The sequence below is a fragment of the Nocardia sp. NPDC051321 genome (assembly GCF_044455225.1).
Taxonomy (GTDB): Bacteria; Actinomycetota; Actinomycetes; order Mycobacteriales; family Mycobacteriaceae; genus Nocardia.
Map to the genome: position 1 here is coordinate 1 of NZ_JBITEM010000019.1, position 57,671 is coordinate 57,671.

The 57,671-nt window shown below is 66.9% G+C and carries 50 protein-coding genes and 1 pseudogene (1 of these 51 running past the window's edge); 35 read left to right on the forward strand and 16 right to left on the reverse strand.

The annotated features are described in order from the left end of the window. Positions 1–315: 315 nt before the first annotated feature. Positions 316–891: a hypothetical protein gene (locus ACIA8C_RS36775; protein WP_397142952.1), complete on the reverse strand. Its 576-nt coding sequence runs from the start codon at positions 889–891 to the stop codon at positions 316–318. 158 nt (positions 892–1,049) lie between these two features. On the opposite strand from ACIA8C_RS36775, the gene ACIA8C_RS36780 reads away from it, so the two are divergent. Further along, complete coding sequence (locus tag ACIA8C_RS36780; protein ID WP_397142953.1) at positions 1,050–2,000, forward strand: AEC family transporter; 951 nt, start codon at positions 1,050–1,052, stop codon at positions 1,998–2,000. 9 nt (positions 2,001–2,009) lie between these two features. Here the strand turns inward: ACIA8C_RS36780 and ACIA8C_RS36785 are convergent, their stop codons facing one another. Then, positions 2,010–3,143: a hypothetical protein gene (locus tag ACIA8C_RS36785; RefSeq protein ID WP_397142955.1), complete on the reverse strand. Its 1,134-nt coding sequence runs from the start codon at positions 3,141–3,143 to the stop codon at positions 2,010–2,012. Between the two features lie 139 nt (positions 3,144–3,282). On the opposite strand from ACIA8C_RS36785, the gene ACIA8C_RS36790 reads away from it, so the two are divergent. The 10 genes from ACIA8C_RS36790 (at position 3,283) to ACIA8C_RS36835 (ending at position 14,783) form a co-directional block, all read left to right on the forward strand. After that, the gene (locus tag ACIA8C_RS36790) at positions 3,283–4,890 is read left to right on the forward strand and encodes an ABC transporter substrate-binding protein (protein ID WP_397142957.1); all 1,608 of its coding nucleotides are present in this window, start codon (positions 3,283–3,285) and stop codon (positions 4,888–4,890) included. Next, a complete protein-coding gene (locus ACIA8C_RS36795; RefSeq protein WP_397142959.1) occupies positions 4,851–5,864 on the forward strand; it encodes an ABC transporter permease in 1,014 nt (337 codons plus the stop codon). The genes ACIA8C_RS36790 and ACIA8C_RS36795 overlap by 40 nt, the downstream gene beginning before the upstream one ends. Then, entirely contained in the window at positions 5,857–6,678 is an 822-nt protein-coding gene (locus ACIA8C_RS36800) for an ABC transporter permease (protein WP_397142961.1), read from the forward strand. The genes ACIA8C_RS36795 and ACIA8C_RS36800 overlap by 8 nt, the downstream gene beginning before the upstream one ends. A 58-nt stretch (positions 6,679–6,736) precedes the next feature. Continuing rightward, positions 6,737–7,564: an ATP-binding cassette domain-containing protein gene (locus tag ACIA8C_RS36805; protein ID WP_397142963.1), complete on the forward strand. Its 828-nt coding sequence runs from the start codon at positions 6,737–6,739 to the stop codon at positions 7,562–7,564. Next, the gene (locus tag ACIA8C_RS36810) at positions 7,561–8,211 is read left to right on the forward strand and encodes an ABC transporter ATP-binding protein (RefSeq protein ID WP_397142965.1); all 651 of its coding nucleotides are present in this window, start codon (positions 7,561–7,563) and stop codon (positions 8,209–8,211) included. The genes ACIA8C_RS36805 and ACIA8C_RS36810 overlap by 4 nt, the downstream gene beginning before the upstream one ends. Next, on the forward strand, positions 8,208–9,185 hold the full coding sequence (locus ACIA8C_RS36815) for an ornithine cyclodeaminase (protein WP_397142967.1): 978 nt from the start codon (positions 8,208–8,210) through the stop codon (positions 9,183–9,185). The genes ACIA8C_RS36810 and ACIA8C_RS36815 overlap by 4 nt, the downstream gene beginning before the upstream one ends. Beyond that, complete coding sequence (locus ACIA8C_RS36820; protein WP_397142969.1) at positions 9,176–10,525, forward strand: alanine racemase; 1,350 nt, start codon at positions 9,176–9,178, stop codon at positions 10,523–10,525. Before ACIA8C_RS36815 ends, ACIA8C_RS36820 begins: the two co-directional genes overlap by 10 nt. Continuing rightward, positions 10,507–11,616, forward strand: a complete 1,110-nt coding sequence (locus ACIA8C_RS36825; RefSeq protein WP_397142971.1) for a PLP-dependent cysteine synthase family protein — start codon at positions 10,507–10,509, stop codon at positions 11,614–11,616. The genes ACIA8C_RS36820 and ACIA8C_RS36825 overlap by 19 nt, the downstream gene beginning before the upstream one ends. Before the next feature lie 5 nt (positions 11,617–11,621). Continuing rightward, positions 11,622–13,025: an MATE family efflux transporter gene (locus tag ACIA8C_RS36830; protein ID WP_397142973.1), complete on the forward strand. Its 1,404-nt coding sequence runs from the start codon at positions 11,622–11,624 to the stop codon at positions 13,023–13,025. A gap of 213 nt (positions 13,026–13,238) precedes the next feature. Then, positions 13,239–14,783 carry a phospholipase C gene (locus tag ACIA8C_RS36835; RefSeq protein WP_397142975.1) on the forward strand — a complete coding sequence of 515 codons (1,545 nt, stop codon included), beginning with the start codon at positions 13,239–13,241 and terminating at the stop codon, positions 14,781–14,783. Between the two features lie 60 nt (positions 14,784–14,843). On the opposite strand, the gene ACIA8C_RS36840 is transcribed toward ACIA8C_RS36835, so the two are convergent. Further along, positions 14,844–15,056 carry a hypothetical protein gene (locus ACIA8C_RS36840; RefSeq protein WP_397143241.1) on the reverse strand — a complete coding sequence of 71 codons (213 nt, stop codon included), beginning with the start codon at positions 15,054–15,056 and terminating at the stop codon, positions 14,844–14,846. Positions 15,057–15,384: 328 nt separating this feature from the next. Between ACIA8C_RS36840 and coaE the strand changes: the two genes are divergently transcribed. Then, positions 15,385–16,587 (forward strand): dephospho-CoA kinase, encoded by a 1,203-nt coding sequence (gene coaE / locus ACIA8C_RS36845; protein WP_397142977.1) that lies wholly within the window; start codon positions 15,385–15,387, stop codon positions 16,585–16,587. Between the two features lie 140 nt (positions 16,588–16,727). On the opposite strand, the pseudogene ACIA8C_RS36850 reads toward coaE, so the two are convergent. Together ACIA8C_RS36850 and ACIA8C_RS36855 are read right to left on the reverse strand one after the other, a co-directional pair. After that, a pseudogene (locus ACIA8C_RS36850) lies at positions 16,728–17,249 on the reverse strand (DUF402 domain-containing protein); the annotation flags it as partial. Positions 17,250–17,296: 47 nt separating this feature from the next. Continuing rightward, entirely contained in the window at positions 17,297–17,941 is a 645-nt protein-coding gene (locus ACIA8C_RS36855; RefSeq protein ID WP_396990024.1) for a DUF402 domain-containing protein, read from the reverse strand. A gap of 361 nt (positions 17,942–18,302) precedes the next feature. On the opposite strand from ACIA8C_RS36855, the gene uvrB reads away from it, so the two are divergent. After that, positions 18,303–20,495 carry an excinuclease ABC subunit UvrB gene (gene uvrB, locus ACIA8C_RS36860; RefSeq protein ID WP_397142979.1) on the forward strand — a complete coding sequence of 731 codons (2,193 nt, stop codon included), beginning with the start codon at positions 18,303–18,305 and terminating at the stop codon, positions 20,493–20,495. 433 nt (positions 20,496–20,928) lie between these two features. Here uvrB and ACIA8C_RS36865 read toward each other — a convergent pair whose 3' ends face one another. Next, positions 20,929–21,399: a VOC family protein gene (locus ACIA8C_RS36865; protein ID WP_397142981.1), complete on the reverse strand. Its 471-nt coding sequence runs from the start codon at positions 21,397–21,399 to the stop codon at positions 20,929–20,931. Positions 21,400–21,472: 73 nt separating this feature from the next. On the opposite strand from ACIA8C_RS36865, the gene ACIA8C_RS36870 reads away from it, so the two are divergent. The 3 genes from ACIA8C_RS36870 (at position 21,473) to ACIA8C_RS36880 (ending at position 23,820) form a co-directional block, all read left to right on the forward strand. Next, positions 21,473–22,363 carry a DUF6597 domain-containing transcriptional factor gene (locus ACIA8C_RS36870; RefSeq protein ID WP_397142983.1) on the forward strand — a complete coding sequence of 297 codons (891 nt, stop codon included), beginning with the start codon at positions 21,473–21,475 and terminating at the stop codon, positions 22,361–22,363. Between the two features lie 96 nt (positions 22,364–22,459). Then, the gene (locus ACIA8C_RS36875; protein WP_397142985.1) at positions 22,460–22,888 is read left to right on the forward strand and encodes a DoxX family membrane protein; all 429 of its coding nucleotides are present in this window, start codon (positions 22,460–22,462) and stop codon (positions 22,886–22,888) included. 479 nt (positions 22,889–23,367) lie between these two features. Then, complete coding sequence (locus ACIA8C_RS36880) at positions 23,368–23,820, forward strand: universal stress protein (protein WP_396990029.1); 453 nt, start codon at positions 23,368–23,370, stop codon at positions 23,818–23,820. Positions 23,821–23,965: 145 nt separating this feature from the next. Here ACIA8C_RS36880 and ACIA8C_RS36885 read toward each other — a convergent pair whose 3' ends face one another. The 3 genes from ACIA8C_RS36885 to ACIA8C_RS36895 all read right to left on the reverse strand — a co-directional run bounded on the left by ACIA8C_RS36885 (position 23,966) and on the right by ACIA8C_RS36895 (position 29,941). After that, positions 23,966–26,254, reverse strand: coding sequence for a HelD family protein (locus ACIA8C_RS36885; RefSeq protein ID WP_397142987.1), 2,289 nt, complete (start codon positions 26,252–26,254; stop codon positions 23,966–23,968). A 277-nt stretch (positions 26,255–26,531) separates the two neighbouring features. Further along, positions 26,532–27,866 carry a diguanylate cyclase domain-containing protein gene (locus ACIA8C_RS36890; RefSeq protein WP_397142989.1) on the reverse strand — a complete coding sequence of 445 codons (1,335 nt, stop codon included), beginning with the start codon at positions 27,864–27,866 and terminating at the stop codon, positions 26,532–26,534. A gap of 353 nt (positions 27,867–28,219) precedes the next feature. Next, positions 28,220–29,941: a GAF domain-containing sensor histidine kinase gene (locus ACIA8C_RS36895; protein ID WP_397142991.1), complete on the reverse strand. Its 1,722-nt coding sequence runs from the start codon at positions 29,939–29,941 to the stop codon at positions 28,220–28,222. Positions 29,942–30,086: 145 nt separating this feature from the next. Here ACIA8C_RS36895 and ACIA8C_RS36900 point away from each other — a divergent pair, with 145 nt between their 5' ends. Further along, a complete protein-coding gene (locus ACIA8C_RS36900; protein ID WP_397142993.1) occupies positions 30,087–30,860 on the forward strand; it encodes a sigma 54 modulation/S30EA ribosomal C-terminal domain-containing protein in 774 nt (257 codons plus the stop codon). Between the two features lie 6 nt (positions 30,861–30,866). Here the strand turns inward: ACIA8C_RS36900 and ACIA8C_RS36905 are convergent, their stop codons facing one another. Further along, entirely contained in the window at positions 30,867–32,066 is a 1,200-nt protein-coding gene (locus tag ACIA8C_RS36905) for a sensor histidine kinase (RefSeq protein WP_397142995.1), read from the reverse strand. Between the two features lie 7 nt (positions 32,067–32,073). After that, positions 32,074–32,709: a response regulator gene (locus ACIA8C_RS36910; RefSeq protein WP_397142997.1), complete on the reverse strand. Its 636-nt coding sequence runs from the start codon at positions 32,707–32,709 to the stop codon at positions 32,074–32,076. 328 nt (positions 32,710–33,037) lie between these two features. On the opposite strand from ACIA8C_RS36910, the gene ACIA8C_RS36915 reads away from it, so the two are divergent. The 8 genes from ACIA8C_RS36915 (at position 33,038) to ACIA8C_RS36950 (ending at position 43,552) form a co-directional block, all read left to right on the forward strand. Further along, on the forward strand, positions 33,038–34,087 hold the full coding sequence (locus ACIA8C_RS36915; protein ID WP_397142999.1) for a glycosyltransferase family 4 protein: 1,050 nt from the start codon (positions 33,038–33,040) through the stop codon (positions 34,085–34,087). A gap of 28 nt (positions 34,088–34,115) precedes the next feature. Beyond that, positions 34,116–36,221, forward strand: coding sequence for a glycogen debranching N-terminal domain-containing protein (locus ACIA8C_RS36920; protein WP_397143001.1), 2,106 nt, complete (start codon positions 34,116–34,118; stop codon positions 36,219–36,221). Between the two features lie 169 nt (positions 36,222–36,390). After that, positions 36,391–39,408, forward strand: a complete 3,018-nt coding sequence (gene uvrA, locus ACIA8C_RS36925; RefSeq protein ID WP_397143002.1) for an excinuclease ABC subunit UvrA — start codon at positions 36,391–36,393, stop codon at positions 39,406–39,408. A gap of 522 nt (positions 39,409–39,930) precedes the next feature. Then, a complete protein-coding gene (locus tag ACIA8C_RS36930; RefSeq protein WP_397143004.1) occupies positions 39,931–40,638 on the forward strand; it encodes a hypothetical protein in 708 nt (235 codons plus the stop codon). 147 nt (positions 40,639–40,785) lie between these two features. Next, a complete protein-coding gene (locus ACIA8C_RS36935; protein WP_397143006.1) occupies positions 40,786–41,235 on the forward strand; it encodes a GNAT family N-acetyltransferase in 450 nt (149 codons plus the stop codon). A gap of 187 nt (positions 41,236–41,422) precedes the next feature. Continuing rightward, positions 41,423–42,178: an alpha/beta hydrolase family protein gene (locus ACIA8C_RS36940; RefSeq protein ID WP_397143008.1), complete on the forward strand. Its 756-nt coding sequence runs from the start codon at positions 41,423–41,425 to the stop codon at positions 42,176–42,178. 85 nt (positions 42,179–42,263) lie between these two features. After that, positions 42,264–42,695 (forward strand): helix-turn-helix domain-containing protein, encoded by a 432-nt coding sequence (locus ACIA8C_RS36945; RefSeq protein WP_397143010.1) that lies wholly within the window; start codon positions 42,264–42,266, stop codon positions 42,693–42,695. Beyond that, a complete protein-coding gene (locus tag ACIA8C_RS36950; RefSeq protein WP_397143012.1) occupies positions 42,692–43,552 on the forward strand; it encodes an alpha/beta fold hydrolase in 861 nt (286 codons plus the stop codon). The genes ACIA8C_RS36945 and ACIA8C_RS36950 overlap by 4 nt, the downstream gene beginning before the upstream one ends. A gap of 443 nt (positions 43,553–43,995) precedes the next feature. Here ACIA8C_RS36950 and ACIA8C_RS36955 read toward each other — a convergent pair whose 3' ends face one another. The 3 genes from ACIA8C_RS36955 to ACIA8C_RS36965 all read right to left on the reverse strand — a co-directional run bounded on the left by ACIA8C_RS36955 (position 43,996) and on the right by ACIA8C_RS36965 (position 46,655). Further along, entirely contained in the window at positions 43,996–45,540 is a 1,545-nt protein-coding gene (locus tag ACIA8C_RS36955; protein ID WP_397143014.1) for an FAD-dependent monooxygenase, read from the reverse strand. A 42-nt stretch (positions 45,541–45,582) separates the two neighbouring features. Further along, positions 45,583–46,197 carry a TetR/AcrR family transcriptional regulator gene (locus ACIA8C_RS36960; RefSeq protein ID WP_397143016.1) on the reverse strand — a complete coding sequence of 205 codons (615 nt, stop codon included), beginning with the start codon at positions 46,195–46,197 and terminating at the stop codon, positions 45,583–45,585. A 116-nt stretch (positions 46,198–46,313) separates the two neighbouring features. Continuing rightward, a complete protein-coding gene (locus ACIA8C_RS36965; protein WP_397143018.1) occupies positions 46,314–46,655 on the reverse strand; it encodes a DUF1844 domain-containing protein in 342 nt (113 codons plus the stop codon). A 370-nt stretch (positions 46,656–47,025) separates the two neighbouring features. Between ACIA8C_RS36965 and infC the strand changes: the two genes are divergently transcribed. From infC to ACIA8C_RS36985, 4 genes are all read left to right on the forward strand, one after another. Continuing rightward, positions 47,026–47,739, forward strand: a complete 714-nt coding sequence (gene infC / locus ACIA8C_RS36970) for a translation initiation factor IF-3 (protein ID WP_396990047.1) — start codon at positions 47,026–47,028, stop codon at positions 47,737–47,739. A gap of 59 nt (positions 47,740–47,798) precedes the next feature. Continuing rightward, entirely contained in the window at positions 47,799–47,993 is a 195-nt protein-coding gene (gene rpmI, locus ACIA8C_RS36975; RefSeq protein ID WP_040689021.1) for a 50S ribosomal protein L35, read from the forward strand. Positions 47,994–48,126: 133 nt separating this feature from the next. Then, a complete protein-coding gene (gene rplT, locus ACIA8C_RS36980; protein ID WP_396990048.1) occupies positions 48,127–48,507 on the forward strand; it encodes a 50S ribosomal protein L20 in 381 nt (126 codons plus the stop codon). Positions 48,508–48,545: 38 nt separating this feature from the next. Beyond that, entirely contained in the window at positions 48,546–49,343 is a 798-nt protein-coding gene (locus ACIA8C_RS36985; protein ID WP_397143020.1) for a TrmH family RNA methyltransferase, read from the forward strand. A gap of 103 nt (positions 49,344–49,446) precedes the next feature. On the opposite strand, the gene ACIA8C_RS36990 is transcribed toward ACIA8C_RS36985, so the two are convergent. Then, positions 49,447–50,001, reverse strand: coding sequence for a TetR/AcrR family transcriptional regulator (locus tag ACIA8C_RS36990; protein ID WP_397143022.1), 555 nt, complete (start codon positions 49,999–50,001; stop codon positions 49,447–49,449). Positions 50,002–50,128: 127 nt separating this feature from the next. Between ACIA8C_RS36990 and ACIA8C_RS36995 the strand changes: the two genes are divergently transcribed. From ACIA8C_RS36995 to pheT, 3 genes are all read left to right on the forward strand, one after another. Further along, entirely contained in the window at positions 50,129–51,556 is a 1,428-nt protein-coding gene (locus ACIA8C_RS36995; protein WP_397143024.1) for an MFS transporter, read from the forward strand. A gap of 323 nt (positions 51,557–51,879) precedes the next feature. After that, a complete protein-coding gene (pheS, locus tag ACIA8C_RS37000; RefSeq protein ID WP_397143232.1) occupies positions 51,880–52,941 on the forward strand; it encodes a phenylalanine--tRNA ligase subunit alpha in 1,062 nt (353 codons plus the stop codon). Positions 52,942–52,974: 33 nt separating this feature from the next. After that, positions 52,975–55,479 (forward strand): phenylalanine--tRNA ligase subunit beta, encoded by a 2,505-nt coding sequence (pheT, locus tag ACIA8C_RS37005; protein ID WP_397143026.1) that lies wholly within the window; start codon positions 52,975–52,977, stop codon positions 55,477–55,479. Positions 55,480–55,554: 75 nt separating this feature from the next. On the opposite strand, the gene ACIA8C_RS37010 is transcribed toward pheT, so the two are convergent. After that, positions 55,555–55,947, reverse strand: a complete 393-nt coding sequence (locus ACIA8C_RS37010; RefSeq protein ID WP_397143028.1) for a hypothetical protein — start codon at positions 55,945–55,947, stop codon at positions 55,555–55,557. Between the two features lie 194 nt (positions 55,948–56,141). On the opposite strand from ACIA8C_RS37010, the gene ACIA8C_RS37015 reads away from it, so the two are divergent. The 3 genes in view from ACIA8C_RS37015 to ACIA8C_RS37025 are tightly spaced (at most 53 nt apart) and all read left to right on the forward strand, a layout consistent with a single transcriptional unit that may run on beyond the window. Continuing rightward, positions 56,142–56,909: an alpha/beta hydrolase gene (locus tag ACIA8C_RS37015; protein ID WP_397143030.1), complete on the forward strand. Its 768-nt coding sequence runs from the start codon at positions 56,142–56,144 to the stop codon at positions 56,907–56,909. Between the two features lie 25 nt (positions 56,910–56,934). After that, positions 56,935–57,444 carry a hypothetical protein gene (locus ACIA8C_RS37020; protein WP_397143032.1) on the forward strand — a complete coding sequence of 170 codons (510 nt, stop codon included), beginning with the start codon at positions 56,935–56,937 and terminating at the stop codon, positions 57,442–57,444. A 53-nt stretch (positions 57,445–57,497) separates the two neighbouring features. Then, positions 57,498–57,671, forward strand: the 5' portion of a protein-coding gene (locus tag ACIA8C_RS37025) for a hypothetical protein (protein WP_397143034.1). It continues 849 nt past the right edge of the window; the window shows 174 of its 1,023 coding nt (coding positions 1–174); it begins with the start codon at positions 57,498–57,500; its stop codon lies off the right edge, out of view.

The following is a 57,671-nucleotide window of genomic DNA, read 5'->3' on the forward strand; positions in this document are numbered from 1 at the left end:
GACACTGGGCTGGAAAAAACCAGCCGAAGCACTCGACGAACTACTATCGAACCCGACCAATCCACCCGGTGTTGCAATGACCGCATGAATCCGCCAGCGCCTTGCCGCACTGACACACGTGCGGATGTCAAAAGGTGTGCGTCTGCGGTGATGGTTGCGGGGTTGGTGTGACGGAGCGGTACGCGCAGAGGTCGGTTGCCCGGTGGTGCGGTCGTCGGGAGGCCCACCCCTGGCGCTGGCGTGACGCCGTCGGAGCGACGGGTTATCGCAGATCGGGTGTCCTGCCAGCCTCAGTGGTAGCGGTGCGTGCCGAAGTCAGTTCTCGGCGTGGTGCTTTCGCTCCTGTTGGCTGGTCTGGCCGAGACGGCGTGAGGATTTGGTCGTGCCGCGGTTCACCTGTGGCGTGGTGGCCGGTGGCTGCGGCGGGGCGACGGCTTGCACGGTTGTCAGGGCGACGACCTGGATTTGCTCCAATCGGAGGCCGAGTCCGGCGAGCCGGGCGATCACGCCGAGGCGATGTTCCGGCAGGCCCGGTCGGATGGGCAGTGGGTCGCGTCCCGGCCTGTGCAGGACGTAGGTTCTGCGCTCCGCGTCGAACTCGATCGGCGCGCCATCGCGCACCGCTCGGTAGGCGTCGAGGTCCAGATCGTTGTGTCGAACCGGATCGATCATCAAGGCCTCGATCAGCCGTTCGGCATGCGCGAGTCGCATGTCTCGATCCGGCGGGTCGAGGTATTCCACCCGCTGTGCGACCCGCCACCGATATCCCTCGGCGGCGGAGCGCAGCAGGTGCCGATGCCGTTCGATCTCAGCCGCCAGCTCAACCAGCTGGTCGACGTCGATGGACATCGGGCTACGCGGGTCGGGCATCGAAGCTGGGACGTCAGGCATTGTGCCTCCTCGGTCGAGTTGCCAGTTACGTTGGGCAACAACTCGATCGACGTCCGACCTGCTATCTATTGTGGCAGAGGGGTACGACAGGTTTCAGTAGCCGAGTGAAGAGTCGCAGAGAGATGCTTGACCTGGTCCGTTCGCTCGGGTTGTAGCCGGTGAGCGATCTCGTTACCACCGCCGGGAAACTGGCCCCGGTGGCGCTGGTGTTCGGAGCGGGGGTGGTCTTCGCGCGGCGCAAGATCATCGGGGCCGAGGTGTCGAAGGCGTTCTCCGAGTTCGCCTTTCTCTTCGCGATTCCGTGCTACCTGGTCGGCTCGCTCTATTCGAGCGATCTGAGCAAGCTGTTCGATCCGCGAGCTATCACCGCGTATCTGGTGACCGCGCTGCTTGGCATGGTGGCCGTCGGGTTCTGGTCGCGGCGGGTGGCCGGGGCCGACGCCAGGGGCGTCGCGCTGCGGATCATGGCCGGCGTGCAGGTCAATACGGCCTACTTCGCGATCCCAGTGTTCGTGCTGCTCTTCGGCGACGCGGCGCCGATCTTCCCGATCATCCTGCTGCAGGTCTGTGTGCTCACCGTCGTTGTCATCGCGGTGATGGAATTCGGTGCCGGACAAGAGGATCCGGACAGCCCCGCGAGCGGTGCGGTGTTGCGCGGAGTGGTTGCGGCACTGGCGACGCCGATCGTGGTGGCCTGCTACCTGGGGATCGGCGCGAACGTAGCGGGGGTGCCGGTGCCGCGCTGGCTGCTGGACGCGCTGACCTTCGCTGGCAACGCCGCCGCGCCGGTCGCGCTGTTCACGCTCGGCCTGCACCTGGGCGGAACGGGCTTGCGATTACGCGGCACGCTGCGCGACGAATACGCGCTGATCGCGTTCAAGTGCCTGGCGTTCCCGCTGCTCGCTCTGCTGATCTGCAAGTACCTCTTCGGTATTCACGGCACCTGGCTGACGTACCTGGTGCTGATCGCCGCCATGCCCGCGCCGCAGAACCTGTTCATCTTCGCCCAGCGTTACGACACAGACGTGGATCTTGCCGCGTCGGTCGTCGCCAAGACCTCGCTGCTGGCGCTGCTGTTGTTGCCTGTGTGGTTGCTGGTCGTCCGGTAACGGGGTGACTCACAACCCGAGGTAGCCCACCGTCGCCGCGAACATGATGCCGGTGAACAGCGGCCAGAACAGGATCTTCGGCAGCAGGTTGTCGCGCCAGGAGATGGCCTTGCCGAAGGCGCCGTGCAAAAGCATGGTGGCGTTGAGCGCGACGAGCAGCGTCATCACATACAGCGTGAAATACCAGTACTCGATATAGGAGATGCCCGAGGCGCCGATCTCCGACCGGGCCGCGTTGTCGTTCACCGCGACGACGAGCACGGTGGATACGGAGAAGGTGATGATCGCGAAGGCGGTGAAGCCCGAGATCGGCCGCCGGTCGGGGTCGGTGGTGATCACGAACAGCGACAGGAACATCAGCACGGCGAGCAACAGCACCGGAACTATCCGCCCGAGCATCGGGCCGAGCAAGCCGCGGCTGACGCCGACATTGAAATACAACTCGTCGGTATTGGCCAGACCGGGGTGCGCGAGCATGCTGTAGTCCTGATGATTCAGGCTCCACACCGTGTAATCGGGTTCCCAGTCGCCGAAGACCAGGCCGGGATCGAGGCCGTTTAACGCGTGCGCGTCCCATGGCGGAAACGATTCGAACGAGGGCACCAGCTGGACCTGATGAATCATGTCGACCGGGCGCATGCGCAGCCAGATGTCCTGGTGATCCAGCGGGTAGTCCTCGTAGTTGAACTGCTGCCGGATGATCGTGGAAAACGACCAGACGATCACCCGCCATTCGCCGAGCGGGTATTCGAAGACCTTTTTCGGGCAGTGCGGATCCTCGGCCTCGAGTAGCTGGACGCCGAGTTCGATATCGGACGGGAAGTCGGCGGGTACGTGTTGCCAGACGTGCCCGGTGGCCTTGATGTTGTGCGCGTTGACGAACTGCAGCGAGTTCACCAGCACGCCGGTAGACAGCCGGGGCACCACCTGATCCCGTGGAAGATGCGGCGTCACAGCCGCTTCCGCCTCGGCGTAACTCGCCACCGTGGTGCCGACCTCCGCGACCGGTAGGTGCCTGCTGCCCGCGTGTGTCCAGGAATACACGGTGCCTGCGGCGAGCATCAGGGACACGGCGATGGCGGCGAGCCACAGCAGCAGCTTCCCCTTCGGCACCAAGCGCGATATCGCCTCTCTGATCGACACAGCCAGGAGATTAGCTCGAGGTTAGCCGTGAGTGCGGTATCCGCCTCGTCGGTGGGTATGTCGTGCCCGGCTCGGGGTATGTGTCCGATTTCACTGATAATGCTAATGAAAATCATTACCAGTAGTCTACGATGCTGACATGGCTTTGTTTCGGATCGGGATGTGCGCTGCCGCAACGGCATTCGTAGTCGGGTTGACGGGGTGTGCGGCGCCCGGGCAGACATCGGGGGATCCCGAGCAGTTCGTGGTAATCGATACCGAGGAGCTCGGCGACTTCAGTCCGCTACTCGGGCAGGGGAAAAACGGGGAGTCGAAGATCTTCGAGAGCCTGTATCGGGTCGAAGAGGGAGTAACTGAGCGGATACCGGCAGCGGTGCCGGTGCTCGCGGCGGGCCCGCCGGAGCCCGTGGATGGGGATTTGTCGCGGTGGCGGGTGAATACCCGGACCGGCGTGACCTTTTCGGACGGCAGCACCTTCGGCCCGGAAGACGTGGTCGCGACCTATAACTCGCTGATCGATCCCGTCTTCGCCGCCCCGATCGCCGCGGACTACGACTTCCTGCGCAGCACCAGGCAGACGGGGCCGAACACCGTCGAGTTCCAATTGACCGGCGCCTACGCCGATTTCGACCACCGACTGTTCCTGGCGATCGCGCCGGCGGAGGCGTTCGCGCGGCCGGGGCCTGCCGACCGGGCCGAGCTCAATCGGCATCCGATCGGGACCGGGCCGTACGTCCTCACCGAATCCCGGCCGGATCAGGTGATACTCACCGCGCGAGACGACTACTGGGGCGAACGAGCGCGGGTGCGCAAGTTCGTCATTCGGCGCACCGATGACGACAACGCCAGGGCGAGCCAGCTGCGCGACGGCGCCGACGGGACGGTATTGCCGCCGGAGTTGGCGCAGGCCGCGGCCAAGGACGGCTACCGGGTCGTCCCGGCGGTGGCGAATGATTGGCGCGCAATCACTTTGCCGTCGGGCAACCCAGTCGCGGGCGATCCGGCGATCCGGAAGGCACTGAACGTTGCCGTCGACCGGCAGAGCATGGTCGACCACATTCTCGGTGGCCACGGCGCCGCCATGTCCACGCTGGTCGGTCAGGTATACGGCGAGACCTACGATCCAGCACAGGATTTCGGCTACGACCGGACCGAGGCCACGCGAATTCTCGACGCGGCGGGATGGCTCGTCGGCGCGGACGGCGTCCGTGCGCGCGACGGGCACCGGGCCGCCTTCGACATCGCCTACTACCCCACGGAAGTGCTGCGGCGGGACCTGACGATGGCGGTGGTATCCGACGCGAAGAAGGTGGGCATCGAGATCACCCCGGTGGCCGTGGACAAGCAGCGGATGACGCCGGACTACCTGGCGCGCACCGCGTTCCTGCTCGGTGGCGGTGGTCAGCCGTACACGGTGGACAGCCAGCTCTACACCAAACTGCACTCCCGCTACGCCGCGCCGGGCGCCGGATCCAAGTGGGACAACGCCTCGGACTACGTGAACCCCAAGATCGACCAGCTGCTGGATGCCGCACGCGGCGAGGCGAATCCGCGGCGACGGACGGAGCTCTACCGGCAGGTCCAGGCCGAATACCACCGTGATCCGGCAATGCTTGCGCTGGTCACCACGAACCACGTCTATGTGCTGCGCGACAACGGCTGGCGGATCACCCCGACCGCGCTGGAACCGCATTCGCATGGTGTCGCGTGGGGGCCGTGGTACGGGCTCGCCCGCTGGACCCGCTGATGGGTGGCAGAGCGGGCAAGCTGATCGCCCGCCGTCTCGCCGTGGCCGTTCCGCTCGCCGGACTGGTCTCACTCGCGGTGTTCGCGCTCGCCGCGGCGAGCCCGTTCGATCCGCTCGATGGGTACCTCGGCGCGCACGGTGACGGATTCACCGAGGTGCAGCGGACGGCATTGCGGGAGCGAATCGGGTTACCGCGCAATTGGTTTGATGCCTGGTGGTCGTGGGCCGGTGGCCTGGTGCGCGGTGAGCTCGGTGAATCACGGTCCTATCGCCAGCCGGTCACGCAGGTGCTTGCCGAGCGGCTGCCGTGGAGTTTGCTGCTCGGTGCGTTCGGCGGCGTGGTGGCCCTGGTGCTCGCGGCGATCCTCGGCGCGTGGGCCGGGCTGCGGCGTGGCGGCTTCGTCGATCGGACGATCAGCGCGGGCGCGGTTGTGCTGCAGGCGGTTCCGCCATTCGTGCTGGCGCTGGGCGCGGTCCTGCTCTTCGCGTTGACGCTGCGCTGGTTTCCCGCCGCCGGATTGACCGATCCCGGCGGCAACGTGACCACCGGTTCGACGGCCAGGCATCTCGTGTTGCCTGCCGTGCTGCTCGGCGTGACGCAATTGCCGTGGCTGGTGCTCGGCCTGCGTGAGACGGTGGCGCGCACCCTCGACAGCGACGCGGTCAAAGGCGCCAAGGCGCGTGGATTGCCGTGGCGGGTCATCGCCTTTCGACACGTGCTGCCCCTCGCGATCGTGCCGTTCCTAGCGCTCTGCGGTGCTCGCCTGCCTGAGCTCGTGGTCGGCGCCACCGTGGTCGAAACCATCTTCAGCTGGCCGGGATTGGGGTCGGCGACCGTGACAGCCGCACGCAGCGTGGACTTTCCGCTGCTGGCCATCCTCACGGTGCTGATCACCGCGGTGGTGCTGCTCGGCAACCTGGCCGCCGACGCGGCCGCGGTGCTCATCGATCCGCGGATCGACGCCGATGGGTAGGGCGCGGCCGACGTTGTTGCTCGCGGTCGGTGTGCTGGCGGCCGCGGTGTTGTATGCGGCGCTGGTGCCGCTGCTGCGGCCGGTGGACGACGCGCTGGTGGACTTCTCGATCAGCAGGCGGCCGCCGAGCCTCGAATTCCCGTTCGGCACCGACAATGCCGGGCGTGACGTGTTCGGGCGGGTGGCGCAGGGCATGCGGATCTCGCTGCTGATCGCGGCGACCACGGCGGTGGGTTCGGCTGTCGTCGGTGTGCTGGTCGGGGTGAGCGCGGGTGCGTTCGGCGGCTGGTGGGATCGGCTCGCCATGCGGCTGGTCGACGCGATCAATTCGCTGCCGAGTCTGCTGCTCACGTTGCTGATCGTGGCCATGTATCGCGGATCGGTGCTCGCCATCGTGCTCGCGCTGGTGCTCACCCATTGGACGTCGATCGCCCGGGTGGTGCGCGGCGAGGTACTCGTGTTGCGGCACGCCGAATTCGTGCAGGCGGCCCAGCTGCGTGGCCTGCCGAGGTGGCGGATTGTCCGGCGGCATTTCGTTCCGGTCGCGCTGGGGCAGGCACTGATCGGCGTGGTGCTGCTGATTCCGCACGCGATCTGGCACGAGTCGACACTGTCGTTCCTCGGTGTCGGGCTGCCGCCGCACCGTGCGTCACTGGGCACCCTGCTGTCCGATGCGCAGGCATCGATCCTGTTGGGCGACTGGTGGTTGCTGCTCTTTCCCGCGGGTGTGCTCGTGCTCGTCACCCTCGCGGTGTCGCTGCTCGGCAGGCACTGGCAGCGGAAAGTGCAAGCGCTACAGGAGGTTGCCGCATGATCGCGTCCGCTCGCGTCTGGTCATCCGCCGAACCGACAGTCCAGCAGGCGGTTCCGCTATGACGCTCAGTCTGCGCCAGGTCACCGTGCGTATTCCGCTGACGCCCGGTCGTTCGGTGCACGCCGTGACAGCGGCGGATCTGGTGGTGCGGCGCGGGACGGTGCACGGGTTGATCGGTGAATCCGGTTCCGGCAAGTCGATGTTGGCCGCGACCGTCACCGGGCTGCTGCCGAAACGCGCACGGATGACCGGCGAGGTATCGCTGGAGCTCGACGATCGGACGCTGACCACCCAGGAGATCTGGCGGTCGCGTGGACATACCGTGGCGTGGATACCGCCGTCGGCGGCGACTTACTTCACGCCGGTCCGGCGGATCGGCCCGCAGCTGGTCGAGACGATCCGATACCTCGGCACCGCGCATGACCCGGTCGGCCTCGTCACCCGAGTCGGCTTGGAAGTGACCGCACTGCAGCAGTATCCGCACGAACTCTCCGGCGGCATGGCGCAGCGCGCGGCGGTGGCCTTCGCGTTGGCCGGGGATCCCGCGCTCGTCATCGCCGACGAACCGACCTCGGCGCTCGACGCCGAGCGGGCGGCGGCGATCCTGCGGCTGCTCGGCGACTTCGCCGCGGACGGCGGCAGCGTGCTGCTGGTCACGCACGATCTCACGGCGTTGCGTGCGTCCGGGATCTGCACCGATGTCTCGGTGCTGCACGCGTCCCGGATCGTCGAGTCCGGTAGCGCTGAAACAGTTCTCGGCAGCCCGGGGGCGCGGTACACGCAGGACCTGGTCGCCGCGCTGCCGGAGAACGGGTTATTGCCACTGCCGTTCCGCACGCCGGAGCTGGTGAATCTGCCCGCCGACTACCGATATGGCCTGCCATGACTCAACGATCACTTGCCGCGGAGCACATTTCGGTCCTGCTGGGTGGACGCCGCGTGCTCACCGATGTGTCCATCGAAATCGGTCACGGCGAGGTGGTCGGCTTGGCGGGCCCCTCGGGCACCGGCAAAACCACTCTCGCGCATGTGCTCTCGGGGCTGCGCAGACCGGACAGCGGGCGCGTCACGGTGGACGGCGCGCGACTGCCCCGCCGCCGGACCGGCCGGATCGCGATGCTGTTCCAGTCACCGCGCCGCTCCTGCGACCCGCGGCTGAAGCTGCGGCAATCCATCGCCGAACTCGCTCGCGGACCGGTGGATTGGGACACCGTCGCCGGGTCCGTCGGCATGACGACGGATCTGCTCGATCGCTATCCCGCGCAGGTCTCCGAGGGCCAGTTGCAGCGGGCGGCGGTGGCCAGGGTCCTCGCGTCCAAGCCGGACTACCTGCTCTGCGACGAGATGACCTCGATGCTCGACCCGGCCACCACGGCCACCGTCGCCCGGACCGTGACCGGCTTGGCCGCCACCGGCGTCGGGGTGCTGTTCATCAGTCACGACCTGCCCCTGCTCGCCGTCTGCACGGATCGGATCGTGCACTTGGGCGACAACCCTTCTCACGATTCGCACAACGACATCGGAGTTCTATGAGTCACGCACTGCATATCCTTACCCGCACCGATCTGGCCGATATCGACCTACCACCCGCCGAGGTGATCGATCTGGTCGAGGACGGCTATCTGGCGTTCGCGCAGGGCGATTCCCGCTGCCCGGTGAAGCTGATGATGCCGATCCCGAAGACCGAACGCGACGCGGTGTCGTATTCGATGCTCGGCTACGACAGTTCGCTCGAGCATCTCGGTTTCAAGACGTCCTACCGGCAGGGCAGCGCGAGCGCGGACAAATACTACACCACCATCAGCCTGTACGACGACACCACCGGTCTTCCGTTCGCGTTCATGGACTGCCAGCGCGTCGGGGCAGCCCGCACACCGGCCACCACGGCGATAATCGCGAAACACTGTGCCCGCCAGGGCGCGACCACCGCGCTCATGATCGGCACCGGTATCCAGGGCCGTAACACGTTGCCGTACTTGCTGACCGCACTGCCGGGGCTGGAGAAGCTGCGGCTGTTCGGCACGCATCCCGATGGCATCGCCGAAAGCGTTGCCGCATTGCACCGCTGGTTTCCCGATCGGCAGATCGAGCTCGTCGAGGATGTGCCGTCGGCGGTCGCCGAGTCCGACGTCGTTGTCGTCGCCTCCGGCCGGGCCGCGCATCCCAAGGTGCGCACCGAATGGCTCCGGCCGGGTGGACTGCTGATCTCGGTGGCCAGCAAGGGCGTCGAGAGCGGTGCCCTGCGCGCGGCCGACTACGCGATTGCCACCAGCGCAGGACAACTCGGCGTCACGGGCAGCCGCCTGGCGGGGCCGGACGGTCCGCCAGTCATCGATGCCGAACTGCCGGACGTCGTGGCCGGTAAGGCATCAGGGCGATCCAGCGACGACGATCGGGTGTTCGCGTTCGCCAGCGGCATGATCATCACCGACATCCCGGTCGCCCATGCGCTGGCCACCCGCGCGGTGGCGGCGGGACGCGGACGGCGGGTGGAACTGTGGTCCTGAACGCCTCGCCGGTCGAGTTGCCCGCGCTCCCCGCGGTGGAACAGGAATGGCAGCGCCGGGTACGCGCGGATCGGCAGCTGCTCTTCGATATTCAGCACGCGGTCGGCGGCCCGTTCCACGTCGTCTACCCGGAACAGTTCGCCGCCAACCTCCGGTCCTTCCAGAAAACGCTTGCCGGATACGGTGTGCGCGGTCAGGTCTACTACGGCAAGAAAGCCAACAAGGCAGGCTGCTGGCTGCCCGCGATCGCCGATCTAGACGGTGCCGTGGATGTCGCGAGTGAGCCCGAACTGGTGCACGCGCTGGCGCATGGCATTCGCGGTCGCGATATCGGGGTGACCGGTGCGGCGAAAACCGATGGGCTGCTTCGGCTTGCCGCCAGGCACGACTGTGTGGTCGCGATCGATGCACTCGACGAACTGGAGCGGGTCGCGTGGATTGCACGGAATGCGGGACCGGTGCGGATCCTGTTGCGGACGTTGCCACCGAACGCACCGCACAGCCGATTCGGTTTATCGGCAACCGATCTCGACACCGCTATCGCGATGTGTGCGCGACTACGGTCCCGGGTCGAGTTGATCGGGTTCTCGTTCCACCTGGATGGCTATGCGGTCGCACCACGCGCCGAGCTTGCCTACGAGTTGATCCGGTTGTGCGCCAAGACAAAAGCGCAAGGCCTACCGATAACCACACTCTCGATAGGTGGCGGTTTCGCCTGCCGCTATCTCGGCGACGATGACTGGAACGCCTTTCTCGCCCACCGGCGCGACGACTGGTTCCACGCCGGAAAACGGCCCGAGAAGTTCTATCCGTATGCGCAGGGCCCGACCGGTGCCGACATGTTGGCTGCCATCCTCGCGACCGAGTTCGAGGGGCATGCGTTAGGGAATCACCTGCGTGACAACGATATCCAGCTGTATATCGAGCCAGGCCGCGCTTTACTCATCGATGCGGGGTTTACCGTATTCCCAGTCCTCGGCTACAAACAGAACTTCGACTACGGCATCACCACCGTGCACGGACTCAGCATGAGCGTGTCCGAACAGTGGAAGGGCAGTGAGTTCCTACCGGACCCGATCCTGGTGCCCCGCAACCCCGATCCGGCCGCCGAACCGATCGCCACCTGCGTCGGCGGTGCGAGCTGCATGGAATACGACATGCTCACCTGGCGCAAAGTTCCGCTACCGCAACGCCCCGCACCCGGAGACCTGCTGCTGTACCCGAATACGGCGGGTTACCAGATGGACAAGAACGAGAGCGAATTCCATCAGCTCCGACTACCGCCGAAGGTAGTCATCACCGCCGAGGAGGGCCGGCTCCGGTGGCGCTTGGACAAGTAGACACACACGCGGTGCTACCGCGACCCACCCAGTTGCCTCGACGCGGCGAGAACATCGTCCGCGCCGCCTCCGAACTCATCGGCTCCACTCCGCTGCTCGAACTCATTCGCACCGGCACCGGCACCCGCCTGCTGCTGAAGCTGGAGCAGTTCAACCCCACGGGTTCCGCGAAGGTCCGGATGGCCCGCGAGATGGTGCTGCAGGCCGAACGCAGCGGCGAATTACGCCCCGGCGGGCACATCGTCGAACCGACCTCCGGCAACACCGGCACCGGACTCGCGCTGATGGCCCTGGAACGCGGCTACACCTTCACCGCCGTGGTCGACGACCACGCCGCCAAAGACAAGCTGCGCGCCATGAAAGCGATGGGCGCCCAGCTGGTTTCGGTGGACAGGGCCGCCAGCGGCGGACCGAGCACCGTCGAACGCAGGCGGATCGCCGCCGAGATCGCCGCACGCGCCGGTGCCTATCGTCCGGACCAGCACAACAATCCGCACAACAACGCGGGCTACCGTGGCCTCGCCCGTGAACTCCTCGCCGACCTGAACACCGACGTCGACTACCTCGTCGGTGCGGTCGGCACGGGCGGATCACTCTGCGGCACAGTCGAAGAGCTCCGCAGGCTGGGCTCCCGAGTGCACGCACTCGGTGTCGAGCCCACCGGCTCCATCATCTTCGGCGGCGCGGGTGCGGGCTACTGGCAGACCGGCGCGGGCAGTCCCGCCGGATTCCCGGTCGGCGGCAATGTGAAGTACGACGCCATCGACGAGGACTGCCGTGTCCGCGACATCGACGCGTTCGCCACCGCGCGGGTGGTCGCCCGGCGCACCGGCATCCTGGTCGGCGGGACCGGCGGCGCCGCAATCCAGGTGGCGCTGCGCCGCCTCGTGCAGGTGCCCGCGGGCAGCACGGTGATCGTGCTGGTGTGCGACGCGGGGGAGAAGTACCTCGACACCGTGTACGACGATGGCTGGCTGCACGAGCGCGGCCTCTACGACCGTGCTGCGCAGCAGCGAATCATCAGGCTCTGCCGGGCATACGACGAATCGGTCCGGCTGGCGGCAGGCAACGTCGAGCGGACGGGAGCTTAGGTCCGATGAACTTTCGACCGTATCGAGCCATCATCGCGCTGGCCGCTCCGATCGCCGGCATTCAGCTCGCCCAGGTGGCGCTGACCACCGTCGATCTGGCGATGATGGGACTGCTCGGTGTCGCGTCCGTGGCCGCGGGCGGTCTCGCGCTGCTGCTCTACAACCAGCTGCGCACCATGTGCGTCGGCATGATCACCGGCGTCGGGAACATGATCGCCGAGGCGGTCGGCGGTAGCGAAAAGCGCACCGGCCGTGGCGATATCGATGCGCAGGCACGCGCGGAGATCCGCGGGTTCGTCCGTGCCGCGGCATGCGTGGCCACCCTGACCGCGACGGCGGGCGCGCTGATCCTGATCGCGCTCGGCTACGCGCTGCGTTGGCTAGGTCAGGATCCCGCTGTCCTGGAACTGGCGCGCCCGATCATGTGGACGCTCGCACCGGGCCTGATCCCGATGTTGTTGTTGAACGTGTTGCGGCAGTTCGCCGTCGGCCTGCGCCGGGCGGGTTCGCTGTTGCGTGTGACGCTGTTGTCGATCGGCGTCAACGCAGTACTGAACGCGCTGTTCATCTTCGGCTGGCTCGGCGTCCCGAAACTCGGCCTTGCCGGAATCGGACTGTCCACCAGCCTCGTTCAGCTATGGACCTTCGGTCTCTATTTACGCACCGTCCAACGCGACCCCTTGCTCGGCGGCCTGCTGTCCCTGCGGGCGTGGCAGGCGGACCGAGCAACCATCACGCGAATTGTCAGGATGGGTACGCCGATCTCGTTGACCTACGGTGCGGAGGCGGCGATCACCTCCATCGCCGCAGTGCTGATGGGCGGCTTCGGGCCGGTGGCGCTGGCCGCGAGCAATATCGTCAACCAACTGGCCTACATCGTCTACCAGGTCAATATCGGCCTCTCCCAAGGCTCTTCGATCCTGGTGAGTCGGACGATCGGGCAGGGTGACCGACCCGCGGTGGCGGACATCGCCCGCCGCACCTTCACCCTCGGCTTCGCCTTCATGACCGTGGTCGGCCTCGGCTACATCCTGTTCCCCGGCGCGGTGCTCGCGCCGTTCCTCGGCGCGCACCACGACGACACCGCGGTCGTCGCCGCTGCCTCGACCCTGCTGTGGTTCGCCATCGTCCAGCAGTACTGCAAAGGCTCGCAAAACCTTTCCATCGGGTTGCTGCGTGGCATCGGAAATACCAAGGCGGGGATGCAGAGCACGCTGATCGGTTACTTCGCGATCGGGGTACCCGCCATGGCCGTCTTCGGTTTCGGTCTGGGGTGGCGCGCGCCCGGCATCTGGCTCGGCCTGTGCCTCGGCTTCGGTGCCACCGCGTTCCTGGTGTGGCGCAGGTTTCGGCGCGGCGCCGCCGACTTGGCCACGCCCACGCGGGAATCCGTCTCCGCCGTGCGGTGAAAGCGGGCAAAACGGGTGAAACGCGCAGAACGGTATGATGTTTGAGGCAGCCATCGGGCAACCATCCAGGAATCGCCAACCCACACCGTGGTTCTGCTCACTTCGCGGCTCGGCTAAACGATCTTTCTCTGCGGCGTCGCAGCACGTCGGGTATGGTCGGCGCGGATCGCGAAACTCTGCTCGACAGCACTGGCGGAAAGGTCGGCCGAAGACATGTGCGCAGCGGGGCCATTCAGTGGGCTCAATCGCAGACAATTCCTAGCGAAGGCGGCGGCGGCCGGTGCGGTGGGCGCGTTGGCCTCGTGGGCCAACCCGATCATCGAGCGGGCCTACGCCGCCGACCCCGCGGGGATGGGCGGCCTCGGCGATATCGAGCACTTCGTGTTGCTGATGCAGGAAAACCGTTCCTTCGACCATTATTTCGGCACTCTGTCCGGCGTGCGCGGCTTCGACGACCCGTCGACGGCCTGGCGACAGTACGGCTGGACGCCCGGCGCGGGCCCCGGCCCCGACGGCTACGTGAATCCCTTCCGCCTGGACACCACCTGCGGCGCCACGCTCGACGGTGAATGCATCAACGACCCGGACCACTCCTGGGAGGGCATGCACCGATCCTGGAACGGCGGTCGCAACGACCAGTGGATGCCGATGTCGGTCGCCAGTGTCGGAGCGGCCAACGCGCCCGCGGCGATGGGTTACTACCTGCCCGAAGACATTCCGATCCACACCGCGCTCGCCGATGCCTTCACGCTGTGCGACAACTACCACTGCTCGGTGCTCGGCCCCACCGACCCGAACCGGCTGTACTGGATCAGCGGCACCATCGACCCGGACGGCCTCGCGGGCGGCCCGCTGGTGGAAACCCCGAAATTGATTCCGCAGCACGTCTACAGCTGGCGCACCTACCCGGAGAACCTGTCCGAAGCGGGCGTCAGCTGGAAGGTCTACAACAACCGCGACGTCGGCCCGCTCTCCTCGGTGATCCTCGACGGCATGCTCGGCTGCTTCACTCAATCCGCCGACGCGAACTCGGAATTAGCCCGCCGCGGCATGGCGCCGGTGTACCCCAACGACTTTCAGGCCGACGTCGCCAATGACACCCTGCCCGCGGTGTCCTGGGTCATCCCGTCGCTGCTGAACTGCGAACATCCCGCGCTGCCAGCGGCATTCGGCGCGTTCGGCATCGTGCAGCTGCTCGACATCCTCACCTCGAACCCGAAGGTGTGGGAGAAAACCGCGCTCATCATCAGTTACGACGAGAACGGCGGCTTCTTCGACCACGTCACGCCGCCGACCCCGCCGCCGGGCACCCCTGGCGAGTTCCTTACCGTGCCGCTGGACCGCGTGTCCGCCGCGAAGGGCATCGCCGGTCCGATAGGTTTGGGCTATCGCGTTCCCGCGCTGGTGATTTCGCCGTATACCCGGGGCGGGCTCGTCGCCTCGGAGACCTTCGACCACACCTCACAGCTGCGACTGCTGGAAACCAGGTTCGGAGTGGAGGTGCCGAATGTGACCGCGTGGCGACGCGGCGTCACCGGCGATATGACCTCCACCTTCGATTTCGGCTCGGCCCCGAATATCGCGAAACCGGTGCTGCCCGATCTGAAACCGAAAATGGATGCCGCGGTCGCCCAATGCGGCCCGAATATCGCGTTGGGTACGGCGACAACCGGGATTCCGTATCCGGTTCCGCCGAATTCGATGCCGACACAGCAACCCGGGACCCGGCGCAAGCCGAGCGGGTTGATTCGGGCATGAGAGTGGCCCAGCCCTGGCGGGGGCTGGGCCACTTCTCGAACCAGTTCTCGAAGTCTCGGGTCAGCTTGCGGTGGCGGGCACCCACCGGACGGAGGGGACGACGGAGCGTTTTCGCATAGCCGCGAAGCTATGTCGAGCCGGGCTGAGCAGTGCGCTGAACCAGGTGCGGCGGTGTTCGGCCAACGCGGCCGCGACGGCGGGGATGTGGATGCAGTGCACGCCGCCCGCCATACCCAGGCGGTGGCGAGCCGTCTGGTTCATTCTGGTGCCCAATGGTGTTCCTTTGCTTGCTGGTGCTGGCGCTCCGATCGCCACGGCGAAGATTAGCCGAACGAAAGTGCCACGCAGAGTATTTTGCGCAAGTAATTGCCCCGGCGTGTCGGAAAGTTGTCGCCGATGAACCCGGTGCGGGCGGAATTGTTGCGAGATGGTCTCGGCCTCGTCACGGATCGGGCAATTACGGCGGCGGCAGGTGGAAACCGGGGCCCGGATGGGTAATCAGGCCGATTGTGCCGCCGTAGTCGAACGTCGCTCCTTGCGGCACTGTCCGGCGGTGTGGGCGGGCGGGTGGCCGGCGACCAGAGGATGCGAGACTGGTCGAATGTTGCGGATCGGCCTCACCGGAGGCATGGGAGCGGGCAAGTCGACGGTGGCGCGGATTCTCGCCGACCTCGGCGCGGTGATTATCGACTCCGACCTGATCGCCAGGGAGGTCGTCGCGCCAGGTACCGAGGGCCTCGCGGCGCTCGTCGCGGCATTCGGCGGCGAGATTCTAGCGGCCGACGGCAGCCTGGACCGACCGGCTTTGGCGGCCAAGGCATTCGCCGACGACGAATCGCGCGCGACGTTGAATTCGATAACGCATCCGCTGGTTGGTAAACGCACCGCCGAACTGATTTCCGCGGCACCGCGCGACGCCATTGTCGTGCAAGATATTCCATTGCTGGTCGAAAATGGTCTCGCGCCATTGATGAATCTGGTCATTGTCGTCGATGTCGATGCGGAAACTCGATTGCGCAGGCTCGTCGAATTCCGTGGCGTCGCCGAAGCCGATGCCCGTGCGCGTATAGCCGCGCAGGCCACCGATGAGCAGCGGCGTGCGGTTGCCGATGTGTTGCTCGACAACAGCGGGGCGCCGGGGGCTATCGAGGGCGTGGTCCGGCAGTTGTGGCAGGAGCGGTTGGTGCCGTTCGAGCACAACCTGCGCACCGGGACAGCCGCACGCCGGAACGAGATCCGGGTGGTGCCCGCGAACCCGGAGTGGGCCGTGCAAGCGCAGCGGCTCATCGCGCGGTTATGGGTGGCGTGTGGTGCGTCCGCGTCGCGGATCGATCACATCGGATCGACTGCGGTGCCGGATCTTCCGGCCAAGGATGTGATCGATCTGCAGATCACTGTTGCTGATCTGGCTGTAGCCGATGGACTGCGAGATGCATTGGGCGCGGCGGGTTTTCCGGTTCGTCCGGAGGTTACCGAGGACTGCCCGCGACCGACACCGCAGGATCCGGCGGGGACGGACGCCGCGTTGTGGGCCAAGCGCTACCACCAGAACGCCGACCCCGGTCGGCTCGCCAATGTCCATGTGCGCGTGGCAGGTTCGCCGGGGCAGGAGTACGCGCTGCTATTTCGGGACTGGCTGCGCGCCGACGCCGACGCGCGCGCCGAATACCTCGAGGTGAAGCGCGCGGCGGAGGCGAAGGCGGCAGGGTTGGTCGGCGCGGACGCGATGACCGCGTACAGCGACGTCAAGGAGCCATGGTTCGCCGCCGCCTACCCGCGCATGCTGGCCTGGCGGGATCGCTAGCGGCTCGTCCGCCGCTGCGTGAATTCAGGCCGGATTCACGTGCGGGGCAGTGTCGGCGGCGATGCGCCGAGCTGGTTGGCCGGTGCTACCCAGGTACCTCTGAGATCGGTTGTCGTGTGCGGCGATTCATCGCTTCCCGACTTCCAGGTGAGCGTGATACCCCGGGTCTCGAGCCAACTTTCGAGGCGGTAGTCGTTCGCGGCGATGCCGTCGATGGCATCGGTGGCGGTCTCGATGGCCGCCTGCGCCTGGACTGCGGTGAGCAGGCCGGCCGCGTGCGCGGCGAGCAGCTCGTCGACATCGAGCAACTCGGTGTTGCGGCCGGTGCGCACGATGATGTCCAGGTAGTGGTCCACCGACTTCCACCGGTCGGGCGCTACCTGACCGAATTCGCCGAGGTCGAGGTAGAAGTCCTGATCCCGCTGATGCTCCGGGTGGTAGTGGAAGATCGAGGCGCGCAGCGCCAAGTCGGGCAGTAGCCACGATTCGATGTAGTGGAACTGTTCATGGTCGGAGGTTCGCGCCATGTACAGGCCCCACGGCTCCACGTGGTACTGCTCGACCGGCCGCACGAATCCCTTCGGATCCGTGTTCGTCAGGTCCGTGAGGTCGAAGTACTCGACCTTGGGCCGGTGCACGTCAACAGAAGGTGCCTGCGTCATGCATTCAGAATCTACCGCCGCGACGTCGGAGTCGAGTGGCGTGCCGGTTACATCCAGGTGAGCGTGATGCCCTGGGTGGCGAGCCAATCCTCGACGCAGTGGTCGTTGGCGGCGAGCCCGTCCAGTGCGGCCGTCGCGCACTCGAAGGCCCGGTGCGCCTGCGCTGTGTCCACCAATCCGGCCGCGTGGGCGGCCAGCAGGTCGTCTACGCCGAGCAGTTCGACGCGGTGGCCCCGATGTACCTCGATGTCGAGGTAGTGGTCGACGGCCTTCCAGCGCTTCGGCGCGACCTGGGTGAACTCGCCGATATCGAGGTGGAAGTCGTGGTCGATGTGGTGCGCCGGGTTGCGCCGGGCGCAGGTCACCCGCAGCGAGAGCTCGGGCAGCAGCCAGGACTCCAGGTAGTGGTGGTGCGGGACGGGCACGATGCGCGCCATATATACGCCCCACGGTTCGTGGTGGTAGCGCTCGACCTGGCGGACGAAGCCCTTGCTGTCGGTGCTGGTGTGCTCCGCTAGGTTGAAGAACTCGACGTGCGGTCGGTGCGGCGGATGGCCGGGCGGTAACGCGGTGTTCGGCGGGACGGCGACGTTGTGATGGAGACCGGGTACCGCGGCACGGATGTGTCGAGCGATACTGCCTGCGAAGCCGGTGGTCGGCACGGTATTGAGCAATGGAATCAGACCTCTCATGGCTCTAGTCCTTCGCCACATCCGAACTATGTTGTCCGAACAACCACGTCAGAGTACACCCGGTAAAAGGTGATCGGGCGGATTGACGCGATATGTTTTTGGATACGAAATGTGTTGGTGCAAGGGACATTTCGGACACATAACGACGCCTGGGAGTGAAACGGTATTGCCCCGGTAAAGCACGGTATTGGTCCGGTAAAACTTACCCGTCGCAGGTTTATCGCACCTGGGAATTGGGGATAGTCGACGCGGGTTTTACTACCGGGACTCGGTGAACGCCATCGCCCGGGTCCGCGTGTCGTGGCGCCACCGCCCGCACGAGCGAGGAAACCTGTCGGTGGCTGGGCTTAGGCTGGTGAGCATGGCATTCGCAACCGAGATTCCGACGGAAGGCTACGAGGAGAGGGTCGCGGGCGAGACACCGCTCGCCCACTCCGAGCACCGGCCTGTCGGCGAGATCGAGCGCAGCGACGCGCGCTTCCAGGTGGTCAGCGAGCACGTGCCCGCCGGTGATCAGCCCGCCGCCATCGAGGAGCTGGAACGCCGGATCAAGGCGGGGGAGCGCGACGTCGTCCTGCTCGGCGCGACCGGCACCGGCAAGTCGGCCACCACAGCCTGGCTCATCGAGCGGCTACAGCGCCCGACGCTGGTGATGGCGCCGAACAAGACCCTCGCCGCGCAGCTGGCCAACGAGCTGCGGGAGATGCTGCCGAACAACGCCGTCGAGTACTTCGTCTCGTACTACGACTACTACCAGCCCGAGGCGTACATCGCGCAGACCGACACCTACATCGAGAAGGACAGCTCGATCAACGACGACGTCGAGCGGCTGCGGCACTCGGCGACGTCGAGCCTGCTGTCCCGGCGCGACGTCGTGGTGGTCGCGTCGGTGTCCTGCATCTACGGCCTCGGCACCCCGCAGTCCTACCTCGACCGGTCCGTGCAGCTCGAGGTCGGCGGCGAGGTCGACCGCGACGCGCTGCTGCGGCTGCTCGTCGACGTGCAGTACACCCGCAACGACATGGCGTTCACCCGCGGCTCGTTCCGGGTGCGCGGCGACACCGTCGAGATCATCCCGTCCTACGAGGAGCTCGCGGTCCGCATCGAGTTCTTCGGTGACGAGATCGAGGCGCTGTACTACCTGCACCCGCTCACCGGCGACGTGGTCCGCCAGGTCGACATGCTGCGCATCTTCCCGGCCACCCACTACGTGGCGGGCCCGGACCGGATGGAGCGCGCGGTGCGCGACATCGAGGCCGAATTGGAAGTGCGGCTGGCCGAGCTGGAACGGCAGGGCAAGCTGCTCGAGGCCCAGCGGCTGCGCATGCGAACCCAGTACGACCTGGAGATGATCCGGCAGGTCGGCTTCTGCTCCGGCATCGAGAACTACTCGCGGCACATCGACGGACGCCCGGCCGGGTCGGCGCCCGCGACGTTGCTCGACTACTTCCCCGACGACTTTCTGCTCGTCATCGACGAGTCGCACGTGACGGTGCCGCAGATCGGCGGCATGTACGAGGGCGACATGTCGCGCAAGCGCAACCTGGTCGAGTTCGGCTTCCGGCTGCCGTCCGCGGTAGATAACCGGCCGCTCACCTGGGAGGAGTTCGCCGACCGGATCGGCCAGGCGGTGTACCTGTCGGCCACCCCCGGTCCGTACGAACTGGGCCAGGTCGGCGGCGAGGTCGTCGAGCAGGTCATCCGCCCGACCGGGCTGGTCGATCCGAAGGTGGTGGTGAAGCCGACCAAGGGCCAGATCGACGACTTGGTGCACGAGATCCGGCAGCGCACCGAGAAGGACGAGCGGGTGCTGGTCACCACGCTCACCAAGAAGATGTCCGAGGACCTCACCGACTATCTGCTCGGGTTGGGCGTGCGGGTGCGGTACCTGCACTCGGAGATCGACACGTTGCGTCGTGTGGAACTGCTGCGGCAGTTGCGCCTCGGCGAGTACGACGTGCTGGTCGGCATCAACCTGTTGCGTGAGGGTCTCGACCTGCCCGAGGTGTCGCTGGTCGCGATCCTCGACGCGGACAAGGAAGGCTTCCTGCGCAGCAGCACCAGCCTGATCCAGACCATCGGCCGCGCGGCGCGCAACGTGTCCGGCGAGGTGCACATGTACGCCGACAAGATCACCGACTCGATGCGGCACGCGATCGACGAGACCGATCGCCGCCGGGCCAAGCAGGTCGCCTACAACACCGAGATGGGCATCGACCCGAAACCGTTGCGTAAGAAGATCGCCGACATCCTCGACCAGGTATACAAAGAGGCCGACGAGACCGAGGTCGAAGTCGGCGGCTCCGGCCGCAACTCCAGCCGCGGCCGCCGCGCCCAGGGCGAACCCGGCCGCGCGGTCAGCGCCGGCGTCTACGAGGGCCGCGACATCAAGTCGATGCCCCGCGCCGAACTCGCCGACCTGGTCAAAGAACTCACCGCCCAAATGATGAACGCAGCCCGCGAACTCCAATTCGAACTCGCAGGCCGCCTGCGCGACGAGATAGCCGACCTCAAGAAGGAACTGCGCGGCATGGACGCGGCCGGACTGAGTTGAGCAAAAGCGGGTGCGGTCGCCCGGGACAGGCGGGAAGGGAACGAGCAGGCTTTCTGTGTTCCCGCACCCTGTCTCGGGATCTGCACCCCGACTTGCCGTGGGACACGCCGTGTCCGGCGCGGTAAAGGGTGCGGGAGTGGGGTCTAGCGTGCACCCGGCGTGCAGCTTGGCTTGTGGGGCGAGCCGCGGGCGTGTTGTATTCCCGCACCGGTTTTCGGGATTCGCACCCCGACTTGTCTTGCGACGCACCGTGTCTGGCGCGAAACGGGGTGCGGGAGTGTGGTCCAGCGTGGGGGCGGCGGGCGGGTGCGGTGGTGGGAGCCGTGGGAGTGCTGTGGTTTCGCACCCTCTCTTGGAATCCGCACCCCGACTTGCCGTGGGACACGCCGAGTCCGGCGCGGCAAAGGGTGCGGATTTCCGGGGGTGGGGTGGGTCAGCTCTGGGTGGCCATCCATTCGTTTACTCGGCGGTCGGCTTCCTCGCGGGAGACGTTCTCGACCTTGGTCATTACCGCCCAGCGGTGGCCGAAGGGGTCGATGACTACGGCGAAACGGTCTCCGGTGACGAAGGTTTGGGGTTCTTCGGCGCTGCGGGCGCCGTTGTCGATGGCGCGTTTGACGACGTCGTCTACGTCGGGGCAGTAGTGCAAGATCGAGGTGTGCACCCATTCGCCGTTCGGGGCGAGCACGTTGTTGTCCGGTATCGGCATGCCCAGTTGCAGGGTGGAGTCGCCGATCTTCAGTTCGGCGTGGGCGGGCTGACCGTCGGGGAGGTCGTTGCGGCTGATCACCTCGGCGCCGAAGACGGCGGAGTAGAAGTCGATGGCCTTGTTGCCGTCGCCGACCGCGAGGAAACAGGTGATGGAGTGGTAGCCCTCGGCAATGGGATTCACGGTGTTTGTCATGACATTGATCCTGGTCGGCCGCGCGCTGTCGGTCTTGTAAGAACGCGACACGGGGCCGGACGGGAGCGAAACCATGTCCGACGGCACTGATTCCGGGCCGCTGCCGCGCAATCCGGCGGCACCGGCCGACACCACCGGCATTCTGCACCCCGACGAACAGGCCAAGTACCGCTCGCTGGCCCGGTTGCCCGCAGGTCCCGCCGTGGACCGGTTCGTCGAGTGGTATTGGTCGGTGCGCTGGGACCTGCGCGGCAGGCCGCCGTACCGGGCCGAGGTGCTCTCGTACCCGAGCGTGAACGTCACCTTCGAGCGATCCGCAACGCGCACAGGCGGTTTCGTCAACGGCGTGTGTACAACCAAATTCGTCAGGGAACTCAGCGGCGAGGGTGAGGTCTTCGGCCTGCGCTTCCGCGCGGGCGGCTTCGGCGCGTTCACCGGACTCGATGTCGGTTCGTTCCGCGACATCTCCGTCGAACTCGCCGACGTCATGCCCGGCGCGCATGACCTGGTCGACCGCGTCCTCGCCGTACCCACCGACGAGCAACGCCGCGCTATCGTCGAAGACTTCTTCGCCGCGCCCGCCGCCGCCGACGATCCGACCTACCACCTGGTGCTGCGCGTCATCGACGCGATGGCCAACGACCAGGAGCTGACCAGGGTCGATCAGATCACCGACCGATTCGACGTGCCGACGCGCACCTTGCAGCGCATGTTCCGCCGCTACGTCGGCGCAGGCCCGAAATGGGTGCTGCGCCGGTACCGCCTGCAGGACGGCGCCGAACTACTCGCCCGCGGACGTACCGAAGATCTCGCCACACTGGCCGCGGAACTGGGATACTTCGATCAGGCGCACTTCTCGCGGGAGTTCACCGCGGAAGTCGGAATGGCTCCACTGGAATACGCCAAGAATTCGCTACGCTCGCGCAACGAGGTCACGGCAAAGGTCATGCCGACCAGGTCGTAGTTGCTGGGCCGACCGTTTTCGACCATTCGACCACGGGCCCTGGAAAATACCGCTGGGGATGCTTAGTTGAATGTTGCACTACCTACTGTCAGCCAATTGAGGGAGCTGGACATGGATGTCGTGGTGTTGATCGGGCGGGTGTTGTTCTCGGTGTTGTTCCTGAGCTCGGCGGTCGGGCACTTCATGCAGACCGAAGCGATGGCGGGCTATTCGGCGAGCAAGGGTGTGCCGATGGCGAAGCTGTCGGTGCTGGGTTCGGGCGCGCTGTTCGGCCTCGGCGGGCTGATGGTGCTGCTCGGCGTGTGGGCCGATCTCGGCTCGCTTCTGCTCGCGGCGCTGCTTGTGGTGACCGCGGTGCTGATGCATCAGTTCTGGAAGGAAACGGATCCGCAGGTCAAACAGGGCGAAATGATCAACTTCAACAAGAACCTGGCGCTGGCCGGCGCCGCGTTGATGCTGTTCGCGTTCTTCGCCCATGTCGACGACCTCGGATTGACCATCACCGGACCGCTTTTCGACCTCTGACCCCGCTTGCCGCGCTAATATTGCGCGTCCTTTTTACTGCAGGGAGAGGAAGGCATGGACATCATCGGAGCGATTCTCGGCTTATTCTGGGCGAACTACCAACAGTGGCCGTAATGGCACGGTAGTCCCAGGCTCCAGCGGCCCGTCCCGGCGTGTGATTTGCGCGCCGCGACGGGCTGATGTCTGTCCGATCCTGCCTGGTATGTGACGAATATCCCAGGGGCACAAGATCGTTCGTCGCGGTTGTGCTTCATCACAGTTTCCCGGCCGGACAATTGTGTCTGCCCAGCTTGCCGATGCCCTTCCCGCATTTCCTGGCGAACGGGTGGCGCCAATGCCAGGACACCGGCAATGTGATGTGCTGCGATTTCTGTTATTTCCGGTCTGTTTGCCGCTAGGGTCGACGCAAGTCGCTGCGCCGGGGCACGTCTTGGTGATGCACCTCGGGCGTAGGCACCCTGACACAGTTGGAGGAGAGAATGACCGCCTACCGGACCATTGTTGTCGGTACTGATGGCTCGGACTCGTCGTACGTCGCCGTCGAGAAGGCCGCCGCGCTGGCTGGGGTGTCCGCCGCGACCCTGGTCATCGCGTGTGCTTACTACCCGACCGACGATCGCGACGTGGCCGCCGCCGCGGATGTGCTCAAGGACGAGGCCTACCAGGTGCGCGGGTCCGCCCCCACCAACGAGATCCTGCGCACCGCGCGGGACAAGGCTGTCGCCGCGGGCGCGCAGGACATTGTCGAGCGCGCCGTGGTCGGCGAGCCCGTCGAGTCCCTGCTCACCCTGCTCAAGGATGTGGACGCCGACCTTCTTGTAGTCGGCAACCGCGGCCTGAACACCCTGACGGGCCGCCTCCTCGGCTCCGTACCGTCGGACGTCGCCCGCAAGTCCCGCTCGGACGTCCTGATCGTGCACACCGTCCGCTAATAACCCACCCGAAGGCCCTTTTCCGTTTTTCGACCGAAGGGCACCTTCACCCCGGCAGACCAACCAAAGGCGCCCTTCAGTCGAGACTGTAGGGCGCCTTTGGTCTGTGTGCCCGACTGAGGGGACCTTCGGTCGGGTGCGGGGTTCAGGTCAGGGACTGCAACACCTCGGGCAGGTCCTCGCTGTGGACCACGCCGAGGCGTTGGGTGGCGCGGGTCAGCGCCACGTAGAGATCGTTGAGGCCGCGCGGGGATTCGTCCAGGATCGCTTGTGGCTCGACCAGATACACCGCGTCGAACTCCAAACCTTTCACGTCGTGCACGGTCAGCACCCGCACCGATGCGTCAGCCAGCTCGGCCAACTCCTCGACCAGGGTGTGCGGTGCGATCACCGCGGTGGTGCCGGGCCCGGTCTCCTCGGCGACCAACTTCGCGACCCGGTCGCGCACCTCGCCCGCGGTGACCCGATATCCGCGCGGTGGGTTCCCGCTCTCGCGCACCGAGCGCGGCGCGGACGCCTCGGGATCGATCGCGGCGAGCACGTCGGCGGCCACGTCCATGATCTCGGCAGGCGTCCGGTAGTTCACGGTCAGTTCGGTGAGCTTCCACCGCTTGGCCACATACGGTTCCAGCACCCGCTGCCACGACGACGCGCCCGCCGGGTCACCGGTCTGCGCGACATCGCCGACCACGGTGATCCAGCGATTCGGAATGCGCCGCATCACCATTCGCCACGCCATCTCCGACAGCTCCTGCGCCTCGTCCACGATGACGTGGCCATAGGTCCAGGTGCGGTCGCCCGCCGCGCGCTCGGCGGTGGTCTGCCTGGCGCGCACGTCCTGGCGTTCGGCGAGCTGGCTCGCGTCGATCAGGTCGTAGGCCATCAGGATTTCGGGGTCGAGCTCGTCTTCGAGATCCTGTGGCGCCGAACCGGTCAGGATGTCCAGCGCGTCCTGTGCCTCGGCGAGCTGGGCCCGCCAGCGGCGCCGGGAGCGTTCGCGTTCCTCGGTATCGTCCACGCCGAGCAGCTCGGCCAGCTCGTCGAGCAGCGGAGCGTCGGCCGCGCTGAACTCACCGTTGTCCGGACGCACCAGCTCCGCCCGATCCTGCGCGGACAGGGCACTGGCGACGCGGTCGAGCCGCTTTGGGTCGGCCAGCAGGTCGGCGAGCACGTCCTGCGGGGACAGCAACGGCCACAGCTTGCCGATGGCCTGCTGGATCTCCTGATCGGCCCGCATCTCGTCGCGGATCTCGGCAATATCGGTGCGGCTGAGCAAGCTTGGACCACCGGATAGATCAGCGCCCATGGTCTCGGCGAGCTGTTCGGTGAGCGCGTCGATGACCGCGCTGGTGAAAATCGGCTTGGCCAGATTGTGCGGGCGCCGCGAGGAACGGGCCCGGCCGCGCGCCCTGGTGGCGATCTTGCGATCCAGGGTCACCTGATAGCCGTCGAAGCTGAGCCGGACCGGTTCGCTCGGCACCTCTTGACGGTCGCGCACGGCCTGCTTGAGCACCTCCAGGATGTCGAGGGAGCCCTTGATCTCGCCCGCCCGCAACGAGTCCTCGCGAGTGGCCTTCACTCCGGGGTAGAGGTCACCGATGGTGGACAGCAGCACGCCGGTCTCGCCGAGCGAGGGGAGCACCTGGCCGATGTAGTCGAGGAAGGTGGCGTTCGGCCCGATGATCAGCACGCCGCTCTTGGCCAGCTGCTGGCGGTAGGTGTAGAGCAGGTACGCGGCGCGGTGCAGCGCGACGGCCGTCTTGCCGGTACCCGGGCCGCCCTGCACCACAAGCACGCTCTTGTGCTCCGAGCGGATGATCGCGTCCTGCTCGTGCTGGATCGTCTCGACGATGTCGTTCATGTGGCCGGTGCGGGCGGCATTGAGCGCGGCGAGCAGCGCGCTCTCGGCGCCAACCCCGGCGTCGCCGTCGGCCGCGCCGGCCTGCCGGGCGGCATTCAGGTCGAGGTACTCGTCGTTGATCGCGGTGACCGTGCGGTTGCGCGAGCGAATGTGCCTGCGCCGGGTCACGCCGTCCGGTGCCGCGGTGGTGGCCAGGTAGAACGGGCGGGCCAGCGGGGCGCGCCAATCGAGCAGCAGCGTCTCGTAGTCGTCCTTCTCGTCGAGAATGCCGAGCCTGCCGATGTAGCGATATTCGTCGCCGAGGTCGATCCGGCCGAAACACAGGCCGTGTTCGGCCGCATCGTATTTCGCGAGGTCCTCGTTATAGAGCTGGCTGAACGACTCGCGTTCGCTGCGGGCCTGCGGGGTGCCGCCGGATTCCAGCAGCACGGTGCGCAATCGGTTGCGCGCGTAGTCGCGCATCTCGTCGAGCCGGTCGTACAGCACCGACAGGTATTTCTGTTCCTGTTCGGTCTCGCGGGTCAGCTCGGGCGCGCCGTCACGTGCGGCACGGTCCTGAGTGAGGTCGGGCAAACTGAACTCCTTCACCGCGATGAGCCGAGCGAACGCTACACACGCAGGGCAATAGGCATGCGAACGTTCGGAAAACAAGGTTGTCGAGTCTACTGCGGTTGCGGCGTAGTCGCCGTATCCGCAGGTGTACCCGGTGTCGCGCCGCCCACCACGCGTCGTTCTGCGCGACGGTTACTGGTGTGCTGTAGCCGACCACCGGAAAGTGGTGCAACAGTTTCGCGCACCGCGGGTATTCCGGTGACCCGCGAAATTCTTCGAGAATCATCGATCGGACCGGTCAGGACGCGTGTGTGTTGTTCGGCCTGCGTCCCAAGCTGACCGAGCCCTCACGGTGTCCGGACGGCTTGGCCCGGTACATCGCCAGGTCCGCGTCGTGCAGCACGGCCTCGGGAGTACGCCGGTCACCGACTGTGAGCGCGGTAACTCCGATCGAGGCATTCACCTCGATCCGGTGCCCGCGCGCGATGATCGGCTCGGCCATGGTCGAACGCAGCCTGGCCACCAGCGCGTCGATATCCACCCGCCGGGTGCCGCCGGACAACAGCACCAGGAATTCGTCGCCGCCGAGCCTGCCGACGATATCGTCGCCGCGCAACGCGCGCTGCAACCGTTGCGCGACGATCTGCAGCACCGTGTCGCCGATCGCGTGCCCGAGCGTGTCGTTGATCGCCTTGAACCCGTCCAGGTCGATGAACAGCACCGTGGACACCGGCAGGTTCTCGCTGGTGGCCAGCGCGCCGGCCAGCTGGGACAGGATCAGCGAACGATTCGCCAGCCCGGTCAGCGAGTCGTGCGTGGCCTGGTACTCCAGTTGCCGCCTGCTGGCCCGGAATTCGGTGATGTCGGCGAACGAGGACACCGCGGACGAGCGTGGATCGCCGGGATTGAGCAGGCGGCTGCTGCCCGACAGCCAGCGCCGGTGTCCGTCGGGCCGGTCGACGCCGAAGACGAAGCCGGTGATGGTTTCGCCGGTGGCGAGCGTGCGGGCGATGGGGTGCCGGGTGGGCGCCAGCGGCTGCGCGTTCGCGTCCAGCAGGGTCAGCGGCAGCGACTGGATCGTCTTGCCGATGAGCGCGTCGTCGGACTCATCGCTGCCGAAGACGCGCATGGCCGCCGGGTTGGCCGACTCGATGCGGCCGTCCGGATCGATCACGACCACGCCCTCCTCCAGTTGCGAGACGACGGTGGTGAAGTGGTGTTCGGCCAGCCGCTGGGCGGCTTCGGCGTGTCGCTGAGCGGTGAGGTCGTGGATGACCACCTGATAGGCGAGGTGGTCGTGCCAGGGCGTGAGCACCGACACGATCTCGACGGGCATCAGCATGCCGTCCGCACGGACCAGCGTTATCTCGGCCGAGTCGGCGGCGGCGCCCTGGGTGGTCAGGTGGCTGATCCGGTCCAGCATTCCCGGGACGGAACTGGGATGGATGAACTGGGTGATGGGTTTGCCGATCACGTCGTCGACGCTGTCGGCGGCCAGCAAGCGCACCGTGGCGGGATTGACGTAGACGACGATGCCGCGCTCGTGCACGCAGATAGCGTCGGGCGTGTGCTCGACCAGGGAACGGTAGCGTTCGGCCAGCTGCTCGGCGGCCGCGACCTTGTCCTCACCCACTCGAACCCCCAATCGTCGACCCGATCTGGCCAGTGGAGCATGGGATTATTCTCGTATCGACGTGCACAAGACCACAGCGTCGACGCTATTGCCTCGATCACAGTTCAGGCGCTTAATCGGGGACTGTCTGGTGATCATTACAGAACCGGTGCTCAGGAAATGTCCGGCCGACCGGGTTCGGCTGGGGAATCGGTGCAAGAGCGCTGCTGAACCGGCGGTGACCGGACGGCAGCAGCAAGATCATATGACGTTCGCCGGGGTCGGTGCCATCACCGCCTACCGCCGGGAGGCTCAGCCGGGCCGGGCAGACTCTGTCGCGGTTCCGGCAGGCAGGGCGGATCGATAATCCGTCCTCATGGCAGCGGCACCGACCAGCACAGCCGGGTGCCAGGCAGGGCCGCATCCGCTTCCGTCACCTTCCCCGCCGCGCCGATGACGAAGTGCCCGTCCGCCTTCTCCGCACGCTGCTCCAAATTCCGTAGTCCGCTGCGCACCACGTGATTCGGGATGCCCCAGCCGTTGTCGGTCACCACGATCGTCAGGTCGTCGTCGACGCTGATCTCCACCGCGACCGTATCCGCCCCGGAATGCCGGACCGCGTTGCTGACCGCCTCGCGCACTACGGCTTCGGCGTGATCGGCCAGCTCGGCCTCCAGCACCGACAGCGGTCCCGACACCGAAAACGTCGACCGCAGTGTGGTTTCCGCGGTCTGCTGGCGGATCGCGTGCTCGATCCGCTGCTGCAGTGGGTTGCCGTTGCCGCCGTGCAGGTCGAAGATCGAGGTCCTGATCTCCTGCACCACCTCTTGCAAATCGTTGACCACGGTGGAAAGGCGTTGTCGCACTTCGGGAACGGTGGCTTTGGTGACCGCGCCCTGCAGCGTGATGCCGACCGCGAACAGGCGCTGGATGACGTGGTCGTGCAGGTCCCTGGCGATTCGGTCGCGATCGGCCAGGATGTCGATATCGCGCATCCGCTGCTGCGCGTCGGCCAGCTGCACGGCCAGCGCCGCCTGGTCGGTGAACGCGGCGGTCAGCTCGACCAGCTCGTCGGAGTACGGGGCGGCGCCGATCGGGCGCACCGTGGTGAGCACGCCGAGCGTGCTGTCCGGGGTGCACAGCGGCAGGATCAGCAGCGGCCCCGCGCCGGGGAGCGCGAGGCCGAGATCGACCGCGCCGGCGTCGTCGAAACGTAGCGGGGTGCGGCGGGTGAACGCCTCGCCGAGCACGGATCCTTCGGCGCGCACCGCCTTGCCCTCATAGCCCTCGCCAGGCCCGCACCAGGTGGTGATCGCGAGCGCGGCGGGCTCGCCGTCTTCGTCGGGGCCGGTCAGAAACGACTGGTGCGAGCCGGTCAGCGTGCGCGCGTGCTCGACCACGTGCGCGAGCACACCGGCGGACTGGTTGCCCGCGAGCAGTTCGGTGGCGATGTCGCGGGTCGCCGCGATCCAGGCCTGCCTGGTGCGCGCCGATTCGTAGAGCCTGGCGTTGTCCACCGCGATGCCCGCCGCGGCCGCCAGCGCCTGCACCAGTACATCGTCATCGTCGGTGAACGGCTGCCCGCCTGCCTTCTCGGTCAGATAGAGGCTGCCGAACACCTCACCGCGGATCCGCACGGGGACCCCGAGGAAGGTATGCATCGGCGGGTGGTGCGGTGGAAGCCCAACGGAGGCAGGATGATTGGTGAGTTCATCGAGCCGGAGCGGTTTCGACTGATGGAACACCACGCCGAGCACGCCGTGGCCCTGCGGCAATCGTCCGATGGCACTGCGGGTTTCGTCATCGAACCCCTCGTCGATGAACTGCACCACCTGCTGGTCATGGCCGCGCACCGCGAGCGCGCCGTAGCGGGCGTCGACCAGGCTGATCGCGGTGCGCACGATGGTGCGCAGGGTATCGTCCAGGTCGAGGCCGGAGGTCACGGCCAGCATCGCCTCGACCAAACCGTCCATTCGGTCGCGCGAATCGAGAATGAGTTCGACGCGTTCCTTGACCTCGCTGAGTAGTTCGCGCAGGCGCAGTTGCGACAGGGTGTCACGCACGGAATAGGGGTCGGTGCCGTGATCGTGGGTCATATCGGCTTCCCCTTGTGGTGGGCGCGCGAACTGCGCCCTGTCCCAGTCTAGTTCGCCCTTCGGGGTCTTTCGGCCCTGTTCGCCACGGCGTTGCGATGGTGACATGGGGCTACGGGATCAGGATATCGAGGGCAGGGCGTGTCATATGAAGTCGTCGGGGCTGTTGCATTCTTCGTCACCACAACACTGGCTCACCGCAAGCGATCTCGATCTAGCCGTCACTACCTTCGGTGCGGTGCCGGATGTCGACGTAACGAGGGCGGTCCGGGCGATCGGCCGGGTGCTGCGCCGCCACCACCTCGACGCGGCGACCAGGGTGCGCGTCACCGCGCCTGCCGATGCGGGCGAAGTAACGGTGGTACAGGCCAACATTCGGTGTCGCGCGATCGCCACCCGGGTGCAGGTGACCGGTCCGGGCGGGTTCGCGGTGACCTTCGCCGCCGAACGGCTGGACCGGCAGCTGGCCCGGCTCGCCACCACCCAGTCCCGGGATTGGCCCGACCCCGCCCGCCCGCCGCTGGCCGAGGTCACCGAGCCCCGCCCGATCGTGCGCCGCAAGAAGTGCGAACTGCTCACCGGTAGCCCCGCCGAGGCGACGGCGGTGATGGACGCGATGGATTACGACGCCTACCTGTTCACCGACCGCGAGTCCGGTACCGAGGCCGTGGTGGCCTGGGGTGATCCGCTCGGCGTCCGGCTGTTCCGCCAGCACGCGGCGGTGAGCGGTCCGCCGACGGTAAATCTGCTACCGCTGACCGTGGATTCGGAACCGGCGCCGGTCCTCGATGAGGAGCGGGCCGCGCGCATCCTGTGCCACCACGGCCTGCCGTTCCTGCTCTTCACCGACCCGGCCACCGGTCGCGGCCGACTGCTGTACCGCCGCTACGACGGCGATCTCAGCATGGTCGAACCGGCGTAACCGCACTCAGCTCAGCGGGACCGACCAGTGCACCCGCGTCCCACCGGAGGCGGCGCGCTCGATGCTGCACCGGCCGTCCGACTCGGTCGCCCGCTGTGCGAGATTGGCCAGGCCGCTGGCGATTACGTCGTCCGGCACGCCTGATCCGTTGTCCCGCACCAGGATGGTCAACTCGTCGGCGACGGTGATCTCGATCGTCACCGCGTCCCCGCCCGAGTGCCGCACCGCATTGCTGACCGATTCGCGCACAACGGCTTCCGCGTGATCGGCCAGCGCGGGCCCGACCACCGACAGTGGGCCGTCGACGTGCAGCCGCGCCCGGATCGGAGACGCCGCGGTCTGCTGCCGGACCGCGTCCTCGAGGCGTCGCCGCAGCGAGGCGCCCGCGCCGCCGTGCAGATCGAAAATCGTCGTTCTGATCTCCTGCACGATCTCCTGCAGTCGATCGATCTCGTCCGAAAGCCGTTGCTGGACTTGCGGGTCGTCCACCCGCGCGGCCATGCCCTGCAGGCCGAGACCGACCGCGAAGACCCGCTGGATGACGTGATCGTGCAGGTCGCGCGCGATCCGGTCGCGGTCGGCGAGCACGTCGAGTTCGCGTGCTCTGCGCTGCGCCTCGGCCAGCTGCATGGCCAGCGCGGCCTGGTCGGTGAAGGCCGCGGCGAGCGCGCCGAGTTCGTCGGAGTACGGCTCGGCGTCGGGCGCGCGCACGACGATCAGCACGCCGAGCACCACTCCGGCGGTCTGCAACGGCAGGATCAACGCGGGTCCGGCGGGCTCGAGCGGTGCGCCGAGGTCGATGCCCCGCGCGTCGGCCAGATGCATGGTGGCGCGCTCGGCGAACGCCTTGCCCGCGACGGTGTCGATGAGCCGCACGTGCTGTCCATCGACCGGCGCGTCCGCCCTCGACCATTGCGCCACAACCAGTTCCGTGGCCTCCTCGGGCGGGACGCCGGGCTCGACGACGGCGAGGATCGCCTGCTCCGACCTGGTCAACGTGCGCGCGTGCTCCACCACCTGCGCGAGCACCCGATCCGGCGCGGTGCCCGCGAGGAACTCGGTGGCGATATCCCGATTCGCCGCGATCCACGCCTGCCGGGTACGGCCCCACTCGTAGAGCCGCGCGTTGTCGACGGCGATGCGGGTCGCGGTGTCCACGATCGTGCGCAACGCGTCGAACACGAGGTGCGCCGCGGCGTCCGTCATGTCGTGGTCAGCGTTCGCCGAGCTTGCTGGCCAGCACCGCGGCCTGGGTACGCCGCTCCATGCCGAGCTTGGCAAGCAGCCTCGACACGTAGTTCTTGACCGTCTTCTCCGCCAAGAACATTCGTGCCGCGATCTGCCGGTTGGTGAGTCCCTCGCCGAGCAGCGCGAGCAGCTTGCGCTCCTGCTCGGTGAGCCCGGCCAGCGGGCCGTCGTCGTCGGGCACGCCATCGCGCAGCCGGGCCCGCAACGCGGCGGCCGCCCGGTTGTCCAGCAGCGAACGCCCCGCGCCGACCGCCTTGATCGCGGCGGCCAGCTCCATGCCCTTGATGTTCTTCACGACGTATCCGCTTGCCCCGGCCAGGATCGCGTCGAGCATCGCCTGCTCGTCGGTATACGAGGTGAGAATCAGGCAGCGCAGCCCGTCCACCTCGGCGAGCAGGTCGCGGCACAGCTCGATACCGTTGCCGTCGGGCAGCCGGACATCGAGCACCGCGACATCGGGGCGCAGCATCGGAATCCGGGCCATCGCCTGCGCGACGTCACCCGCCTCGCCGATCACCGTCAGCTCGGGATCGCCCTCCAGCAGATCGATCAGACCGCGCCGGACGATTTCGTGATCGTCGACGAGAAATACCTCGAGCACGTCGGTCTCCCTGTCGTCGTCTACCGGACGAAAGCAGCCTCCCGAAAGCCACGAGTAGATAACGACGTTCCGGGTAAGCTTGCAATGAAGTCAACCAGAGGGGCCGTGGGCAGCGGAGCCATAAGGCTCATATGTACGTGGGAACTCGAGCGATGACATATTCAGCGACATTAGATTTCAGCGCGATCTTCGGATCGCCGCGTGCCTGTCCGGGCTGCGGCTCCGACCTCTTCGACGAACCACCCGATGTCCTCCAGCGCTGCGCAGGCTGCGGCGCACACTGGGGACCAGCAGTGGAAGGGCACGGCGTCGAAGAACGTAGGCGCCCATGAGGATCGGCCAGATAGTCCCGCCATGGGTCCCGGTACCACCGCCCGCCTACGGCGGCACCGAAGCGGTGGTCGGCAATCTCTCGGTCGGCCTCGACCTGCTCGGCCACGACGTGCACCTGTTCACGGTGGGCGATTCCACCTGTCCGGTACACCGATATTCGCTGTACGAGCATCCGACCGTGCAGATCGGCGTCGGTGAGGCCGAGTTGATGCACGTGCTCGCCGCCTACGAAACGCTGGCCGACGTCGACATCATTCACGACCACACCTCGCTCGGTCCGTTCGTCGGCGCGATCCAGAACGGGCCGCCGGTGGTGGTCACCAACCACGGGCCCTTCTCGTCGATGCGCCAGGAGCTGTTCCGTTCGATGGCGCGCCACGCCAGCATCGTCGCGATCTCCGAGGCGCAACGCCGGATGGCGGGCAGCGTGCCGATCGCCGAGGTGATCCATCATGGCATCGACCTCACCGCGCATCGATTCGGCCCCGGCGGCGGCGGTTACCTGGTGTTCGTCGGCCGGATGAACGAGACGAAGGGCGTGCACCGCGCGGTGCAGATCGCCAGGCTGGCGCGGCGCAAGCTGATCATGATCACCAAGATGCGCGAACCGGAGGAGCAGCGCTACTACACTGAGCGGGTGCGTCCACTGATGGGCCCCGACGATCCCGAGCCGCGTGAGGAACCCACCGCGCGCCGGGTCGAACTGGTGCGCCACGCCGACGCGTTGCTCAATCCGATCGAGTGGCCCGAGCCGTTCGGGCTCGTGATGGCCGAGGCATTGGCTTGCGGCACACCGGTTCTCGCGTTCCCCAACGGCGCGGCCCCGGAGATCGTCGAGCACGGCAAGACCGGATTCCTGTGTCGCGGTGTCGAAGAGATGGTGGACGCCATCGGCCAGGTGCACACCATCGATCGCCGGGATTGCCGCGCGGCGGCGGAGCAGCGGTTCGACAGGCTGCGGATGGCGCGCGATCACGAGCGGCTGTATCGCCGCATCCTGGCGGAGCGGACGACCCGGGTCATGGTGCCCACCACGGTGGCGTGAGTTTGCCGAGCGCCCATGGGGCGGCGTCGTGACCCATCCATGGGGCGACGGCTCGGATACGGCAGCGCCAACGACGATCAACGCCGGGGTCACCCTGGTCGAGGGCTCGACCTTCTGCATCAGCGAGGTCAGCGGCGCGATCAGGGCGAACCGCGCGGCGGGCTTGTTCGTGCGCGACACCAGAGTGCTGTCGCACTGGCGGCTCACCGTCGACGGCATCGAGCCGGAGGCCCTCACCGTGCGTTACGACCAGCCGTACAGCGCGACGCTGCTGGCCCGCAACGCGCCGCGGGCTGGCACCGCCGACAGCACCGCGCTGGTGATCATCGGCAGGCACGTCGGTGACGGCATGCGTGAGGATCTGATGGTGCGCAACCTGTCCGGCGTGCCGCTGGCATGCGCCGTCCGGCTGGAACTGGACGCCGATTTCGCCGACCTCTTCGAGGTCAAGGAGGGGCGCATCGGCCATGACCACGAGGTGGTCACCGCGGCGCGCGCGATGGACGGTGCGATCCAGATCAGTCGCGCCGAGCTCGGCGTGGCGGTGACCGTCAGTGGTACCGGAGCAAGCGCGTCGGGTCGCGAATTGTGCTGGGAGATAAACCTTCCCGGACGCGGTGAATGGTCCGCGTGCATCGAGTACCTGCCCGCGCTCGACGCCGACCCCACGCCGCCGCGCTACCCGTGCGGAACGCCGGTGAACCGCAGCGGGCCCGCGCAACGACTGCGCGAGTGGTACGCGAACTCACCGACCGTGCACACCGAGGACGAAACCCTCGCGTCGGTACTGCAACGCACCCTCACCGATCTCGGCGCGTTGCGCATCTTCGATCCGGACCATCCGGAGCGCGCGGTAGTAGCCGCCGGCGCACCCTGGTTCATGGCGCTGTTCGGCCGCGACTCGCTGCTCACCTCCTGGATGGTGTTGCCGCTCGACCGCAGGTTGGCGGTCGGCACGCTGCAGAGCCTGGCCGACTTGCAAGGGTCGAAAGTGCATGCGGCGACCGAAGAACAGCCGGGCCGGATTCCGCACGAGGTGCGGTTCGGGCGCGCGGCGACGCTGCTGCTCGGCGGCGGCACCGCGTATTACGGCACCGCCGACGCCACCCCGTTGTTCGTGATGCTGCTCGGCGAGCTGTACCGCTGGGGCCTGGACGCGCGGATCCGCGACGAGCTGCTGCCGCACGCGGACCGCGCGCTGGAGTGGATCGAACGCTACGGCGACCTGGACGGCGACGGCTTCGTCGAATACCAGTGCGCCGCCGAGCACGGCCTGGCCAATCAGGGCTGGAAGGACTCCTGGGACGGGGTCAACTTCGCCGACGGCACGCTGCCCGAGGCGCCGATCGCGCTGGCCGAGGTGCAGGGCTATACCTACGCGGCGTATCTCGCCCGCGCCACGCTTGCCGCTGGTACCGGCGACCATCCGGCCGCCGAACGCTGGCGAGCCAAGGCCGCGCAGTTGAAAACCGCGTTCAACGAGGCATTCTGGCTGCCCGATCGCGGCTGGTTCGCGATCGGTCTCGACCGGGACAAGCGGCCGATCGACGCGCTCACCTCCAATATCGGGCACTGCCTGTGGACCGGGATCATCGACGACGACAAGGCAAAGCGGGTCGCCGACCACCTGCTCTCGCCGGAGATGTTCAGCGGCTGGGGGATCCGCACGCTGGCCACGTCAATGGGCGCATACAACCCGGTCAGCTATCACAACGGCTCGGTCTGGCCGCACGACAACGCGATCTGCGCCGCGGGCCTGATGCGCTACGGGTTCACCGAGCACGCGAACCAGGTGGTCACCGCCGTGCTCGACGCCTCGACCCGGTTCGGCTACCGGCTGCCCGAGCTGTTCTGCGGTTTCGACCGCGCCGAATTCGACATTCCCGTGCCCTATCCGACGTCGTGTTCGCCGCAGGCCTGGGCCGCCGCCGCGCCGCTGCTGTTTTTGCGTACGCTGTTGAGACTGGAACCCAGCGTTCCGGAGGGGGTGCTGTCGGTCGCGCCGGTGGTCCCCGCTCGCTACCTGCCGTTGCGGGTCGGCGGGTTGCGCGTCGGCTCGGACGTGCTGTCGGTCACCGTCGACGCGGAGGGCTGGCAGGTCCGCGGTTTGTCCGGTGACCTGCGCCGGACCTAGCGCCGACCGCTAGCCGAACGCACCGCAATATCGCCGATGCGAGCGCTGTTGTAGCTGGTACGCCCCCGGACGAGCCAAACTTGTCGGTGGGTGTGTTTAGCATGACGGCCGGATACGTCTGGACCCGTTTGTCGGTTCACCCGAACACGATCGAGAAGGGACTCACCTGGTGGCGGAACGCCTCACTGTGCGCGGAGCTCGGGAACACAACCTGAAGGGGATCGACCTCGACCTGCCCCGCGACAGTCTCATCGTGTTCACCGGATTGTCCGGCTCCGGCAAGTCGAGCCTGGCCTTCGACACGATCTTCGCCGAGGGACAGCGGCGGTACGTGGAGTCGCTGTCGGCGTACGCGCGGCAGTTCCTCGGGCAGATGGACAAGCCCGACGTCGATTTCATCGAGGGTCTCTCGCCCGCGGTGTCGATCGATCAGAAGTCGACCAACCGCAACCCGCGCTCGACCGTCGGCACCATCACCGAGGTGTACGACTACCTGCGCCTGCTGTACGCGCGGGCGGGCACCCCGCACTGCCCGGTGTGTGGCGAGCTGATCCAGAAGCAGACGCCGCAGCAGATCGTCGATCAGGTGCTCGCCATGGAGGAGGGCATCAAGTTCCAGGTGCTCGCGCCGGTGGTGCGCACCCGCAAGGGCGAGTTCGTCGATCTCTTCGATCAATTGAATTCGCAGGGCTACTCCCGGGTCCGGGTCGACGGCGTGGTGCACCCGCTCACCGATCCGCCGAAGCTGAAGAAGCAGGAGAAGCACGACGTCGAGGTGGTCGTCGACCGCCTGTCGGTCAAGACGAATTCCAAACAGCGCCTCACCGATTCGATCGAGACCGCGCTGCGGCTGGCCGACGGCATCGTGGTGCTGGACTTCGTCGACCGCGACGAGCACGCGCACGACCGGGAGCGCCGCTTCTCCGAGCGGCTGGCCTGCCCGAACGGGCACCCACTCGACATCGAAGATCTGGAACCCCGGTCGTTCTCGTTCAACTCGCCCTACGGCGCCTGCCCGGACTGCTCCGGACTCGGCATTCGCAAAGAGGTCGACCCGGACCTGGTGGTGCCCGACCCGGCGCTCAGCCTGCAGGACGGTGCCATCGCGCCGTGGTCGCGTGGCCAGACCGCGGAGTACTTCACCAGGCTGCTGTCCGGGCTCGCCGAGGCCGTCGGCTTCTCGATGAAGACCCCGTGGGAAGACCTGCCGCTCAAGGCCCGCAAGGCCGTGCTGGAGGGCAGCTCCGACCAGGTGCACGTCTCCTACACCAACCGGTACGGCCGGAAGCGTTCGTACTACGCCGATTTCGAGGGCGTGATGCCGTTCCTGCAGCGGCGCATGGAGAGCACCGAGTCCGAGCAGATGAAGGAGCACTACGACGGGTACATGCGCGACGTGCCGTGCCCGGTCTGCGACGGTGCCCGGCTGCGTCCGGAGATTCTCGCGGTCACCATCAACGCGGGCGGCGACAACAAGTCCATCGCCGAGGTCAGCGACCTGTCCATCGGGGAATGCTCCAAGTTCCTGAACTCGCTCACGCTGGGGGAGCGCGAGGCCGCGATCGCCGGGCAGGTGCTCAAGGAGGTGCAGGCGCGGCTCGGCTTCCTGCTCGACGTCGGCCTGGAATATCTGTCGCTCGGGCGGGCCGCGGCCACCTTGTCCGGCGGTGAGGCGCAGCGCATCCGGCTCGCCACCCAGATCGGTTCCGGACTGGTCGGTGTGCTCTATGTGCTCGACGAACCGTCCATCGGCCTGCATCAGCGGGACAACCGGCGGCTCATCGAAACCCTCACCCGGCTGCGCAATCTCGGCAACACGCTGATCGTCGTCGAACACGACGAGGACACTATCCGCGCCTCGGACTGGGTGGTCGACATCGGCCCGCTGGCCGGCGAGCACGGTGGCCGGGTGGTGCACAGCGGCCCGTACCAGGAGCTGCTCACCGAGCCCGAATCACTCACCGGCGCTTACCTTTCCGGCCGGGAGCGGATCGAGCTGCCGCTGCTCCGCCGGCCGGTGAACAAGAAGCGCCTGCTCACCGTGGTCGGCGCGACCGAGCACAACCTGCGCGGCATCGACGTCGACTTCCCGCTCGGCGTGCTCACCGCGGTCACCGGCGTCTCCGGTTCCGGCAAGTCGACGCTGGTCAACGACATCCTGGCGACCGTGCTTGCGAACAAGCTCAACGGCGCGCGGCAGGTGCCGGGCAGGCACACCAGGATCAAGGGACTCGACGACCTGGACAAGCTGGTCCAGGTGGATCAGTCGCCGATCGGCCGCACCCCGCGTTCCAACCCGGCGACCTACACCGGTGTGTTCGACAAGATCCGCACCCTGTTCGCGTCGACCACCGAGGCTAAGGTGCGCGGCTACCAGCCCGGCCGATTCTCCTTCAACGTCAAGGGCGGTCGTTGCGAGGCGTGCTCCGGTGACGGCACCCTGAAGATCGAGATGAACTTCCTGCCCGACGTGTACGTCCCGTGCGAGGTCTGCCACGGCGCCCGGTACAACCGGGAAACCCTCGAGGTGCACTACAAGGGCAAGACCATTGCCGAGGTCCTCGACATGTCCATCGAGGAGGGTGCCGAGTTCTTCGAGCCGATCAGCTCGATCCACCGTTACCTGAAGACCCTCGTCGACGTCGGCCTCGGCTACGTCCGCCTCGGCCAGAGCGCACCCACCCTGTCCGGTGGCGAAGCCCAGCGCGTCAAGCTCTCCGCCGAACTCCAGAAACGCTCCACCGGCCGCACCGTCTACATCCTCGACGAGCCGACCACCGGCCTGCATTTCGAAGACATCCGCAAGCTCCTGAAGGTCATCAACGGCCTCGTAGACAAGGGCAACACGGTGATCGTCATCGAACACAACCTCGACGTCATCAAAACCGCCGACTGGGTCATCGACATGGGTCCCGAAGGCGGCTCCGGCGGCGGCATGGTCGTGGCGCAGGGAACGCCGGAAGACATTGTCGCCGTAGCGGAAAGCTATACCGGCCAGTTCCTGCGCGAAGCCCTGGAACAAGCGGGTGCGCCACAGGCTGCGAAGAAGTCGCCCGCGAAGAAGGTAGCGAAGGCTCCCGCCAAGAAGGCTCCGGCGAAGAAGGCCGCCGACAAGCCCACCGAGGCGCAAGCCGCCGCGAAAACCGCCACAAAGCGCTTAGCCCGCAAGGCCGCAGCCCTGCGCTGAGCCCTTAGCTCGGAATCCGCACTCTCTCTTGGGATCCGCACCCGGAATAGGGCCCTAAAGCCGGTGCTGCTCCCGAGAAAGAGTGCGGATTTTGCGGGGCGGTCTGGTTCGTCGAAATGCACACACTCGTTGTGTCGTGTGCACACCGTCTGTATAAGCTGCACACTTTCTATACGCGGTGTGCGGCTTCGGGAAACGGTGTGGGCTTCGCTCTACCTGGTGGGTATTCGAAGCATCAACTAAGTGTGCGAAGGAGTTTCGGGTGGGCGGAGGTGTGGTGTTTCGGTAATTGCTTCCGGCGGGGGGCAATTGGGGAAGGGTGGGCCTGCGCTTTTGGTTTTCCCCAGTCGATGGGGCTCGTATCGGCAATGGTGTGTGATTCTATTTGCAAGTGTGAACCTTAAACGTGGAGCTTTGGCTCGTCACCTCATTACAGTTGTAATCGCAATCGTGGCAGCGGGTTTCGTTGCTGTGCCTAGTTCGCTTGCGGAACCGCCGACTGCTCCGTCGCCGCCGGGATCGATGGCGCCTCGGACGCAGCCGGTACCGTTGCAGCCGGATCAGCAGTCGCGGATCTATTTCAAGATTCCGGCTGCCAACGAAATCGTTCGGATGCAGACGCATTTCACGGTTCCGGCGAAGCCGGCACGGGTGGGAACCATGTTCCTGTGGCCAGGTCTCGAGCCTCGTGACGGCGGGCGAAACTACTATCCGATCGGCCTCGGCGTTCTGCAACCGGTGCTTACCTGGGGTGATGCTTGCGCGCCGGTGCAACAGCCGCCGACCTACTCCACCTGGTGGATCTCTGGTCAGTACGTCAATGTTTACTCCAGAGACCCGCAATACGCCGACTGTCACTCGGGGCGTGCGATGTCGGTGAAGGTAGGCGAGGCGCTCGACATGGATATCGCCCTGGATCAAGCGACCGGCGTGTGGACGCAAACCATTACGGGACGGTCGGGTTCGGTGCGCTACTCGATCAACATGCGCGCCCAAGCCCAGAACATGGCCTTGTTCGCGATCGAGCCATGGGATAACGCGCGACTCGCCAACCGGCTCGTCTTCTCCGACACCACCATCACCTTCCGCGACGAAGCCAGGCAAAGCTGCCTCACCCCCGAACTCACCTACACCGGAAACGGCGGAACCATCACCCCGCCGACAACTACCGACGGTCGCCGCTGCCACATCGACACCGCCACAGTGAACCCGCCACGGACTGTGGACTGATCGCACCGCCGTACTCGCGATAGAGCGCCAATTATGTCTGCGGCACAACATATTTGGCCTCTATCGGAAGGTTGGCAACTTTCGTTCGCAAAACTTGGCGCGGAAATCGGAGCGACTGGCCGCAGCTCAGTTCGTTACTGTCTCGCCATGGCAGACTGGGAGACCCGCCGGGCAGAGCTCGCCGACGTCGAGCCGATCGCGGAGTTACGCGCCGTGACGCTGCGGCCAGATCTCGAGCGCCTCGGTCGGTACGACGAACACCGGGTGCGCCAGCGGCTGCGCGACGGGTTCATGGCCGAGCACACGTCGGTGATCGAGGTGGCAGGCGTCTTCGCGGGCTGCATCGCACTGCGACCGGCTGATGACGGGCACTGGCTCGAGCACTTTTACCTGGATCCGCGACTGCAGGGCCAGGGGATCGGCTCGGCTGTGCTGAGCAGAATGCTCGAATCCTGCGATCGCGCGGGGATCGTCGTCCGAGTGGACGTTCTGCAGGGCAGTCCAGCCAAGCGGCTGTACGAGCGGCACGGGTTCACCGTTGTCAGCGAGACCCCCGTGGACATCTTCATGCAGCGGATTCCGCGCGTGACACGGTAGCGGGAAGTCGTTAGGCGGGACGGGACGCGGGTTGGTAGCGTGCGGGGGACCGTGACATCGCGCCAGGAGGTGAGACCCGTGAACGCTGTATCCATGTGGGTGCTCCCTCGCTGCTGCACGGTTGGCGATTGATGTAGGTGTCGCCGGGAGTGCCCGAACATCAAGGCAATCCCGAAAGGCAACACCTATGCGTTTCACTGCGCAGACATCGTCGAACGGTGTCATCGAACGCGACTTCACGGTGGGCGAGGTTCCCGGCGTGCTCTACTCACCGGCTTCGGCCGCTACTCGCGCACCCCTCGTCCTGCTGGCACACAGCGGTGGTCAACACAAGCGAGCGCCCGGAATCGTCGGCCGCGCACACCGATTCGTGACCGAATGCGGTTTCCACGCGGCCGCCATCGACGCACCCGGCCATGGCGACCGACCCCGAACCGCGGCTGACGAGCGACACGTCACCCTCCTCCGGCAGGCGCAGGCGGCGGGCGAGCCGCTCGGCCCGGTTGTCGTGGGAGTCCACATGGACCTGGCCGCGCGCGCCGCGCCGGAATGGCAGGCAACCCTGGACGCGCTGCAGGAACTGCCGGAGATCGGCACCGAAGGCCCGGTCGGCTTCTGGGGGATCATGCAGGGCACCGGGATCGGCATTCCGCTGACCGCGGTAGAACCCAGGATCACCGCCGCGATCTTCGGTTGCCTCGGGCAGGAATCCTTGGCCGAAGCGGCGGCAAAGATCACCGTCCCAATCGAATTCCTCCTCCAATGGGACGACGAACACGTAGACCGCCAGTCCGGCCTCGCACTGTTCGACGCCTTCGCCTCGAAGGAGAAAACACTGCACGCCAACGCGGGAGGGCACGCCTACGTCCCCCGATTCGAGGCCGACAGTGCGGCCCGATTCTTCGCCAGGCATCTCCGGCCGCTCGCAATGCCGTCGGCCTGATGTGCCGCCAACGGCTGTGGCGGTGTCTATAGTTCCGTAAATTACCCTATTGAGATGTGCAATAGGGAAGGTTAGAGTATTTTCTGTGACAGATCGCCTCTACTCAGTGGAACAGGTCGCCGAGCGCCTCGGCCTGCACGTCCGCACGATTCGCAATTACGTGCGGGACGGGCGGCTGAAGGCGGTCCGGATCGGGAAGCAGTATCGGATCGCGGAGGCGGATCTCGAGGCGTTCACCGGGCTGCCGGTGCCTGCGACGGCGCGTGAAACTGCGGGGCGGCAGCGGCACACGGAGGTGTCGAGCATCGTTCAGGTCGAGGCGGTCGGTGCCGAGCTGGCCGACCGCCTGACCACACTGCTGATGGGTGCGGCCAACACGCGGTCGACCGAAGACGAACCGCTGCGGATCGACACGATGTACGACGCGGAGCGGGCCCGCTTGAAAGTGATTGTCCTTGGCGGCCTTGCCGATACGGCTCGACTGTTCGAATACATGGAAGGGGTACTTGCGTCATGACCACGATCTACAAGTCCGAGCGTGGCGCGGACAAGGTCCGGCGGCGCTACGAGGAGTTGCTGCGGGAATGGCCTGTTCCGGCTGAGCACCTGCGGGTGCCGACTCGGGAGGGGGAGACCTTCGTCGTGGTCTCCGGCCCGCAGGACGCGCAGCCGCTGCTGTTGTTGCACGGATCGGGCGCCAACACCGCCATGTGGCGCGGCGAGATCGCCTCCTGGGCACAGCATTTCCGCACCTACGCGATCGATATCATCGGCGAGGCGGGCGCCAGTGCCCCGTCCCGCCCGCCCCTCGACTCCGATCGGCTCGCGCTGTGGCTCGATGATGTGCTGGAATACCTTGGGCTAGAAACCGTTTCGGTCGTCGCGGCCTCCCTTGGTGGTTGGGTGGCGCTGGACTACGCAGTCCGCAGGCCGGGTCGGATAACTCGTCTTGCCCTGCTTTGCCCCAGCGGTATCGGCGCGCAGACAATGGGCTGGCTGCCAAAAGCTTTGTTCCTCCGCCTCTTCGGTCGCCGCGGCGTTCGGCAGACCGCCCGCATCGTGACCGGCCTGGACACGCCACTGACCGAACAGGTGCTCGACGACATAGTGCTCACCTTCACCCAGTACAAGCCGCGCACCGAGCGTCTCCCCATATTCTCCGACGACGCCCTCCGCCACCTGACCATGCCGATGCTGGTAATCGTCGGCGCCCGCGACGTCATGCTCGACTCCGCGGCCACCGCCGACCGAGTCCGCCGCCACGTCCCCGACGCAACAGTGCACGTGCTCCCCGGCGTCGGCCACGCGATCCTCGGACAGTCCGACGAAGTATCGAAGTTCCTCCTCGCCGACCCCCAACCCCACCCGCACTGACCCACCCCCGCGCATGAATAGTCCAGCTGTGCACAAACCGGCTGGCAAGTCTGTGTGCGGCAAGCTAATTCGTGCACGAAGGTCGTTGTAGCGTTATGAGAGTCGGACTCGCGTCGTTGAGTAGGCTGGCGCGGTATCGGAGTTCCTCCTCGATGCCGAGCGCCAGCCCTGTCTGCTGCTGTCCGTCAGTGACCGCGCCCGGCAGCGCATGAATTGTCCAGCTGCGCACGAACTAGCAGGCAAATCCCTACGCAGCGGCGCAGTTCCTGTGCGGCGGACAAAACCGTGCGCGGCAGCCTGGTTGGTGCAAGCGCTGCGTGAGTCGTCACGCGATCTGGCACGTGCAATGCCGCACACGGATTGACCGGCTGAGCGCGAATTCGCTGGTGAACCGTGCGCGGCGGGCCGAACCGTGCGCGGCGCGTTGGCAGCACCCCGGGGCGTCAGGTCAGGGGTGGGCCGAACCAGCGGGTCAGGGCTGTGTGCAGGCGATCCGGGGCGGACTGTTCGGGTGCGTTGGATGCCCATGCGACGTAGCCGTCTGGTCTGATCAGTAGTGCGTCGGCGGGGGCTTTGGCGCTGGTTGCGGGGATGGTGTCGACTCGGTCGCGCCACCCTGCTGCGACTTCGGTGATGGCCGGGTTGTCGGTGAGGGTGAGTAGAACGGGGCGCGCCTTGCGCAGTAGTTCAGCGACTCGCTGTGTCCCGTCGGGGGTTTCGAGGGTGAGGTCGGGGACCATTCGGCCGGAGAGGGGGTGGGGGTCGCCGGTTTCGTAGCGGGTGTCGGAGCCGGACATCAGGCGGGCGATGTAGGCGGTATTTTCGGGCTGTTCCAGCAGTTCGCCGAGCAGTGTGCGCATCGCGGTGACCTCGGGGCCGGGGGCGAAGAGCGCGGTTTGGGCGAGGGAACTCATCATTACGCGGACGCCGACCGGGTGGCGTTCGGCATGGTAGGTGTCCAGCAATCCTGTTGGGGCCCAGCCATTTATCGTCGCGGCCAGCTTCCATCCGAGGTTGGCCGCGTCTTGCAGGCCGAGGTTGAGGCCGGGCCCGCCCATCCCGGAATGCACGTGCGCGGCATCGCCGACGAGGAAGACATTGCCTTCGCGGTACCGCTCGGCCTGTCGCGTGTTCTGATTGTCGATGCGGCGCAACGCATGTGGGCCGGGTCCGTGCGGCGCCTCCATCGGCAGGTCGACGCCGAGCACCCGCCGCACGCTCGCGCGCAGTTCCTCGATGGTCATCGGGGTTTCTTCGGGCACCGGTGCGCCGCCGAACTCCACGCTCGCGATGAGCGGACGACCCGGCTCCAACTCGGCGAAGACGAAACCGCCGCGTTCTAGTCGGTTGTGCCCGAACGGAAGTCGTCCGAACCCGGGAACTTCGATGCCGCCGTCGCCGGTCCGCAACTCGTCCGGCAGCCAGACATGCCCCATCCGCGCGATGCTGTCGGTCGCGGTGTAGCCGGGGAATTCGATGCCGACTTGTTTGCGGACGAAACTCTTACCGCCGTCTGCGCCGATCAGGTATCGAGCACCGAGGTGGTAGTCGCCGTCAGGTCCCGCCACGGTGACGTCGACGCGATCGTCTTGCTGAGTCAAGCCGATGAGTCGATGTCCCCACCTGATATCGACGCCCAGCCCAGCCGTCCACTTCTCCAGTAGCCGAACGAGTTTGGGCTGCGGAAGGCCCAACGCGGCCATCGGATTGTCCGCCAGCTCGGCGAACGACAGCGGCAGCCCGCTGAAGAAGTAGAAGGGCAGCGGCTGCGGCGCACCGGGCGGGCCGCCGAACTCGTGGTAGAGCCCGCGCATGTCGAGCAGCCGAATCACCTGGCCGATAAGGCCGTTCGCCTTCGGCTCAGCGCTGGGCGCGGGTAGTTCGTCCAGCACGATGGCGTGCACTCCGGCCAATGCGAGTTCGCCGGCGAGCATCAGCCCATTCGGTCCGGCACCGGAAATGACTACGTCGACAGAGTTTTCAGGCATGACAAAGACACCCCTTGTTCGATGATGGGTTTTAGTGCGGTGTCAGCGCGGCGGTTCGGGAAGCCCCGCGGCCACCTCGTCGAGGGCGCGCCGGAGCACGGTGGTGATGTGCACCGGCGGGTCCGCGTGGGAGTACACGACAAACGTCGCTTCGACGATGGCTGCGATGGAGCCTGCGACCAGGCGCGGATAGATATCGCGCAGCGGGTCGGTGCCGGTGCGTTCGGCGATCAGCTCGAGCCAATCGTCGGAGATCTCTTTGGAAACGGCGTGCCGCAGCTCCGCCACGGTGAACAGCTTCCGGATCTCGGCCAGTTGCGCCGGACTGGGCAACGCGAACTGTGCTCCGTCGTCCTCGAGCGGCTCAAGCATCGCGGCGGTCAGCGCCGTCCAGAGCGGTTCGTCCGCGGGGCGCTCCCGCAATATCGCGAGGCTGCGCCGAATGCGCACGGACTGCCGGTAGGCGATCGCGTCGTGCTTGCCGGTGAAGTAGTTGTTGAACGTGCGCACCGAAACCCCAGCGCGAGCCGCGATGTCCTCGCGGGTGACGTTCTCCATGCCGCGCTCGAACGCCAGTTCCACTGCGGCGGTACTCAACGCCATGCGGGTGTCGAGCTTCTTGCGTTCGCGCAGTCCGAGCACTTCTTTCTCCGGCATGACGACAGCCTACCGAAAAACGTGCCCGGTGGGCAAAATTTCCCGCCGGGAAAAATTAACGGCAGCGCGGACTCGGCAAAGACCAGGCCAGCGCTGCCGCAAAGTGTTGCGAAGGATCAGTAGACCGGGCCGGTGTACTTCTCACCGGGCCCCTTGCCCGGCTCATCCGGATGCGCCGAGGCCTCCCGGAACGCGCGCTGCAGCGACTGCAATCCCTCGCGAATCGGCCCGGCGTGCGGCCCGAGGTACTCCACCGACGCCGTGACCAGCCCGGCCAGCGCCGTGATCACCCGTCGCGCCTCGTCGAGATCCCGCCGCGTGCTGGTCTCCGGATCCTCGTCCGCGAGCCCGAGCTTCTCCGCCGCCGAACTCATCAGCATCACCGCGGCCCGGCTGATCACCTCGACCGCGGGTATATCGGCCAGTTCGCGCACGGAGTCGTCGAGCTCTTCTGTCATGCTCATCAGGCTAGCGACGCGACCGCCGGCCACCGGCATCGGCCGAGCTCGACGCGCGGACGCCGGGCCGATTCGGCGATAGCCGAACGCAATGTTAGACTTTCCGCTGACGACCGCCCCTGGTTGTGTCTTCTTCCAAGATTTCGAGCCTGGGGCTGATAAGTGGAGCCCGACTCCCACCGTTGCCGACGAGCGATCGTCAGGTCAAACGGTCCGGTCACCCGCCTTCTCGGAGGCGGGTTTCTTGTGCCGGGGTTCTCTTGTGAGAGAACCGCGCGCAAGATCGCACGCGAGGTTTTGGCGTGCGCTGACCGGTCGACTCGGGCCCCGCAGCGGAATACCGCTCCGGGGCTTTTGTGTTGAAAAGGGGTTGCAGTTATTGCGCGCGGTCGTCCTGACGACACCGCTTGACCTAGGAGGCCCCATCAGCACTGAGACCCGCATCAACGATCGCATCCGTGTTCCCGAGGTCCGGCTCATCGGACCCAGCGGCGAGCAGGTTGGGATCGTGCGTGTTGAAGATGCACTACGCGTCGCCATGGAGGCAGATCTCGATCTCGTCGAGGTCGCTCCGGATGCACGTCCGCCGGTCTGCAAGATCATGGACTACGGCAAGTTCAAGTACGAGACGGCGCAGAAGGCGCGCGAGTCTCGGAAGAACCAAGTGCAGACCGTGATCAAGGAGCAGAAGCTCCGCCCGAAGATCGACGACCACGACTACGCGACCAAGAGGGGCCATGTCATGCGCTTCCTCGAGGCCGGGTCGAAGGTCAAGGTCACCATCATGTTCCGTGGACGTGAGCAGTCCAGGCCCGAACTGGGCTACCGACTGCTGCAGCGTCTCGCCGCGGACGTGGCGGACCTGGGGTTCGTCGAAACCTCGGCCAAGCAGGACGGTCGCAACATGACCATGGTCCTCGCGCCCCACAAGGGTGCGAAGACGCGAGTGAAGGCACAGCAGGAGTCCGCAGCTCCGCGGCCGCAGCAGCCCGCTGCGCAGCCGAGCCCCGCGCCCGCTGAGGCCGTCGCCGCAGACAGCACGCCCGCCGCGGCTCCGGCCGAGCAGGCCGACCCGCCGCAGTAATACCGATAAGAGCCGGCGGTCCGTAAGGGCCGCCGGGACGAGACAGATTAGAGGAATCCATGCCGAAGATGAAGAGCCACAGCGGCGCCTCGAAGCGATTCAAGGTGTCGGGCCGAGGCAAGCTGCTTCGCCAGCAGGCGAACCGTCGCCACCTGCTCGAGCACAAGTCGACCCGCCGGACTCGTCGTCTGGATGGCACGGAGGCCGTCGCGTCCGTCGACGTTCCGCGCGTGAAGAGGCTGCTCGGTCTCTGAGAGACCAGTAGCGATTGCTTGCCGGTCGCTCGAAAGAGCCCGTAAGCAAACCGCGTTCCGGATTCCGGACGCCGACCAACTGACAAACTCCGGGTGCCAGCATGCGCCCCCTAGATCGACAAAGGACTGACCCATGGCACGCGTCAAAAGGGCCGTCAACGCTCAGAAGAAGCGTCGTTCCATCCTCGAGGCCTCCAAGGGCTACCGCGGGCAGCGTTCGCGCCTGTACCGCAAGGCCAAGGAACAGCAGCTGCACTCGCTCACCTACGCCTACCGGGACCGCCGGGCGCGCAAGGGTGACTTCCGCAAGCTGTGGATCGCCCGCATCAACGCCGCGGCGCGTCTGAACGACATCACCTACAACCGCTTCATCCAGGGCCTGAAGGCCGCGGGTGTCGAGGTGGATCGCAAGATCCTCGCCGAGCTCGCCGTCTCCGACGCCGACGCGTTCGCCGGTCTCGTCGCGATCGCCAAGGCCGCCCTGCCGCAGGACGTCAACGCGCCTGCCGCGTAAGTCACCGGGTGACAAGCGAATATCTTTCGGAACGACCCGTGGACGCGCTCTCGGAGCGCAATCCACGGGTCGTTTCCGCTGTCAAGCTGCAGCGCGGTGCGCAGCGACGTAAGGCCGGGCGCTTCCTCGCGGAAGGCGCCAATTCGGTTGCCGCCGCGTTGGATACGGGCCGGGTGCAGGAGCTGTTCTACTCCGCCGGTGCCGCGGCCCGCGAGCATGAACTGGTGGCAAGTGCCGCGGGTATGGGCGTGCGCACCACGCTGGTCAGCGATCGTGCCGCTCAGCAGCTCGGCGAAACCGTCACCGCGCCAGGGCTTGTCGCGGTGTGCGAACTGATCGATGTGCCGTTGGCCGACGTGCTCGCGAAAGCGCCTCGGATGCTCGCGGTACCGGTCGAGATGGCCGAACCCGGTAATGCCGGAACCCTCATCCGAGTCGCCGATTCCGTTGGTGCCGATGGGGTAGTGCTGGCCGGTGACTCGGTCGACCCGCACAATGGCAAATGTGTGCGCGCCAGCGCGGGCAGCCTGTTCCACGTCCCGATCGCGCGGCACCGTGACGTCGGCGAAACCCTGGATGCCCTTGCGGCGGAAGGCATCACGATCCTGGCGACCGCCGCGAACGGCGAAGTCGACCTCGATGATGCCGACGGGCTCTTCACCGGACCGGTCGCCTGGCTGTTCGGCAACGAAGCGCACGGACTGGATCCCGCCGTGACGCAACGCGCCGACCACCGCGTCCGCATCCCGATCCGCGGCCGCGCCGAAAGCCTGAACCTGGCCACCGCGGCCGCCATCTGCCTATACGCGAATTCCCGCGTGCGCTACGCAAAGTAAGCCCGCCGCACATCTTCTGATTCCCCGCACGCCGACTCGCCGCCCTAACACGCGTGCGTGTGTCACGAGGTGTGCGTTTGTGGCGGCGGCCGATCAGGTGAGCTCAGTCGTCGAGTTGGGTGAAGTCGTTCAGTAGTTCGAGCGCCCAGGGGGTTGTTACGGCGCCGGGGCCTGCTACTTGGATCGCGCTCAGGACGGTGAGCAGCATGCCGGTGGCCATGAACTCGCGGGCCTCGTGGACCTCGGCGCCGGTGAGCTCGCGGACCAGCTGGTAGATCTTGCCGAAACGGGCGCGGACCTCATTGCCGATCGCCGCCTCCCCGCTTGCCGCGAAGCCGTGCAGGAACAGTTGCAGCATTTCCTTGTCGGCCAGGAAGATGCTGAAGCCATGGCCGAGGGAATGTAGTGCGTCCTCCGGCGTCGCGTCGGGCGCCGCCTCCTCGCGGGCCGCGCGGAATACCTCTTCGATCCGATCGCACACCCGGTGCAGCGCGCTGATGAACAAGTGCTGCTTGGTGCCGAAGAGCCGGATCACGTAGGGCTGCGAAACGCCTGCGCGCCTGGCGATCTCATCGGTGCGGGTGGCCGCGAAGCCGGATTCGGCGAACGCTGAGACGGCGGCTTGCAACACCTGCTCGCCGCGCTCGGAAGCGGTCATCCGGACCCTGGTCGAACTCGACATCGTGCTGCACTCCGTTCGTCCGCCCCGTTGGTATTGACATGTTATCAGTCGATGCATACTCTTCGATTCGTTAGTTATCAGTCAATTACAACTAAGGCTGGATATGACCGAGACCCTCCAACCCGACGCCTCGTCGGCGACCGTCGAGCCCACCACATCGATGAGCGGTCGCGCGCTCGCCGCGGTGCTCGCCGCCGTCGGCATCCCGATGTTCATGGTCACCCTGGACAACCTCGTGGTGACCAACGCGTTGCCGGTGATCCGCACCGAACTGGGCGCGTCCCTGTCCGACCTGCAGTGGTTCATCAACGCCTACACACTGGCCTTCGCCTCGCTGCTGCTCACCGTCTCCGCGATCGGCGACCGGCTCGGCCGCCGCACGGTGTTCCTGACGGGTATCGCGTTGTTCACCGTGGCCTCGGCGGCATGCGCGCTGGCGACTGAGCCGTGGATGCTGATCGCCGCGAGAGTCGTGCAGGGCTTCGGTGGGGCCGCGGTCGCGCCGCTGTCGCTGACCCTGCTGTCGGCGGCGGTGCCGGAACGGATGCGTAGCGCCGCCATCGGAATCTGGGGCGGCATCTTCGGACTCGGCGTCGCGGTCGGTCCGCTCGTCGGTGGCGCCGTAGTCGAGGGGCTGAGCTGGCAGTGGATCTTCTGGCTGAATGTGCCCATCGGCGTCGTGGTCGTGCCGTTCGCGGCTCGAGTGCTGCGCGAGTCCTACGGCGCGACCAGGCGACTCGATCTGCTCGGCCTGGCGTTGTCGGCGAGCGGTGTGCTCGCGGTGGTCTGGGGCGTCATCCACGGCGCCGACGCCGGCTGGACCTCGGCCACCGTGCTCGGCAGCTTCATCGCCGGCGCTGTGCTGCTGACCGGGTTGATCGCGTGGGAACTCAGGACGCCCGATCCGATGCTGCCGCTGCGCCTGTTCCGTTCCCGCGCCTACCGGGTGAGTAACGTCATGAGCTTCACCTTCTCCATGGGCGTTTTCGGCTCGATCTTCCTGCTCGCCCAGTACTTCCAGGTGGTGCAGGGTTACGGCCCGCTGGAAGCGGGCGTCCGCACTATGCCGTGGACGATGGCGCCGATGGTGGTAGCCCCGATCGCGGGCATGCTCGTCGACCGGGTCGGCGCCCGTACCCTGCTGGCCGCCGGTCAGATCCTGCTGACCATCGCGCTCGGCTGGATGGCGGCGATCACCACGGTCGATGTCGGCTTCGGTGCCTTCGTCGGGCCATTCCTGCTGGGCGGCATCGGGATGGGCCTCACCTTCGCGCCCAGTGCAACGGTCATCATGGCCAGCGCCGCGCCCGAAGACCAGGCCATGGCCTCGGGCACCAACAACACCCTGCGTGAAGTGGGCATAGCCATGGGCATCGCCGTGCTCGCGTCCGTATTCGCCTCGCACGGTTCATATCTCAGCCCGCAGGCCTACGTCGACGGCCTGGTGCCCGCGATCTGGGTCGGCGCCGCCATCGTCGCGGTCGGTGCGGTCATCTCGCTGCTGCTGCCCGCCAAGATCACCCAAGTCTGACTCGTCCGGGGGAGTGCGCATCGATGCCAGCCGACTCTGCGGAGGCGGCTGGCATCATGCCGTGAGTGCAGCGGGCACGCTCAGCCGCAGAGGTGGTAGAAGGTGGTTCGTGGGTGTTCTCCCGCGCTCGGGGATCAACCCATGACTGGCCTGGCCGTCGCCGCGATGTCACCGCTGACCCGCAGCGCAATCGGTGTCCCACTGCGGACCGGGGAATCCGAATGAATCGGATATGGCGCATCCAATAGGATTCCACCAGCAGCAATGTGGGTAGGGAACCAGCCGTGCCCGCGAACCGATCCCCAGGGGAGAGTCGAACCATCGTGGCCGACGACAACGACGCAGTCGAGCAAAACGCGACGCTGACCGAGGAGGCACTGGCCGCGGCCGCGACGGCCGCCGAGAAGGCGTTTGCCGCTGCGGCCGACCTGGATGCGCTCGCGGTCGCGAAAACCGAGCACCTCGGTGGCAAGGCGCCGCTGGCGCTGGCGCAGCGTGCGCTTGGCAGCATCCCGAAGACGGAGAAGGCAGACGCCGGTAAACGCGTCAATGTCGCGCGGGCCCGGGTGTCCGAGGCGTTCGAGACGCGGCGCGCGGCGCTGCTCGCCGAGCGGGACGCGGCGGTGCTGGTGGCCGAGGCGATCGACGTGACGCTGCCCGCGCGCAGGCAGCCGTTCGGCGCCAGGCATCCGATCACCGTCATCTCCGAGCAGGTCGCCGATGTGTTCGTCGGGATGGGCTGGGAGGTCGCCGAGGGTCCCGAGGTGGAGACCGAGCACTTCAACTTCGACGCGCTCAACTTCCTGCCCGACCACCCGGCGCGCACCATGCAGGACACCTTCCACATCGCGCCGGAGGGCTCCCGCCAGGTGCTGCGCACCCACACCTCCCCGGTGCAGGTGCGCTCGCTGCTGGCCCGCGAGCTGCCGATCTACGTGGTGTGCCCCGGCCGCACCTTCCGCACCGACGAGCTCGATGCCACGCACACCCCGATCTTCTCCCAGGTGGAGGGGCTGGCCGTGGACAAGGGCCTGACCATGGCACACCTGCGCGGCACCCTGGACGCGTTCGCGCGGGCGCTGTTCGGCCTGGACACCCGAACCAGGATGCGCCCCAACTACTTTCCGTTCACCGAACCCTCCGCCGAGGTCGACGTCTGGTTCCCGGACAAGCGGGGCGGCGCGGGCTGGGTCGAGTGGGGCGGCTGCGGCATGGTGAACCCGAAGGTGTTGATCGCCAGCGGGATCGATCCCGAGGTGTACAGCGGCTTCGCGTTCGGCATGGGCCTCGAGCGGACGCTGCAGTTCCGCAACGGCATCCCGGACATGCGCGACATCGTCGAGGGTGATGTGCGTTTCACGCTGCCCTTCGGCATCCGGTCCTGACCTCACCCTTCGATCGAGAGAGCGAAACGTCAAGTGCGAGTAGCGCAGTCCTGGCTGACCGACATCATCCAGCGCACCAACCCCGACTGGTCGGTGACGCCGGAAGAGCTCGACGCGGGGTTCGTCCGTGTCGGCTTGGAGGTCGAAGAAGTCGACAAGCTCGAGCGGATCGCCGGTGACATCGATAAGCCGCTGGTCGTCGGCCGCGTCGCCGAGATCACCGAGCTGACCGAGTTCAAGAAGCCGATCCGCTTCTGCAAGGTCGATGTCGGCAACCCTGAACTTCAGGAAATCGTCTGTGGCGCAACCAACTTCGCCGTCGGCGACCTGGTTGTCGTCGTGCTGCCCGGTGGTGTGCTGCCCGGCGGGTTCGCGATCTCCTCGCGCAAGACCTACGGGCATGTCTCCAACGGGATGATCTGCTCGGTCGCCGAACTCGGTATCGGCAAGGATCATGCGGGCATTCTGGTGCTCGAGCCGGGCACCGCCGAGCCGGGCGCGGACGCGAACGAGCTACTGGGCCTCGACGATACGGTCATCGAGCTCAACATCACCCCCGACCGCGGCTACTGCTTCTCGGTGCGCGGACTGGCCCGCGAACTCGCCTGCGGCTTCGACCTCGACTACGCCGATCCCGCCGTGCGCATCCTGCCGGACGATGAGCAGGACGCCTGGTCGATCACTCTCGAACCCGACTCCAAGTGCACCCGCTTCGCGGCGCGCCGGGTCACCGGTATCGACCCGAACGCGGTGAGCCCCTGGTGGTTACAGCGCAGGCTGCTGCTGTCCGGCGTGCGCCCGATCTCGCCTGCCGTCGACGTAACCAACTACGTCATGCTCGAACTCGGCCAGCCGCTGCACGCCTGGGACGCGGCCAAGTTGAACGGCGGCCTGGTGGTGCGCACCGCCAACAAGGGTGAGACGCTGCGCACCCTCGACGAGGTCGAGCGCACGCTGGACGCCGAAGACGTGGTGATCGCCGACGATTCCGGCGTGGTCTCGCTGGCCGGTGTGATGGGCGGCGCGTCCACCGAGGTCGGCGCCGAAACGACCGACATCCTGCTGGAAGCCGCCACCTGGAATCCGCTGCTGACCTACCGCACCTCGCGCAGGCACAAGCTGGTCTCCGAGGCGGGCAAGCGCTACGAGCGGGTGGTCGACCCGGAGATCAACGTGGCCGCACTCGACCGCGCCGCCACCCTGCTCGCCGAAATCGCCGGTGGCACTATTGAATCCGCGCTCACCGACGTGCGCGTCCCGGTGCCGTCCGCGCCGCCGATCCGGATGGACATCGACCGGGCCGACCGCGTCGCCGGTGTCGTCTACCCGACCGGCACCTCCGCGCGCCGCCTGGCCCAGATCGGCTGCACCGTCGAGGTCGCCGTCGACGAGACCACCGGGCACGGTCAGCTCGAGGTCACGCCGCCGAGCTGGCGACCCGACCTGGTGCAACCCGCCGACCTGGTCGAAGAGGTGCTGCGGCTGGAGGGCCTCGAGCAGATCCCGTCTGTGCTGCCCGCCGCGCCCGCCGGGCGTGGTCTCACCGCCACCCAGCGCCGTCGCCGCGCGGTCGGGCGGGCGCTGGCCTTCGCCGGTACCGTCGAGGTGCCCGCGCCGTTGTTCATGCCCGCCGGTGTTTTCGACACCTGGGGTCTGGACGCCGACGACCCGCGCCGGGCGTCCACCCGGGTGCTGAACCCACTCGATGTCGAGCGCGCCGAGCTGGCCACCACGCTGCTGCCCGGCCTGCTGGAAGTGGCCACCCGCAACATCTCTCGCGGCGCCCGCGACCTCACCATCTTCGGCATCGCCCAGGTGGTGCTGCCCGGTGACAACGTGCACCCGGTCGAGGCGCTGCCGGTCGACCGCCGTCCCACCGACGACCAGATCGCCGACCTGCTCGACTCGCTGCCCGCCCAGCCCGTGCACGTCGCGGCCGTCCTCACCGGCCGTCGCGAACCGCGCGGGCCGTGGGGTCAGGGCCGTCAGGCCGAGGCCGCCGACGCGTTCGCCATCGCCGACGCGGTCGCCGACGCGGCGGGCGTCACCCTGGAGCGCCGCCCCGCCGCCTACCTGCCGTGGCATCCGGGTCGCTGCGCCGAGCTGGTGGTGGACGGCAACGTTGTCGGCTACGCGGGCGAACTGCATCCTGCGGTACTGGAACGGTCCGGCTTGCCGCCGCGCACCTGCGCCGTCGAACTCGACCTCGACGCCCTGCCGCTGCTCGAATCCCGGCCCGCCCCAACGATTTCCCCGTTCCCGGCGGTGCTGCAGGACGTCTCGGTCAGCGTCGAGAAGGCGACCCCCGCGGCCGCCGTGGAATCGGCCATGCGCACCGGCGGCGGCGAACTCCTCGAGGACATCGCCCTGTTCGACGTCTACGAGGGCACCCAAGCAGGTGCGGGCCGCAAGTCCCTCACCTATGCCCTCCGCTTCCGCGCCACCGACCGCACCCTCACCGAGGACGAAGCCAGCGCCGCCCGCGACGCCGCGGTAACAGCCGCCGCCGACGCCGTCGGTGCGGTCCTGCGCGGCTAGCCGCCGCGTACGAATCACCTGTATGCGATCAGGCCCGGAAGTGGAAGCTTCCGGGCCTGAGACAGAGCGGGTTCGCTAGCTGGCGCGGCACGCCTGGTCGAGGGCCGACATGGCGTTCTGCAGCTCTTGGTCCTGGAGCACGGCGCCGAGTTGATTGTCCGACGCGGTTGCCGCCTTGTTCATGTAGGGCACGGCGCCCGAGATCGCGGTCTTCACCGCGCCCTCGTCGGCGTTGGCCGCTGCGGTGTCCAACTTTCCGGCCGCGGTGCCGAATGCCGCCTTCACCTCTGCCGCGGATCCGGCGCCGCTCGCCTTGGACGCGTTGATCCCGGCGGTCAGTTCGTTGGCCGTCGCGCTGACGGACGCGCACGTGTCCGCATCGCTGACGGCGCTTGCGGGCACAGCCGCGGCGGTGAAGCCGGCGAGCGCCGCTACGAGCGTCACGGTCGCGAGAATCGTTGTCCGCATAGAAGATGTTCCCTTTCGTTGGTTGACAATCCCCGCCTTGTATACCCGTTCCGGCGGCGCCCGAAGCGGCTCGATTTCCGGCGAGTCGCGGAGCGGGACGGTCGTGCAGATCGGTAGGACAGGCTCGGGCCAGCACTCGAAAGTCATGCGGGTCGAGTGACCAAAACCGGTCGGGGAGGGGTAAGAACGACATCATGCGACACCCGGCCAGTCCGATACTGAACGCGTTGACCTATCTGCCGGATCGGCAGATCCTGCAGACACCCGCCATGCTCGGCATGACGTATACCGACCTGTCGATCAGCACCGCCGACGGGGAAACGCTGCACGGCTGGTGGCTGCCCGCGCCGAAGTCGATCGGGCACATCCTGTTCGCGCACGGCAACGCGGGGAATATCGGCGATCGGATCGCGCTGTTCGCTTTGCTCGTCGAGGCCGGGTTCGACGTGCTCGCGTTCGACTATCGCGGATACGGGCAGAGCACCGGGCGGCCCACCGAGCACGGCACCTACCTCGACGCGCGGGCGGCGCGGCGGGTGCTGCTCGAACAACCCGGTGTCGATCCGAATCATGTTCTCTACCTGGGGAAGTCGCTTGGCGGCGGGGTGATGGTCGAACTCGCCCTCGCGCATCCGCCCGCGGGACTGATGCTGATGTCGACCTTCTCCGGCCTGCGCGATGCCGCCCGATCCGTGTACCCGTTCCTGCCTGGCCCCTTGGTCCCCGACGCGTATCCGAGTGAAAAGCGGATCCGCTCCCTGCGCGCCCCCGTGCTGATCATGCACGGCGACCAGGACGAACTCCTGCCGCTGCGGCACGCGGAACGCCTTTACGCCGCCGCCCGCGAACCGAAACGCCTGAAGGTTTTTCCCGGCGCGGGCCACAACGATCTGATCATCGTCGGCGGCACGGCCTGGTTCCAGCTGGTGCGTGACTGGGCCGGTGCGATCGTCCGAGCGTGAGTAGCCGCCTGCGTAGCCTGGTGATATGACTGAAAACAGCGAGATCGCGGCCCGTTTGGCGGCGCTGTCCGACGGCGAATTGGTCGGTGTACTGCTGGTGGCCACCGCGGAACGCCCCGGCTTCGCCGTCGTGCACGCCGCGCTGCTCAGCCTCCTCGATGCCGGTGATAAGACAACAGTGGGCGATGTGACTCCTACCACGATGCCTACGTCGGTGCATGACGCGCCGCCGCTGCACGATGTATCCGGCCAGGTCGGAGGCACCTCTGCGGTACCCGCGGTACCGGTACCGCCGACCGGTATCCCGGCACCGACTGAGACAGGCGGGTATTCGCCCTCCGGTGTCCCTACTTGGGGGTCAGTTCGCGATAAGGTCGAGCAGCGCTTCGGCTCCGCGCAGGGGATGAGCGAACTCGATCAGCAGACCCCGGCGGGCCGCAGCGCCGACGAGCAATGGGACGCGCGCGAGCAGGCGGCGCGTGAACGCCTGGACCAGATACGGAAGTCGTTGCGCGGCAACGATACCGAAACATAAGGGCCGTAACCTGGCCAGGCGCACCGTACTACGACAGTGATGGGTGGAACACGATGACGGAGCCGCGCGAGATTGCTGAACGGCTACTCGATGCACAGGTGGAATTCGTGCTCGCCGAGGTCACCGGCGATCGCTTCGCCGAAGTTGTCGCTCGCGATGTCGAGTCGGTGCTCGGTGTCGCGGACACCCTGATCTTCCGCGACATCGTCGAGGTCGATCAGGCCAAG

What these genes read in the sequence shown, in the direction of transcription:
- ACIA8C_RS36935 (WP_397143006.1), top strand. Translation starts at nt 40,786, where the DNA reads ATGGCAGACTGGGAGACCCGCCGGGCAGAGCTCGCCGACGTCGAGCCG.
- ACIA8C_RS36900 (WP_397142993.1), top strand. Translation starts at nt 30,087, where the DNA reads ATGAAGTCGTCGGGGCTGTTGCATTCTTCGTCACCACAACACTGGCTC.
- coaE (WP_397142977.1), top strand. Translation starts at nt 15,385, where the DNA reads ATGTTGCGGATCGGCCTCACCGGAGGCATGGGAGCGGGCAAGTCGACG.
- ACIA8C_RS36815 (WP_397142967.1), top strand. Translation starts at nt 8,208, where the DNA reads ATGAGTCACGCACTGCATATCCTTACCCGCACCGATCTGGCCGATATC.
- ACIA8C_RS36790 (WP_397142957.1), top strand. Translation starts at nt 3,283, where the DNA reads ATGGCTTTGTTTCGGATCGGGATGTGCGCTGCCGCAACGGCATTCGTA.
- ACIA8C_RS36810 (WP_397142965.1), top strand. Translation starts at nt 7,561, where the DNA reads ATGACTCAACGATCACTTGCCGCGGAGCACATTTCGGTCCTGCTGGGT.
- rpmI (WP_040689021.1), top strand. Translation starts at nt 47,799, where the DNA reads ATGCCGAAGATGAAGAGCCACAGCGGCGCCTCGAAGCGATTCAAGGTG.
- ACIA8C_RS37020 (WP_397143032.1), top strand. Translation starts at nt 56,935, where the DNA reads ATGACTGAAAACAGCGAGATCGCGGCCCGTTTGGCGGCGCTGTCCGAC.
- ACIA8C_RS36905 (WP_397142995.1), bottom strand. Translation starts at nt 32,066, where the DNA reads ATGACGGACGCCGCGGCGCACCTCGTGTTCGACGCGTTGCGCACGATC.
- ACIA8C_RS36930 (WP_397143004.1), top strand. Translation starts at nt 39,931, where the DNA reads ATGGCGCCTCGGACGCAGCCGGTACCGTTGCAGCCGGATCAGCAGTCG.
- ACIA8C_RS36950 (WP_397143012.1), top strand. Translation starts at nt 42,692, where the DNA reads ATGACCACGATCTACAAGTCCGAGCGTGGCGCGGACAAGGTCCGGCGG.
- ACIA8C_RS36835 (WP_397142975.1), top strand. Translation starts at nt 13,239, where the DNA reads ATGTGCGCAGCGGGGCCATTCAGTGGGCTCAATCGCAGACAATTCCTA.
- ACIA8C_RS36940 (WP_397143008.1), top strand. Translation starts at nt 41,423, where the DNA reads ATGCGTTTCACTGCGCAGACATCGTCGAACGGTGTCATCGAACGCGAC.
- ACIA8C_RS36855 (WP_396990024.1), bottom strand. Translation starts at nt 17,941, where the DNA reads ATGAGAGGTCTGATTCCATTGCTCAATACCGTGCCGACCACCGGCTTC.
- ACIA8C_RS36960 (WP_397143016.1), bottom strand. Translation starts at nt 46,197, where the DNA reads ATGCCGGAGAAAGAAGTGCTCGGACTGCGCGAACGCAAGAAGCTCGAC.
- ACIA8C_RS37010 (WP_397143028.1), bottom strand. Translation starts at nt 55,947, where the DNA reads ATGCGGACAACGATTCTCGCGACCGTGACGCTCGTAGCGGCGCTCGCC.
- ACIA8C_RS36955 (WP_397143014.1), bottom strand. Translation starts at nt 45,540, where the DNA reads ATGCCTGAAAACTCTGTCGACGTAGTCATTTCCGGTGCCGGACCGAAT.
- ACIA8C_RS36865 (WP_397142981.1), bottom strand. Translation starts at nt 21,399, where the DNA reads ATGACAAACACCGTGAATCCCATTGCCGAGGGCTACCACTCCATCACC.
- ACIA8C_RS36990 (WP_397143022.1), bottom strand. Translation starts at nt 50,001, where the DNA reads ATGACCGCTTCCGAGCGCGGCGAGCAGGTGTTGCAAGCCGCCGTCTCA.
- ACIA8C_RS36995 (WP_397143024.1), top strand. Translation starts at nt 50,129, where the DNA reads ATGACCGAGACCCTCCAACCCGACGCCTCGTCGGCGACCGTCGAGCCC.
- ACIA8C_RS36915 (WP_397142999.1), top strand. Translation starts at nt 33,038, where the DNA reads ATGAGGATCGGCCAGATAGTCCCGCCATGGGTCCCGGTACCACCGCCC.
- ACIA8C_RS36800 (WP_397142961.1), top strand. Translation starts at nt 5,857, where the DNA reads ATGGGTAGGGCGCGGCCGACGTTGTTGCTCGCGGTCGGTGTGCTGGCG.
- ACIA8C_RS36830 (WP_397142973.1), top strand. Translation starts at nt 11,622, where the DNA reads ATGAACTTTCGACCGTATCGAGCCATCATCGCGCTGGCCGCTCCGATC.
- ACIA8C_RS36965 (WP_397143018.1), bottom strand. Translation starts at nt 46,655, where the DNA reads ATGACAGAAGAGCTCGACGACTCCGTGCGCGAACTGGCCGATATACCC.
- ACIA8C_RS36880 (WP_396990029.1), top strand. Translation starts at nt 23,368, where the DNA reads ATGACCGCCTACCGGACCATTGTTGTCGGTACTGATGGCTCGGACTCG.
- ACIA8C_RS36870 (WP_397142983.1), top strand. Translation starts at nt 21,473, where the DNA reads ATGTCCGACGGCACTGATTCCGGGCCGCTGCCGCGCAATCCGGCGGCA.
- ACIA8C_RS37015 (WP_397143030.1), top strand. Translation starts at nt 56,142, where the DNA reads ATGCGACACCCGGCCAGTCCGATACTGAACGCGTTGACCTATCTGCCG.
- uvrB (WP_397142979.1), top strand. Translation starts at nt 18,303, where the DNA reads ATGGCATTCGCAACCGAGATTCCGACGGAAGGCTACGAGGAGAGGGTC.
- ACIA8C_RS36895 (WP_397142991.1), bottom strand. Translation starts at nt 29,941, where the DNA reads ATGACCCACGATCACGGCACCGACCCCTATTCCGTGCGTGACACCCTG.
- ACIA8C_RS36775 (WP_397142952.1), bottom strand. Translation starts at nt 891, where the DNA reads ATGCCTGACGTCCCAGCTTCGATGCCCGACCCGCGTAGCCCGATGTCC.
- rplT (WP_396990048.1), top strand. Translation starts at nt 48,127, where the DNA reads ATGGCACGCGTCAAAAGGGCCGTCAACGCTCAGAAGAAGCGTCGTTCC.
- ACIA8C_RS36805 (WP_397142963.1), top strand. Translation starts at nt 6,737, where the DNA reads ATGACGCTCAGTCTGCGCCAGGTCACCGTGCGTATTCCGCTGACGCCC.